The sequence below is a fragment of the Pseudarthrobacter sp. C4D7 genome (genome assembly GCF_013359725.1).
GTDB lineage: Bacteria > Actinomycetota > Actinomycetes > Actinomycetales > Micrococcaceae > Arthrobacter.
In genome coordinates this window covers 1-57291 of record NZ_JABFMW010000022.1, presented here as the reverse complement: position 1 = coordinate 57291, position 57291 = coordinate 1, and the positions used below count along the sequence as shown (strand labels likewise).

Annotated in this window: 50 protein-coding genes and 1 pseudogene (1 of these 51 only partly in view); 29 read left to right on the top strand and 22 right to left on the bottom strand. The window is 66.4% G+C overall.

Annotated elements, in window-relative coordinates; all coding sequences use genetic code 11:
* The 3 genes and pseudogenes from HNO81_RS14800 to HNO81_RS14795 all read left to right on the top strand — a co-directional run.
* Positions 1-193, top strand: partial view of a type I restriction endonuclease gene (locus HNO81_RS14800; RefSeq protein WP_175318866.1) — the 3' end only. Its footprint begins 899 nt before the window's first position; only the last 193 of its 1092 coding nucleotides appear in the window; its start codon lies off the left edge, out of view; the stop codon is at positions 191-193.
* A gap of 309 nt (positions 194-502) precedes the next feature.
* Positions 503-625, top strand: a pseudogene (locus tag HNO81_RS20475) (AAA family ATPase); the annotation flags it as partial.
* Between the two features lie 515 nt (positions 626-1140).
* The gene (locus tag HNO81_RS14795; protein WP_254703496.1) at positions 1141-2310 is read left to right on the top strand and encodes an ATP-dependent endonuclease; all 1170 of its coding nucleotides are present in this window, start codon (positions 1141-1143) and stop codon (positions 2308-2310) included.
* 28 nt (positions 2311-2338) lie between these two features.
* Here HNO81_RS14795 and HNO81_RS14790 read toward each other — a convergent pair whose 3' ends face one another.
* The 3 genes from HNO81_RS14790 to HNO81_RS14780 form a co-directional block, all read right to left on the bottom strand.
* Positions 2339-4366, bottom strand: a complete 2028-nt coding sequence (locus HNO81_RS14790) for an ABC transporter ATP-binding protein (protein ID WP_305791424.1) — start codon at positions 4364-4366, stop codon at positions 2339-2341.
* On the bottom strand, positions 4363-6096 hold the full coding sequence (locus tag HNO81_RS14785; RefSeq protein ID WP_175318864.1) for an ABC transporter ATP-binding protein: 1734 nt from the start codon (positions 6094-6096) through the stop codon (positions 4363-4365). Before HNO81_RS14785 ends, HNO81_RS14790 begins: the two co-directional genes overlap by 4 nt.
* A gap of 155 nt (positions 6097-6251) precedes the next feature.
* The gene (locus tag HNO81_RS14780; protein ID WP_175318863.1) at positions 6252-7343 is read right to left on the bottom strand and encodes an SDR family oxidoreductase; all 1092 of its coding nucleotides are present in this window, start codon (positions 7341-7343) and stop codon (positions 6252-6254) included.
* A 328-nt stretch (positions 7344-7671) separates the two neighbouring features.
* Here HNO81_RS14780 and katG point away from each other — a divergent pair, with 328 nt between their 5' ends.
* A complete protein-coding gene (gene katG / locus HNO81_RS14775) occupies positions 7672-9966 on the top strand; it encodes a catalase/peroxidase HPI (RefSeq protein ID WP_175318862.1) in 2295 nt (764 codons plus the stop codon).
* Between the two features lie 63 nt (positions 9967-10029).
* Here the strand turns inward: katG and HNO81_RS14770 are convergent, their stop codons facing one another.
* The gene (locus tag HNO81_RS14770) at positions 10030-11262 is read right to left on the bottom strand and encodes a GAF domain-containing sensor histidine kinase (protein ID WP_175318861.1); all 1233 of its coding nucleotides are present in this window, start codon (positions 11260-11262) and stop codon (positions 10030-10032) included.
* Between the two features lie 140 nt (positions 11263-11402).
* On the opposite strand from HNO81_RS14770, the gene HNO81_RS14765 reads away from it, so the two are divergent.
* Positions 11403-11948, top strand: a complete 546-nt coding sequence (locus tag HNO81_RS14765; protein WP_175318860.1) for a GNAT family N-acetyltransferase — start codon at positions 11403-11405, stop codon at positions 11946-11948.
* Here HNO81_RS14765 and HNO81_RS14760 read toward each other — a convergent pair.
* The 3 genes from HNO81_RS14760 to HNO81_RS14750 form a co-directional block, all read right to left on the bottom strand.
* The gene (locus tag HNO81_RS14760; RefSeq protein WP_175318859.1) at positions 11935-13548 is read right to left on the bottom strand and encodes an AMP-binding protein; all 1614 of its coding nucleotides are present in this window, start codon (positions 13546-13548) and stop codon (positions 11935-11937) included. The genes HNO81_RS14765 and HNO81_RS14760 overlap by 14 nt on opposite strands.
* A gap of 117 nt (positions 13549-13665) precedes the next feature.
* On the bottom strand, positions 13666-14325 hold the full coding sequence (locus HNO81_RS14755; RefSeq protein WP_175318858.1) for a response regulator transcription factor: 660 nt from the start codon (positions 14323-14325) through the stop codon (positions 13666-13668).
* On the bottom strand, positions 14322-15632 hold the full coding sequence (locus HNO81_RS14750) for a sensor histidine kinase (protein ID WP_175318857.1): 1311 nt from the start codon (positions 15630-15632) through the stop codon (positions 14322-14324). Before HNO81_RS14750 ends, HNO81_RS14755 begins: the two co-directional genes overlap by 4 nt.
* 166 nt (positions 15633-15798) lie before the next feature.
* Between HNO81_RS14750 and HNO81_RS14745 the strand changes: the two genes are divergently transcribed.
* From HNO81_RS14745 to HNO81_RS14735, 3 genes are read left to right on the top strand one after another with little or no spacing between them, the layout of a single operon-like run.
* Positions 15799-16902: an ABC transporter permease gene (locus HNO81_RS14745; RefSeq protein WP_175318856.1), complete on the top strand. Its 1104-nt coding sequence runs from the start codon at positions 15799-15801 to the stop codon at positions 16900-16902.
* 28 nt (positions 16903-16930) lie between these two features.
* Positions 16931-17629 (top strand): ABC transporter ATP-binding protein, encoded by a 699-nt coding sequence (locus HNO81_RS14740; RefSeq protein WP_175318855.1) that lies wholly within the window; start codon positions 16931-16933, stop codon positions 17627-17629.
* A gap of 38 nt (positions 17630-17667) precedes the next feature.
* Complete coding sequence (locus HNO81_RS14735) at positions 17668-19371, top strand: sialidase family protein (RefSeq protein WP_175318854.1); 1704 nt, start codon at positions 17668-17670, stop codon at positions 19369-19371.
* On the opposite strand, the gene HNO81_RS14730 is transcribed toward HNO81_RS14735, so the two are convergent.
* The gene (locus HNO81_RS14730) at positions 19328-20233 is read right to left on the bottom strand and encodes a DUF4862 family protein (RefSeq protein ID WP_175318853.1); all 906 of its coding nucleotides are present in this window, start codon (positions 20231-20233) and stop codon (positions 19328-19330) included. The genes HNO81_RS14735 and HNO81_RS14730 overlap by 44 nt on opposite strands.
* Positions 20234-20393: 160 nt before the next feature.
* On the opposite strand from HNO81_RS14730, the gene HNO81_RS14725 reads away from it, so the two are divergent.
* From HNO81_RS14725 to HNO81_RS14690, 8 genes are read left to right on the top strand one after another with little or no spacing between them, the layout of a single operon-like run.
* Positions 20394-22031, top strand: a complete 1638-nt coding sequence (locus HNO81_RS14725) for an ABC transporter substrate-binding protein (protein WP_175318852.1) — start codon at positions 20394-20396, stop codon at positions 22029-22031.
* A 21-nt stretch (positions 22032-22052) separates the two neighbouring features.
* Positions 22053-23009, top strand: a complete 957-nt coding sequence (locus HNO81_RS14720) for an ABC transporter permease (RefSeq protein ID WP_175318851.1) — start codon at positions 22053-22055, stop codon at positions 23007-23009.
* Between the two features lie 3 nt (positions 23010-23012).
* Positions 23013-25136: a dipeptide/oligopeptide/nickel ABC transporter permease/ATP-binding protein gene (locus tag HNO81_RS14715; RefSeq protein WP_175318850.1), complete on the top strand. Its 2124-nt coding sequence runs from the start codon at positions 23013-23015 to the stop codon at positions 25134-25136.
* Positions 25133-25939 carry an ATP-binding cassette domain-containing protein gene (locus tag HNO81_RS14710; RefSeq protein WP_175318849.1) on the top strand — a complete coding sequence of 269 codons (807 nt, stop codon included), beginning with the start codon at positions 25133-25135 and terminating at the stop codon, positions 25937-25939. The genes HNO81_RS14715 and HNO81_RS14710 overlap by 4 nt, the downstream gene beginning before the upstream one ends.
* A gap of 51 nt (positions 25940-25990) precedes the next feature.
* A complete protein-coding gene (locus HNO81_RS14705; RefSeq protein ID WP_175318848.1) occupies positions 25991-26908 on the top strand; it encodes a dihydrodipicolinate synthase family protein in 918 nt (305 codons plus the stop codon).
* A gap of 9 nt (positions 26909-26917) precedes the next feature.
* Positions 26918-27871: an ROK family protein gene (locus tag HNO81_RS14700; protein ID WP_175318847.1), complete on the top strand. Its 954-nt coding sequence runs from the start codon at positions 26918-26920 to the stop codon at positions 27869-27871.
* Positions 27872-27879: 8 nt separating this feature from the next.
* Positions 27880-28563 (top strand): N-acetylmannosamine-6-phosphate 2-epimerase, encoded by a 684-nt coding sequence (locus HNO81_RS14695; protein WP_175318846.1) that lies wholly within the window; start codon positions 27880-27882, stop codon positions 28561-28563.
* Positions 28560-29780, top strand: coding sequence for an N-acetylglucosamine-6-phosphate deacetylase (locus tag HNO81_RS14690; RefSeq protein WP_371818276.1), 1221 nt, complete (start codon positions 28560-28562; stop codon positions 29778-29780). The genes HNO81_RS14695 and HNO81_RS14690 overlap by 4 nt, the downstream gene beginning before the upstream one ends.
* Positions 29781-29795: 15 nt before the next feature.
* Here the strand turns inward: HNO81_RS14690 and HNO81_RS14685 are convergent, their stop codons facing one another.
* From HNO81_RS14685 to HNO81_RS14670, 4 genes are all read right to left on the bottom strand, one after another.
* Complete coding sequence (locus HNO81_RS14685) at positions 29796-30320, bottom strand: YbhB/YbcL family Raf kinase inhibitor-like protein (RefSeq protein ID WP_175318845.1); 525 nt, start codon at positions 30318-30320, stop codon at positions 29796-29798.
* 143 nt (positions 30321-30463) lie between these two features.
* On the bottom strand, positions 30464-31231 hold the full coding sequence (locus HNO81_RS14680; RefSeq protein ID WP_175318844.1) for a glucosamine-6-phosphate deaminase: 768 nt from the start codon (positions 31229-31231) through the stop codon (positions 30464-30466).
* A gap of 118 nt (positions 31232-31349) precedes the next feature.
* Complete coding sequence (locus tag HNO81_RS14675) at positions 31350-32081, bottom strand: FadR/GntR family transcriptional regulator (RefSeq protein WP_175318843.1); 732 nt, start codon at positions 32079-32081, stop codon at positions 31350-31352.
* A gap of 129 nt (positions 32082-32210) precedes the next feature.
* The gene (locus tag HNO81_RS14670) at positions 32211-32963 is read right to left on the bottom strand and encodes a ZIP family metal transporter (RefSeq protein ID WP_175318842.1); all 753 of its coding nucleotides are present in this window, start codon (positions 32961-32963) and stop codon (positions 32211-32213) included.
* 213 nt (positions 32964-33176) lie between these two features.
* Here HNO81_RS14670 and HNO81_RS14665 point away from each other — a divergent pair, with 213 nt between their 5' ends.
* The 4 genes from HNO81_RS14665 (at position 33177) to HNO81_RS14650 (ending at position 38562) form a co-directional block, all read left to right on the top strand.
* Positions 33177-33653: a sensor histidine kinase gene (locus HNO81_RS14665; protein WP_175318841.1), complete on the top strand. Its 477-nt coding sequence runs from the start codon at positions 33177-33179 to the stop codon at positions 33651-33653.
* Between the two features lie 281 nt (positions 33654-33934).
* Positions 33935-36577: a Tat pathway signal sequence domain protein gene (locus tag HNO81_RS14660; protein ID WP_175318840.1), complete on the top strand. Its 2643-nt coding sequence runs from the start codon at positions 33935-33937 to the stop codon at positions 36575-36577.
* Positions 36578-36803: 226 nt separating this feature from the next.
* The gene (locus tag HNO81_RS14655) at positions 36804-37532 is read left to right on the top strand and encodes a polysaccharide deacetylase family protein (RefSeq protein ID WP_175318839.1); all 729 of its coding nucleotides are present in this window, start codon (positions 36804-36806) and stop codon (positions 37530-37532) included.
* A 133-nt stretch (positions 37533-37665) separates the two neighbouring features.
* Entirely contained in the window at positions 37666-38562 is an 897-nt protein-coding gene (locus tag HNO81_RS14650; RefSeq protein ID WP_175318838.1) for an SRPBCC family protein, read from the top strand.
* A 106-nt stretch (positions 38563-38668) separates the two neighbouring features.
* Here the strand turns inward: HNO81_RS14650 and HNO81_RS14645 are convergent, their stop codons facing one another.
* From HNO81_RS14645 to HNO81_RS14635, 3 genes are read right to left on the bottom strand one after another with little or no spacing between them, the layout of a single operon-like run.
* Positions 38669-39907, bottom strand: coding sequence for an amidohydrolase family protein (locus tag HNO81_RS14645; RefSeq protein WP_175318837.1), 1239 nt, complete (start codon positions 39905-39907; stop codon positions 38669-38671).
* Entirely contained in the window at positions 39904-40395 is a 492-nt protein-coding gene (locus tag HNO81_RS14640) for a GAF domain-containing protein (RefSeq protein ID WP_175318836.1), read from the bottom strand. The genes HNO81_RS14645 and HNO81_RS14640 overlap by 4 nt, the downstream gene beginning before the upstream one ends.
* Positions 40392-41786 carry an MFS transporter gene (locus HNO81_RS14635; RefSeq protein WP_175318835.1) on the bottom strand — a complete coding sequence of 465 codons (1395 nt, stop codon included), beginning with the start codon at positions 41784-41786 and terminating at the stop codon, positions 40392-40394. The genes HNO81_RS14640 and HNO81_RS14635 overlap by 4 nt, the downstream gene beginning before the upstream one ends.
* Before the next feature lie 102 nt (positions 41787-41888).
* On the opposite strand from HNO81_RS14635, the gene HNO81_RS14630 reads away from it, so the two are divergent.
* A complete protein-coding gene (locus tag HNO81_RS14630; protein ID WP_175318834.1) occupies positions 41889-42767 on the top strand; it encodes a MurR/RpiR family transcriptional regulator in 879 nt (292 codons plus the stop codon).
* Positions 42768-42839: 72 nt separating this feature from the next.
* Here the strand turns inward: HNO81_RS14630 and HNO81_RS14625 are convergent, their stop codons facing one another.
* Positions 42840-44831 (bottom strand): rhamnogalacturonan lyase, encoded by a 1992-nt coding sequence (locus HNO81_RS14625; RefSeq protein WP_175318886.1) that lies wholly within the window; start codon positions 44829-44831, stop codon positions 42840-42842.
* A gap of 475 nt (positions 44832-45306) precedes the next feature.
* Here HNO81_RS14625 and HNO81_RS14620 point away from each other — a divergent pair, with 475 nt between their 5' ends.
* Positions 45307-45606 (top strand): LysR family transcriptional regulator substrate-binding protein, encoded by a 300-nt coding sequence (locus HNO81_RS14620; RefSeq protein ID WP_175318885.1) that lies wholly within the window; start codon positions 45307-45309, stop codon positions 45604-45606.
* Positions 45607-45617: 11 nt separating this feature from the next.
* Here HNO81_RS14620 and HNO81_RS14615 read toward each other — a convergent pair whose 3' ends face one another.
* Entirely contained in the window at positions 45618-46097 is a 480-nt protein-coding gene (locus tag HNO81_RS14615; protein WP_175318833.1) for an Lrp/AsnC family transcriptional regulator, read from the bottom strand.
* An 83-nt stretch (positions 46098-46180) separates the two neighbouring features.
* On the opposite strand from HNO81_RS14615, the gene hisC reads away from it, so the two are divergent.
* The 3 genes from hisC (at position 46181) to HNO81_RS14600 (ending at position 48722) form a co-directional block, all read left to right on the top strand.
* Positions 46181-47284 (top strand): histidinol-phosphate transaminase, encoded by a 1104-nt coding sequence (hisC, locus tag HNO81_RS14610; RefSeq protein ID WP_175318832.1) that lies wholly within the window; start codon positions 46181-46183, stop codon positions 47282-47284.
* Positions 47281-47970 carry a YitT family protein gene (locus HNO81_RS14605; protein ID WP_175318831.1) on the top strand — a complete coding sequence of 230 codons (690 nt, stop codon included), beginning with the start codon at positions 47281-47283 and terminating at the stop codon, positions 47968-47970. Before hisC ends, HNO81_RS14605 begins: the two co-directional genes overlap by 4 nt.
* A 110-nt stretch (positions 47971-48080) precedes the next feature.
* Positions 48081-48722: an NADPH-dependent F420 reductase gene (locus HNO81_RS14600; RefSeq protein ID WP_175318830.1), complete on the top strand. Its 642-nt coding sequence runs from the start codon at positions 48081-48083 to the stop codon at positions 48720-48722.
* Between the two features lie 89 nt (positions 48723-48811).
* Here the strand turns inward: HNO81_RS14600 and HNO81_RS14595 are convergent, their stop codons facing one another.
* A complete protein-coding gene (locus HNO81_RS14595) occupies positions 48812-49726 on the bottom strand; it encodes a hypothetical protein (protein ID WP_175318829.1) in 915 nt (304 codons plus the stop codon).
* Between the two features lie 155 nt (positions 49727-49881).
* Between HNO81_RS14595 and HNO81_RS14590 the strand changes: the two genes are divergently transcribed.
* Positions 49882-50232 carry a hypothetical protein gene (locus tag HNO81_RS14590; RefSeq protein WP_175318828.1) on the top strand — a complete coding sequence of 117 codons (351 nt, stop codon included), beginning with the start codon at positions 49882-49884 and terminating at the stop codon, positions 50230-50232.
* 71 nt (positions 50233-50303) lie between these two features.
* On the opposite strand, the gene HNO81_RS14585 is transcribed toward HNO81_RS14590, so the two are convergent.
* Positions 50304-51236 (bottom strand): threonine/serine dehydratase, encoded by a 933-nt coding sequence (locus tag HNO81_RS14585; protein WP_175318827.1) that lies wholly within the window; start codon positions 51234-51236, stop codon positions 50304-50306.
* A 2-nt stretch (positions 51237-51238) separates the two neighbouring features.
* Positions 51239-51532: a hypothetical protein gene (locus tag HNO81_RS14580; protein WP_175318826.1), complete on the bottom strand. Its 294-nt coding sequence runs from the start codon at positions 51530-51532 to the stop codon at positions 51239-51241.
* A 264-nt stretch (positions 51533-51796) separates the two neighbouring features.
* Here HNO81_RS14580 and HNO81_RS14575 point away from each other — a divergent pair, with 264 nt between their 5' ends.
* Together HNO81_RS14575 and HNO81_RS14570 are read left to right on the top strand one after the other, a co-directional pair.
* Positions 51797-53053 carry an SLC13 family permease gene (locus HNO81_RS14575; protein ID WP_175318825.1) on the top strand — a complete coding sequence of 419 codons (1257 nt, stop codon included), beginning with the start codon at positions 51797-51799 and terminating at the stop codon, positions 53051-53053.
* Positions 53054-53147: 94 nt separating this feature from the next.
* A complete protein-coding gene (locus tag HNO81_RS14570; RefSeq protein WP_175318824.1) occupies positions 53148-53723 on the top strand; it encodes a thymidylate kinase in 576 nt (191 codons plus the stop codon).
* Between the two features lie 82 nt (positions 53724-53805).
* Here the strand turns inward: HNO81_RS14570 and HNO81_RS14565 are convergent, their stop codons facing one another.
* Both HNO81_RS14565 and HNO81_RS14560 read right to left on the bottom strand, forming a co-directional pair.
* Positions 53806-54684, bottom strand: a complete 879-nt coding sequence (locus HNO81_RS14565; protein WP_254703494.1) for a hypothetical protein — start codon at positions 54682-54684, stop codon at positions 53806-53808.
* A gap of 122 nt (positions 54685-54806) precedes the next feature.
* Positions 54807-55595 carry an IclR family transcriptional regulator gene (locus tag HNO81_RS14560; protein WP_371818273.1) on the bottom strand — a complete coding sequence of 263 codons (789 nt, stop codon included), beginning with the start codon at positions 55593-55595 and terminating at the stop codon, positions 54807-54809.
* 230 nt (positions 55596-55825) lie between these two features.
* Here HNO81_RS14560 and HNO81_RS14555 point away from each other — a divergent pair, with 230 nt between their 5' ends.
* Complete coding sequence (locus HNO81_RS14555) at positions 55826-57124, top strand: MFS transporter (RefSeq protein ID WP_175318823.1); 1299 nt, start codon at positions 55826-55828, stop codon at positions 57122-57124.
* The last annotated feature ends 167 nt before the right edge of the window (positions 57125-57291 follow it).

Genomic DNA, 57291 nt, shown 5'->3' with positions numbered 1-57291 from the left:
GAAGTCCTATTTTGCAGTTCTTCTGGACGATAACAACCGCAAGCCCATTGCCCGCCTTCACTTCAACCGGACGCAGAAGTACATCGGCATCTTCAACGACAGCAAGGAAGAAACCCGGGTTCCCATTAATTCCCTCGAGGAAATTTATGAGCACACTGAAGCACTTCGAGCAACCGTCAAGAGCTACCTTTGACGGCCGGGGACAACTGACCTTGAGCGACACCTGTCGGCACTCGCCAATACTCCTTCGCCTGGAAAGAATGGCTCAGCGCCCACCTCACCAGAGTGGAGTTGACACCGATCTACGCTGACGCATCCAACCTTCCACTACGGCGGGAATGCCGCCGCGTAACTCCCGTCGGGTTTGAAGCCGTACCCTTATTACGCCAGCCGTAAAGGAAAAACTCCCAGCCGTTTGGCACGCAGATGACTTGATCTCAGCTATTCGCTCTTTGTGGGCGCATAGCACTTACTAGAAATACACAGAAACAAACTTATACGCATGGAATTAGAATCTCTAAAGATCACAAAATATCGAAGCATCCTTGCACCCACTGAGGTGGATCTGAAAGGACTAACCGTACTCATTGGTCCCAACAATCAAGGAAAGTCCAATATACTCCAGGCTATACGTCTCGGCATGGAAACTATCTCACTAGCCCAACGCCGCCTTCGCCTAAGTTCAGAATCCGGACTTGCCGAAATGCCCCACCTACCGAGGCCAAGGTCCGCCTTCTGGCGTAGTCAGGCCGCCCACCAGGCTGGATCACGCTACGACTGGCTGCGCGATTTCCCGGCCCAGTTGCGTGAAAACGGGCGGGTTAAGCAGGCTTCGGTTCTTAGATTCAATTTTAGTCTTGATGAGCAGGAACGAACGGAATTTTGGCGAGCCACGCGTACTAAAAATAATGGTGCGCTGAGCGTTGAAATAACATTTACCGAAGATGGCATATACCTCGATTTTCCCAAGCCCGGCGGTTCCGGATCATATCGTCGTGCAGGCCGCCAGATCTGCGCATTTATTGAAGAGCACTTCACATTTCTTTATGTTCCCGCAATTCGAACGGCAGACCAAGCAGTAGAAGTGATATCCGAACTAATTACTGATCGCCTAGCCTTGTTAGCAAAAATAACGAGTATTTGGAACTGGTCTCTCGACTCGATGCCCTGCATCAAGAACATGCCCGAGAGCTTTCTAAATCGATCGGCGAGCGACTTGATGTCTACATGCAGGGCAGGAGCGACCTGTCGATCCAACTGCAGACGGGTGGCATCACCGTTGGAGGTCTACGTTCCATCGATGCCATCGAGCTCGACGATGGTGTTTCCACGTCAATTCTCGAAAAAGGAGATGGTGTTAAGAGTCTACTTACCATGGCTCTACTCCATGACCTAGCGGACAGGGGGTCAAGTTCGCAAGTTCTCCTCGCCATCGATGAACCGGAAGCTCACCTCCACCCTGATGCGGTACACAAGATGGCACAGGTCCTTAGAGAGATTGCAGGAGAACAACACGTAATCGTTGCGACTCACAGCCCTGTCCTCGTGAATCGCACTCAGCTCGAAAAGAACTTGATTGTGGAGAACAACTCAGTGACAGAGGTGCATCGAATAGGGCAAATTAGAAATTGCTTAGGCGTGCGACCCTTTGACAATCTTTCCTCTGCTGAGTTCTTGGTATTGACAGAGGGCCCTACAGACTGCCAAGTTATCACGACCGCACTCCGTAAGTACTCCGAGATATGCGCTGATGCTCTTGCAGAAGGACGGCTGGCCGTCACGGATGCAGTCGGGGCAGACAATCTTCCGAATCGAGCAAGGTTCGCCTTGGAAATGATGTCCGACGTCGTCGTCATCGTTGACGATGACTCCTCCGGCAGAGGGGTCATCGAAAAGTTGAGCAATATTGCCTCGCTGGACCGCGACCGTATCCGCAAGCTCTCAGTGCCTGGAAGAAGCCAGAGCGTGCTTGAGGATCTTTATACGCGTGAACTGCAGGAGCGTGCCTATTTCGAATACATAGGTCTAAACCTTCCTGACGCGAAGCCCGCTGACAATGGTTCAACCTGGTCCAACAGGACAAAGAAGCACCTGGCGGCTGCGTCAGCTCTGTGCGAAGACGAAGACTTAGATCTGATGAAGAAGAAACTTGCGGGGTGGGCCGCGGCGGACCTCGACCAGTCGCTCACATGTGAAGCTAAGCGCTTGATGGAGGGGATCATTGCCACCGTCGAAAGGATGATCAGTCAGCGATGTTCCGCAGCCTCACAACTAAAGGCCGTGGTGACAGCTGACTACGACGATGAATGACTCAGCCAGCAGATAACCTTTGTACAACTTAAACCTCCGCCACCGGCGCCGCGAACTGGGCCTCGTACAACCGCGCGTAGGCCCCGCCCGCAGCCAACAAAGAAGCGTGCGTGCCCTGCTCCACGATCTGCCCGGCCTCCATCACCAAGATGAGGTCGGCGTCGCGGATCGTGGACAGGCGGTGGGCGATGACAAAGGACGTCCGGTCAGAACGCAAAGCGCTCATGGCCTTCTGCACCAGCACCTCGGTCCGGGTGTCCACCGATGACGTCGCCTCATCAAGAATCAAAACCGACGGCGACGCCAGAAACGCCCGGGCAATCGTCAGCAACTGCTTCTCACCGGCCGACACGTTGGCACCCTCGTCATCCAGCACCGTGTCGTACCCCTCCGGCAGGGAGTGCACGAACCGGTCCACATACGTGGCCGTAGCCGCCTCCAGAATCTCCTCCGAAGAAGCTGTAGGCCGCCCGTACGCAATGTTGTCTCGGATGGTCCCGCCGAACAGCCACGTATCCTGCAGCACCATCCCCATCCGCGAGCGCAGGTCGTGCCGGCTCATGGTGGTGATGTCCACGCCGTCCAGCGTGATCCGGCCGCCGTCGAGCTCGTAGAACCGCATCATCAGGTTCACCAGCGTGGTCTTGCCGGCCCCGGTCGGACCGACAATCGCCACGGTCTGCCCCGGCTCCGCCACCAGGGACAGCCCACTAATCAACGGCTTATCCGGCGAGTACGAGAAGGACACATCCTCGAACACCAGCCGCCCGCGACCGGCACCATCAGGGCTCTGCAGCCCGGAACCAACGGGATCGGCGGACTGCTCCTCCGTATCCAGCAGCTCGAACACCCGCTCGGCAGACGCTACTCCGGACTGCAGCAGGTTGGCCATGGACCCCAGCTGCGCCAGCGGCTGGGTGAACTGGCGCGAGTACTGGATGAATGCCTGCACATCGCCCAGCTGCATCGCCCCGGACGCCACCTGCAGGCCGCCCACCACGGCGATCCCCACATACACCAGGTTCCCGATGAACGTCATCGCCGGCATGATCAACCCGGAAATGAACTGCGCCCCGAAGCTCGCCTCATACAGCTCCGCGTTCTTCTGCCGGAACCGCTCCCCCACCTCGCGCTGCCGGCCGAACACCTTCACCAACGCGTGCCCGGTGTAGGTCTCCTCGATCTGCCCGTTCAGCTCACCCGTGTTCTTCCATTGCTGCACAAACAGCTTCTGCGAGCGCTTGGCAATCAACGCCGTGATCCCCAGCGTCAGCGGAATGGTCACCAAGGCGATCAGCGCCAGCGTGGGCGAGAGGATGAACATCATCACCAGCACGCCCACCACGGACAGCACCGACGTCACCGCCTGCGAAATGGACTGCTGCAGGCTCTGCGAGATGTTGTCCACATCGTTGGTGACCCGGCTCAGCAGCTCACCGCGCTGGATCGAATCGAAATACCGCAGCGGCAGCCGGTTGATCTTCGCCTCGATCTGCTCGCGCAGCCCGAACACCGTCCGCTGTACCACGCCGTTGAGCACATACGCCGTCCCCCACATGAACGCCGACGCCAACACATACAGCACCAGCGCCCAGGTCAGCACGCTGCCCAGCGCCGCGAAGTCGATCCCCGCGCCGGGCGTCAGCGTCATGGCGCTGAGCATGTCCGCCTTCTGGTTCTCCCCCGCCGCCCGCAGCTGCGCAATCAACTGCGCCTGCGTCACGCCCGGCGGCAGCTGCTTGGACACCACGCCGGAGAAGATCAGGTTGGTGCCCTCCCCGAGCAGCCGCGGGCCGATCACCTGCAGCACCACGCCCGCCACCGCCATGAACAGCACCAGCACCAGCCAGAACCGCTCGGGCCGGAGCGTGCCCAGCAGGCGTTTGGCGGAGCCGCTGAAGTTCATCGCCTTCTCCGCCGGGACGTTCATCCCAGCGAACGGTCCGCCGTGTCCTGGGCCGCCGCGCGGCCTGGGGATGCGTACGACGGCGTCCTGGCCGCCTGCGGAGGCGGGCCCGGCTTTGGTGCCGCCAGCGGGAGTTGGACCGTGGCTCATACCGTCTCCTCCGCTGCCAGCTGGGACGACACGATCTCGCGGTACGTCTCCGATGTCTCCAGCAACTCATGGTGCGCGCCCTGCGCAACGATCCTGCCGTCGTCGAGCACCAGGATCTGGTCCGCATCCACGATGCTGGACACCCGCTGGGCGATGATCACCATGGTGGCCCCCGCAATGTTGCGTTTGAGCGCCTGCCGCAGCCGGGCATCGGTGCCGGTGTCCAGCGAGGAGAACGAATCGTCAAAAATGTACAGCTCGGGCCGCTTCACCAGCGCCCGGGCGATGGCCAGGCGCTGCCGCTGGCCGCCGGAAACGTTGGTGCCGCCCTGGGAGATGGGCGCGTCCAGGCCCTCCTCCATCTGCTCCACGAAGTCCCGCGCCTGGGCGATCTCCAGCGCAGTCCAGAGCTCCTCCTCCGTGGCGTCCGGGTTGCCGTACAGCAGGTTGCTGCGCACGGTGCCGGAAAACAGGTAGGGCCGCTGCGGCACCAGGCCGATGTGCCCCCACAGCAGGTCCGGGTCCAGGTCGCGGATGTCCACGCCGTCCATGAGCACCGCCCCGGAGGTGACGTCGAAGAGCCGCGGCATCAGGTTCACCAGGGTGGTCTTGCCCGAGCCGGTGCTGCCGATGATGGCCGTGGTCTGCCCCGCCCGGGCCGTAAAGTTGATCCCGGCCAGGACGGGCTGGTCGGCACCCGGGTAGGCGAAGCCGACGTCGCGCATTTCCAGCTCACCGCGCCGGACCGCGCTGGTGACCGGGTGCTCCGGCGGCAGGACGCTGGAGCTGGTGCCCAGCACCTCGCCGATCCGGTCCGCTGACACTGACGCGCGCGGGATCATCACCGCCATGAAGGTGGCCATCATGACGGACATCAGGATCTGCATCAGGTAGCTCAGGAACGCGATCAGCGTGCCCACCTGCATGGACCCGTCCTCGATCCGGAACGCACCGAACCAGATCACCGCCACGCTGGAGACGTTCAGGATGAGCATGACCGTGGGGAACATCAGGGCCATCAGGCGGCCGGCGCGGAGGGCAACATCCGTGACATCGGCGTTGGCGCCCGCGAACCGTTCGGTTTCCATGTCCTCGCGGACGAAGGCCCGCACCACCCGGATGCCGGTCAGCTGCTCACGCAGCACCCGGTTCACGGTATCGATCCGGGCCTGCATCTTGCGGAACAGCGGCACCATCCGGGTGACAATGAGCCCGACGGCGATCAGCAGCACCGGGACACAGACGGCAATCAGCCAGGACAGTTGGGCATCCTGCCGGATGGCCATGATCACCCCGCCAATGCTGAGCATGGGCGCGGCCACCATCAGCGTGGCTGACATCAGCACCAGCTGCTGGACCTGCTGGACATCGTTGGTGGATCGGGTGATCAGGCTGGGTGCGCCGAACCTGGTGACTTCCTGTTCGGAGAACTGCCCCACCCGCTCGAAGATGGCCCCGCGCAGGTCCCGGCCGAGGCCCATTGCGGCCTTGGCGCCGAAGTAGACGGCCACCACGGCGCACGCGATCTGCACCAGGGTTATGAGCAGCATGACGCTGCCCGTGGACAGGATGTAGCCGGTATCGCCGCGGGCCACGCCCTGGTCGATGATGTCCGCGTTCAGCGTGGGCAGGTACAGCGACGCAATGGACTGCGCCAGTTGGAACACCACGACGGCGGCCAGCAGCGGCCGGTGCGGCCGCAGGTATTCAACGAGTAGCTTCCAGAGCATGGGCGGCTCCAAACTGACGGTGTGTCCACAAACGTGGTGCGAAGGTCAGTGTACGTCCGGAAACTGGGACTTAGCCGGGCAGTTACAGAGGAACTTGCCGGGTTCTCTCACGGCGTACGGGGGCGGCTGCGGGCGGCCGGGCCTGGCCGCCCCGCTCAGGGAATCAGGTTCTCGGCGCGGTCCAGGTCGAACAGTGCGGTGAAGGCGTCCAGCGTCCGCCGGTACCCGGTAAAGCCGGCATCCCTGCTCTTGCCCATGTCCGTCACCACTTCGATGTTCCGCCCCAGGTCGCCGTCGGTATGCCACCAGCTCGCCACGCGGCCCAGGTCCGGCTCGCTGAGGTTGTTCTCCGCGGCAATCCGCCGCCACTGGTCTTCCCTGCCTGCCATGGACTGCTCAAGGGGACGCGGCTCCCCCTGGAACCCTTCCCACTCCACGCCGAAGTAGGCGGCAAGCTTCGGCCACATCCACCGCCACCGGAACATATCGCCGTTGACGATGTTGAAGGCCTCATTGCCGGCCGCGGGGGTGGTGGAAGCCCAGAGCATGTGCTCGGCCAGCAGGCCGGCGTCGGTCATGTCGGTCAGGCCGTTCCACTGCGTCTCGGACCCGGGGAAGACGAATGGCTCCCCGCTGTCCCGGCACAGGGTGGCCTGCGCGGCGAGCGTGAGGCCCATGTTCATGGCGTTGCCCACCGCGTGCCCAATCACGGTGTGGGCGCGGTGCACGGACCAGGTGAACCCCTGTTCCGCCGCCGCGGCCCACAGTTCGTCCTCCTGGGCGTAGTAGAAGTTCTGGACCGGCAGCCGCGGCTCTTCTTCGTGGAAAGGCGTGTCCGGCATTTCTCCGGCCGCGTAGGCCTCGAACGGTCCCAGGTAATGCTTAAGTCCGGTCATCAGGGCAACGTGGGCCACGTCCTTGCCCCGCAGGGCAGCCAGGAGATCCCGCAGCATGCCGGCGTTGACGGCGATGTTCTCTTCCTCCGTGTCCCGCCGGGACCAGGCAGTGAAGAAGACGTGGGACGGATTCTCCGGACCGAGCACGGCGGCCAGGGACTCAGCCGAGGTCAGGTCCGCGGAGAGCCACCTGACGCCGGCCCGGTCGGCTCCGGGCCGGCGGGACAAGGCCAGGACGTCCCAGCCTCCGCCGGCCAGGGTATCCACCAGGGCGGACCCCGCGATGCCGGTGGCCCCCACCACCAAGGCCGTCCGTCCGTTGCCCGCTGCTGTTCCTGCTCCGATGGTCATAGTGCTCCTTCTGGTAGCTGCTTGGTTGCATCCGCGCGCCAGCACGGCCTCACGCCTGGGCGGAGGCCCGCGCGCTGCGTCGCGGCGGGACGTCGGGCCGCCAAAGGGCCCTCTTGCGACAAGACGGAGCGCCCGGAAGATATTCCGGCGGCGGAGAAAAGCCGTCAGGAAGAGCCGAACAACTTCCTCAAAGAAGGTCAAAAACAGGCAGGGTTTCACCCATGGCTTAGGAGGGTCTCCCCCTGTCACCCGTCCATGTTCAAATAGGAGGGTTGCACCGGCTGCCCGAGTCCAACCGCGGCCTCGGCCCAACGGAAGGAATAAGCACATGACCGAACCCCAAGACCATCCCCCGGTCCCCACGCCCGGGAGTGCACAGGGCCTGGACCAGAAGGTTGAGGGCGGGTGCCCGGTGGCCCATGGCAGTGCCACCGCCCAGGGCAGTGAAAGCGAAAACCCTGCGATCGATTCGCCCACCCCCAAAGGGCACCGGCCGCGCACCAACCAGGACTGGTGGCCCAACCAGCTGGATCTTTCCGTGCTGCACACGCACGGCCAGGCAAGCAACCCGCTGGGCCCGTCTTTCAGCTACCGCGAGGAATTCCAGAAGCTCGACGTCGAAGCCCTCAAGCAGGACATCAGCCAGGTCCTCACAACGTCCCAGGACTGGTGGCCGGCGGACTTTGGCCACTACGGCGGACTGATGATCCGCCTGAGCTGGCACGCTGCCGGTACTTACCGCGTCCACGACGGCCGCGGCGGCGCCGGCGACGGCAGCCAGCGGTTCGCCCCGCTGAACAGCTGGCCGGACAACGCCAACCTGGACAAGGCCCGGCGCCTGCTGTGGCCTGTCAAGCAGAAGTACGGCCAGAAGCTCTCCTGGGCCGACCTGCTGGTCCTCGCCGGCAACGTAGCCCTCGAATCCATGGGCTTCAAGACCTTCGGCTTCGCTTTTGGCCGCGAGGACGTCTGGGAGCCTGAGCAGATCATCTGGGGCCCGGAGGACGCCTGGCTTGGCGATGAGCGGTACACCGGTGAAGGCACAATGGCGGACAACGTCGGGTCCACCGAAATGGGCCTCATCTACGTCAACCCCGAAGGCCCCATGGGCAACCCGGACCCGGTGGCAGCTGCGGCGTTCATCCGTGAGACGTTCAAGCGCATGGCGATGAACGACGAGGAAACGTTCGCGCTGATCGCCGGCGGCCACACGTTCGGCAAGACCCACGGCGCCGGCCCTGCAGACGCGCACGTGGGACCCGAACCGGAGGGTGCGGACCTTGAGGCGCAGGGCCTGGGCTGGCTCAGCACCTACGGCAGCGGCAAGGGCGGCGACACCATCACCTCCGGCCTGGAGGTCACCTGGACGGACAAGCCCACGCAGTGGAGCAACCGCTTCCTGGAGATCCTCTTCGAATACGAATGGGAACTGGTCAAGAGCCCGGGCGGCGCCCACCAGTGGGTGGCCAAGGACGCTCCCGAGATCATCCCGGATGCGCACGACCCCAACAAGAAGCACCGGCCCACCATGCTGACCACGGACCTGTCGCTGCGCTTCGATCCGGAGTACGAGAAGATCGGCCGCCGCTTCCTGGACAATCCCGACCAGTTCGCCCTGGCCTTCGCCAAGGCCTGGTACAAGCTGCTGCACCGCGACATGGGCCCCGTGGGTCCGCACATGCTGGGTCCGTGGGTTCCGGAGGCCCAGCTGTGGCAGGATCCCGTTCCCGCCGTCGACCATGAACTGATCGGTGAGCAGGACGTCGCCCAGCTGAAGGCTGCACTCCTTGATTCCGGCCTGACCGTCCCGCAGCTGGCGGGCACCGCCTGGGCATCGGCAGCGACCTACCGCAAGACGGACCGCCGCGGTGGTGCCAACGGCGCCCGGATCCGGCTGGAGCCGCAGCGCAACTGGGAGGCCCACGAACCGGAGCAGCTGGCTGCCGTGCTTCCCGTGCTTGAGCGGGTACAGGAGGAATTCAATTCGGCGCAGACCGGCGGCAAGAAGGTCTCGCTCGCGGACCTGATTGTCCTGGGCGGCGCCGCCGCCGTGGAAAAGGCAGCAGCCGACGCCGGGTTCCCCGTCACGGTGCCGTTCCGTCCGGGCCGCACGGACGCCACCCAGGAGCAGACCGACGTCGAGTCCTTCCAGTACCTGGAACCGAAGGCCGACGGATTCCGCAACTTCCTGCGTCCCGGCGCGAAGGTGCAGCCGGAAACCCTGCTGCTGGACAAGGCGTACATGCTGGACCTCTCCGCGCCGGAGATGACGGCGCTGCTGGGCGGCATGCGCGCCCTGGGCACCAACGTGGGCGGCTCCACCCACGGCGTACTGACGGACAAGCCGCAGGTGTTGACGAACGATTTCTTCGTCAACCTGCTCTCGCCCGGCACCAAGTGGAAGGCCTCCGAGTCGGAGGAGAACATCTACGAGATCACCGATGTTGCCACCGGCGAACTCAAGTGGACGGCCACGCCCGTGGACCTGGTCTTCGGCTCCAACTCGCAGCTGCGGGCCCTGTCCGAGGTGTACGCGAGCGATGACGCCAGGGAGAAGTTCGTGCACGACTTCGTGGCTGCCTGGGCCAAGGTCATGGAGCTGGACCGGTTCGACCTGGACTAGCCTGCATCACGCGGGTCCCGGGCCGGCCGCACCCAGCGGCCGGCCCGGGCCCGTTTAACCCGTCTACAGTTCCGCGGGGAAGCTGATCACGGCCGTGGTGCCGCCTCCCGGAGTCTCCTTCAGGCTCAGCTCCCCGCCGTGGGCCTCAGCAATCCGCCGGCAAATGGCCAGGCCGAGGCCCGAGCCCTGCCCGTCGCCCTCCCGGTGCAGCCGGACGAGCGGCTCCAGTACGCGGTGCCGGTCCGCAGGGCCGATCCCCTTGCCGTTGTCCGCCACCAGCAGCGTGGTCCCCTGGTAGTTGGAGATACCGCTGATCCGCACACTCAGCTCCCGGTCTGTGCTCCGGTAGTTGACGGCGTTGGCCACCAGGTTCTGCAGCAGCGTGCGCAGCTGGCCGGGATCCACGTGGAGGGTCATATCCTCGCTGTCCAGGACCGCGCCGGGCCCGAACGACAGGCCCAGGTCCTTGGCGACGTCGGCAGCCGTCCTGCGGAGGGACACATTCCGGCGCTGGATGCCCCCGCCCATCCGTGAGTAGGTCAGGACGTCTTCGAGCATGGCAAGCATCCGGCGGCCACTGGCTTCGATGATCTCCAGGTAGTCGGCTGCCGGATGGTCAACGTCCACTTCGTCCCCGGCGAGCTCCACGTAACCCAGCATGGTGGTGAGGGGCCCCCGCAGGTCATGGCTGACGCGGCCGGCGAACTCCGCCAGTTTCGCGTTGCTTTCCCTGACCTCGTCCAGGGCGGTGTTCAGCTGCAGGGTGCGCCGCTGGAGTTCCAGGAGCTGCACTGCCTGGCGGGCCAGGATCTCCAGCATGTCCAGCTGGTCCCGGCCGGGGATGCCGGGCACGTGGGAGAAAACGCACAGCGACCCCAGCACGAACCCCGAGGACGTTTCCAGCGGCACTGAGGCGTAAAACCGGACGTTGGCGATCTCGCCTGTGACGAACGGATTCGATGCGAGGCGGGGGTCCTGGGACGCATCCGGCACAACCGTTGTCTTTCCGGAAAGGAACACCTGGGCACACATGGAGTCTTCGCGGGCGCAGACGGCGGCCTCGAACCCGATGGCGGCCACCTGCTGCTGTTCATCAGACGTGACAACGTTGATCACGCCGTAGGGCACACCGCAGAGCTTCGCTGCCAGCTGGACCAGGTTCTGAAGGGGCTCCGTGGCCGGCGTCCCGTCCACGCCCGGCTGCTGTTCCTCGCCGCTGAAGAAGGAGAAACCGTACTCCTGGAGTAACTCGTCCCGACCTGCTGAGTCCCTGGGAGCCGCCGTTATCGAGTGCATGCCCGCCACTTACCGTCCCTTTCCAGACCGCAAAAGGGTCCCCCGGAGATGCTACCTCCCGGCGGCAACTTCCCGGGAACCGGTTCCCGCGTGGCCATCGGCACGGCACCGGGCGGGTAACCGTCGAACACGATGCTGTGATGGCCCAGCTCATTACCCCGGATCCAGCCCTCCACGCTTCCTGGCTTGAGGCAGCCGCGGAATTTCAGGGCGCCCACCTGGACGGCGCCGGGGCCGAAGGATGGCCGCTGGAAAGCCTCGGCGACCCAACCGCCTTCGGCACCTTCGTGGACACCCTGGTCAAGGATGCGCTGCCGGAAACGGTGCGGAAGCCAGGCTACGTGCCGTGCACCTACCTGTGGATTGCCGACGGCGGGACGGTCCTGGGGTCGCTGGCCATCAGGCACGAACTGAACGGCTACCTCCTGAATGAAGGCGGGCACATCGGTTACAGCGTCCGGCCGTCGGCCAGGCGCCGCGGCCACGCTGCCCGGGCCCTCGCCGACGCATTGCCCCTGGCACGGGAACGCGGCATCACGAAAGTTCTCCTGACCTGCGATGAGGACAACGCAGGCTCGCGGGCAACCATCGAGCGGAACGGCGGAGTGTATGAGGACACGCGGAACGGCAAGCGCCGCTACTGGATAGACACCGAACGGACGGCCCGCCCCGCTAGCTTCCGGTAGCCGCCGCCCGCTGCTGCCGCAGGATGTAGCGCTGCAGCTTTCCGGACGGCGTTTTGGGCAGGTCCGCCACGAAGTGGATGCGGCGCGGGTAGGCGTGGGCAGCGAACTGGGTCTTGACCATGGACTGGAGTTCGGCCACCAGTGCCTCGCTGCCGATAGTCCCGTCCGCCAGGACAACGTAGGCCTCCAGGACTTCCCCGCGCAGTTCGTCGGGAGCGCCCACCACGGCGCTTTCCAGGACCGCCGGGTGGGTGGACAGCACGCTTTCGACGTCGAAGGGGCCAATCCGGTATCCGGCCATGATGATCACGTCATCGTCGCGGGAAGAGAAGAAATAGTAGCCATCGGCATCCACCATGCCCGCGTCCCCGGTGAGGTACCACTTGCCGTCGGCACTGTACCTTTCGGCGGTCTTCTTCGATGCATCCTGGTAGCCCTTGAACCACATCATGGGGCTGTCTGCCACGTTGACGGCGACGCGGCCCAGTTCCCCGGGGCCGGCCGGCTCGTCGGCGTTGTCCTTGAGGACCGTGCAGCTCCAACCCGGCAGGGGCCGGCCCATGGATCCGGGCCTCAGCTCCGTCCGCACCTCGTCATGCCAGGCGTTGATGATCATCATTCCGTGTTCGGTCTGCCCGTAGTGGTCCCGGACCGGGGCGCCCAGCACCTCCCGGGCCCAGCTGATGACTTCCGGGGTCAGCGGTTCGCCGGCGGAAGAGGCACGCCGGAGCTTGAACGGCCCGGTTCCGGCGCCCGCCTTGGCCCGCATGGTGCGGTACACGGTGGGTGCAGCGGCGAAGTTTGTCACCGAGAACGCCTCCAGAACCTTGAAGCTGAGTTCCGGGGAGAACCCGGGGCGCAGCAGGATGTTCCGCCGTCCCGCAGCCATGGGGCCGAGGATCCCGTAGTACAGGCCGTAGGCCCAGCCGGGGTCCGCGGCGTTCCAGAAGACGTCTTCTTCGCTGACGTCCAGGCCCAGTTCGACATACTGGCGGAATGCTGCCAGTGCCCGCACCGGCACCGGCACGCCCTTCGGGGCGCCAGTGGTCCCGGAGGTAAAGATCAGCACCAGGTCGCCGTCACCGCCCACGGCTTCGGCGGCGATCCCGGGCTGCTGCCTGGCCAGGAGCGGAGTGAGCGCAAGATCCGGCGCGGAGGCTTCTGCACCGGCCACCAGTACGGCAGCCCCGGTTTCCTGGATCTTCACCCGCTGGTCCGGATCCGTAATGACCACCTTGGCGCCTGAGGCGTTCAGCCGAAGTTCAATGGCAGGCCACGCGAAGGCCGTGAACAGCGGCACGTGGACCGCCCCGCGCCGCCAGATGGCCAGCAGCATGACCACCAGGTCTGCCGACTTTCCCATCAGGGTGGCCACGGCGTCCCCGGGACCCACCCCCAGTTCCGCCAGCGCCGCGGCTCCCCGCTCCGAGCGCTCCCGGAGCCCGCCATAGGTGATGTCCTCTGCGGAGAGATCGGCCTCAACCACCGTAAAGGCAACGGCGCCGGGGTCGTGGCTGTCGCACAGGAGCTCGGCGGCGCAGGCGTCGGTCGCACCATAGGTGGCGAGAAGGGCATCAACGGCTGGAACCGGACGGGACATTCATTCTCCTTTGAACAACGTGGCCTGGAAACGGCGGCCCCTGTAAGCACAGTGGAATAAACCTACTGCACTGCGACGGCCGTCACATGCCGCCTGCCGCCGCGCTGCGCCGACAGGTCAGCCTTTGGCGCCCGGCGGCCTGATGATCCGCCGCTGGGTGGCCGCGGCGATCGCGGCGGTGCGGTTGTCCACGCCCAGCTTGCCGTAGATGTGCACGAGGTGGGTCTTGACCGTGGCCTCGGAGATGAAGACCTGCCTGGCGATGGCCCGGTTGGACAGGCCCGTGGCCAGCAGTTCCAGCAGCTGCACCTCCCGCGGAGTCAGCGACGTTCCGGGGTTGCTGATCCTGTCCATCAGGAGGGCGGCCGCACGCGGCGCCAGGACCGTCCCGCCCGCAGCTGCCTGCAGCACCGCCTGCCGCAGCTGCGCCGGCGGCGCGTCCTTGAGCATGTAGCCGCTGGCCCCCGCCTCCACGGCGGCGAGGATGTCCGCGTCGGTGTCATAGGTGGTAAGGATGAGCACCGGCGGTGGAGCGGCCAGCTTCCGGATTTCGGCGGTGGCCGTGACGCCGTCCATCCCCTCCCCCATCTGCAGGTCCATCAGCACCACGTCAGGGGCTTCACCCAGGGCCGCCAACCGGGCCAGTTCCTTCAGCGCGGCCCTGCCGTCAGCGGCCTCGGCGGCGATCGAGATGCCCTCAAAGCCGGTCAGCATGGCACGCAGACCGGCGCGGACCACGGGGTGGTCATCCACCAGCAGCACCCGCACGTCGGTCATGGGTCCACCACCGGGAGCCTGATCGCCACCACCGTACCCTCGCCCGGCGCCGACTCCACGGCAAGCGTGCCGTTCAACGCGGCAACGCGGTCCCGCAGCGAGCGCAGCCCGAATCCGCTGCCGTCCGCTGCGTCCAAGGCACCCGCCGCAGCCTCCGGGTCAAAGCCCGTGCCGTCGTCGTACACGTCCATGGTCACCTCACTGCCCAGGAAAGCGAGGCTGACGACGGCGTTCGCGGCCCGGGCGTGTTCGCGGACGTTCGCAAGGCTCGCCTGCGCCGCCCGCAGCAGGGCAACGCGGGCAGGTTGCGGAATGTCCTGCGGTTCCCCGTCCACCTCCAGCCGGCAGCGCAGCTGCGCCCCTGCCGCCGCGGCCTCCGTCCCGGTCCTGCGGCACAGCCGGTCCAGGGCTTCCACCAGGGTGCTGCCGTCCAGCTGCGGTGAGGACAGGCCGCGGACAAAGCGGCGCGCCTCGGCGAGGTTGTCCGCGGCGGTCTGCTCCACCAGCGCCAGCCGGCCGCCAGCTGTGGCGGCGTCCCCCTCGGCGAGGGACTGCCCGGCCGCCCGGCCCAGCAGCACGATGCTGGACAGGCCCTGCGCCAGTGTGTCGTGAATTTCGCGGGCCAGCCGCTCCCGCTCCGCCAGCACGCCCGCCTGGTGCTGGGACCGGGCCAGCTCCTGCCGCGTCCGCCGCAGCTCATCGGCCGCGCGCCGCTGGTTTTCGGCCTCGCGGTACAGGGCCGCGTAGGCCAGGCCGGTAATGACGGAGAAGACCGCGCCCAGGACAGGTCCCACGACGGCCGCCGCATGCGGGACGGGGGCACCACTGACGGCCCATTGGGAGGCGACCACCGCCGCCGTCATCAGGCCGACGGTCAGGAGTGCGGCACGCCGCGGCAGCAGGTGCAGGTGCAGGAAGAAGATGGGGAAGGCCAGCCAGGCGAAATCGGCGCTGCCGGCAAGCAGCAAGACCCACAAGGCCGTGACCAGGCAGAGCCACAACAGGCCGTAGCGGCGCGGGTCCATGCCGCTCCGCCCCTCCGCGTGGCGTTTCTCCAGGACAGTGCCGGCGAGGTAAACGGCAGCGAGGACCACGGCGGTGGCCGCCCACACCCAGCGCAGGGAACCTCCCACCGCCAGGGTCCGGACCATACCGACGGCCAGCAGGAGCGCGAACCCGGCGTGCAGCGTGACCCGCAGGACTCGGAGGATGGCGGCCGATGACGCATTCTCCAGTGCATCCAAGGGCCCGCGGGAGGGGTTGGCTGCGGCCTTCTCCTGTGGTTTCGGCAGGGGCGTGGCAGGCATTCCCTCAGCTTATGCCGGGGACCCGGTGGAGGGGATCAACCGAATGGTTGACTCCGGGTTCCACCCTTTTGCGCCGCCGGATCAACCGTCCCTGCGATGCCCGGTCCGGCTCCGGCCGGGAGAGTGGAAGGACAAAACAATCCACCCTGCTGAAAGAAGAAACAACGTGTTCCTGGCAATCCGCGATATCCGCTTCGCCAAAGGCCGGTTCGCCATGATGGGCGGCGTCGTAGCCCTGATCACCCTGCTGCTGGTGATGCTGTCCGGCCTGACCGCGGGCCTCGCCGAGCAATCCACGTCAGCCATCGCAAAACTGGGTGCAGGCGCCGCGAAGCCGGTGGACACCATTGCCTTCGGCGCCCCCGGCGCAGGTTCCCCCAAAGCGTCCTACACCGAAAGCTCCGTGACCGCCGCCCAGGTGGACAGCTGGCAACGGCAGCCGGGCGTCCAGTCCGCCGAGCCGGTGGGCATCACCCAGACGAGGGCGCAGACGGCGGACGGTTCGGGAACCGCGAACGTTGCGGTGTTTGGAGTCTCCCCCGGCAGCCTGCTGGCTCCCATGGAGGTCTCCGCCGGCACGGCCGTGGTGGGCTCCTCGGTGGCGGAGGCCCTGTCGGTGGGCCAGGGCGGCACGGTGTCTTTGGGCGGTGTGGACCTCTCGGTCGCGGCCGTGGTCCCGGACCAGTGGTACGCGCACACCAGCGTGGTGTGGACTGCGCTGCCGGCGTGGGCGAAGGCCGCGCACGTGTCCGACGGCGGGCAGCTGGCCACCGTCGTTGCCGTGACCCACGCGGACGGGGCCGCCGTGGATAAGGCCGCGGCAGACGCGGCCGCAAACACGGTGAGCGAGTCCCGCACCGGTTCCTTCCAGGCGCTGGGCTCCTTCAAGAGCGAAAACGGGTCCCTCACCCTGATGCAGGCGTTCCTGTACGGCATCTCGGCCCTGGTGATCGTGGCCTTCCTGAGCGTCTGGACCATCCAGCGCACCCGCGACATTGCGGTCCTCAAAGCCATGGGCGCAGCCGGCGGCTACATCCTGCGCGACGCGATGACCCAGGCGGCCATCGTGCTGCTGGCCGGGGCCGGGGTTGGCGGCGCTGTCGGGGTGGCCGCGGGTGCATTCGCCGCCCAGGCGGCCCCTTTCCAGCTGACCCTGGGCACCACGGTGGTTCCCGTCGTCGGGATCGTTGCCCTGGGCCTGGCCGGCGCCGCGCTGGCTGTCCGGCGCGTCACCAAGGTCGATGCGCTCCTGGCGCTCGGCGGCAACTAAACCCCCTCCCCGAAAGGAAACCCCGGACATGAGCACCTCCACCCCCTTGAGCCTGGTCGATGTCACCCTCGAATACCCGGACGGCAGCGGGACCACCACCGCCCTGGACCGGGTGAACCTCACCGCTCGGGCGGGCCAGCTGGTCGCCCTCGTGGGCCCCTCGGGCTCCGGCAAGTCCAGCCTGCTGGCCACCGCCGCCACCCTGGTCCGCCCCACCCGCGGCCAGGTCCTCGTGGACGGCGCCGACACCGCGGGCCTTAAGGACAGGGAGCTGACGGCACTGCGTCGAGACAAAGTGGGCATCATCTTCCAGCAACCCAACCTGCTTCCTTCGCTCACCGCCGTCGAGCAGCTCATCATCAGCGACCACCTGCGGGGGAAAAACGCCAAAGCAGCCCGTGCCAGGGCAGCGGGGCTGCTGGACGTGGTGGGCCTGTCCGCGGGCGCGGACAAGCTGCCCCACCAGCTCTCCGGCGGCCAGCGCCAGCGCGTGAACATTGCCCGGGCGCTCATGGGCAGCCCCAGGGTGCTGCTGGTGGATGAGCCGACGGCGGCACTGGACCACGAACGGAGCGCCGCGATCGTGGGGCTGCTGCGGGAGGTGACCACGGAGTTCAACGTGGCCACGGTGATGGTCACCCATGACACCGAATTTGTACCTCTGACGGATGCGGTGGCCACCATGCGGGACGGCAGGCTCACGGCGCCGGTGCTGGCGGGAGGCTGAGGGGCCGGGCCGGTGGAGCGGAAAGCTAGACTAAACATGTGACGTCCTATCTCTCTGCTCCAGCGCTCGCAGCCTCCCCCACCGTGGAACGCGTCCTGGCCACCCGCGGCCGCGGCGGATACCGGCAGTACCGCATTCCCGCACTGGCCGTCACCACCAGGGGCACACTGCTGGCGGCCTACGACGGCCGCCCCAACCTGGACGATCTTCCAAGCCCTATCGACCTCCTGCTGCGTCGCAGCACGGACAACGGCCGGACGTGGAGCGCCCAGCACGTGGTGCGGACCGGAACCGGCCTGGAAGGCTTCGGCGACCCCAGCCTGCTGGTGGACGCGGACACGGGACGCATTTTCCTGTTCCATGCCGCCGGCACCCGCGCCGGATTCTTCGAATCCACTACCGGGACGGCGCCGGACGACGACTTCATCCAGCATTGCGACCTCAGCTGGTCCGACGACGACGGCGCCAGCTGGCGGCACCGGCGGCTCACCGCCGAGCTGAAGGGCTCCGTCCCCGGCCGGGACATCACGGGAATCTTCGCCGCGGCAGGGCAGGGAACCCAGGTCCATGCCGGACCTTTACGCGGGCGGCTGGTTCAGCAGTTCGTCCTCCTGTGCGGCGGTGCGATCATGGCAGCGTCGGCCTACAGCGACGATCATGGGGACAGCTGGACGCTTGGGGACCTCATCAGCGCCGAAACCCACGGCGCCGCACCGAACGAGAACAAGGTGGCCGCCCTGGACGACGGCCGGCTGCTCCTCCACAGCCGCGCCACTCCGCGCCGGCTGGCCGCCACGTCCGCCGACGGCGGCCGCAGCTGGAGTGCGCTGGCTCCCGTCGGGGACCTCCCGGATCCCAGCGACAACGGCTCCCTGACCCGCTTCGACGGCCTTCCTTCCGTGGCCGGCCTTGCCGCACCAGACACGGACAGTTGGCTGCTGGCAACCAACAACCAGGACACCGCCCTCCGCCGGAACACCGTCCTGAGCTTGTCCCCGGACAACGGCCGCACTTGGCCCGCACGGGTGCTGCTGTGCGCGGGAAGCTCGGCGTACTCCACGGCCACCCGGCTGCCGGACGGCAACATCGGCGTCCTGTACGAGCGCCAGGGCTACCGCGAAATCGTGTTCGCCTCCATCCCGGCCGCGCAGCTGACCGGCCAGCTCAGCACCCCTCCGGAGACGTCCGGCAACCCGAAGCAGGAGGCCAGCCTCAGCTTCGACATCGAACTCCGGTCCGTCACACCCGGGCTGCCGCCCGAGTGGCAGCATGCGGGCGAATTCCACGTCATGGCGCCCGGCGGGGCGGACTGGGGAGCGGCGTCGAAGGAGATCGGCCAAGGCTACGCGGCCGGGCAGGGCCAGGTCCTGGGCACCCGTGAAGCACAGGACCTCAACTACGGCCCCATCGTCCCCGGCTACAAGGCAGGGGACATCCTTGCCTTTACCGGCCGGGCCAGGAACGACGGCGGCATAACAGTTGAGCGGGTCCGGCTGTCAGGCCCCGGAGCCGCCGCCTTCCCCACAGCCGACCTCAAGGCCGGCGGAGAGGCGCTCTATTTCACGCCCTCCTACACCCTGGCCGCGGAGGATGTGGAGCGTGACGTCCTGGAACTCCGGTTCTCAATCGAAGGGCTGCGCGCCGGCTTGCCCGTGGTGCGATCCAGGACATTCCGCTTCGATATCGCTTCAGGCAGCGTCACCGTGGACGATGCCCCTCAACCAGGGCGCACATCTGCCTGAGCCGCTCCACCCGCTGCAGTACGGAAAGCCCCTCGCGGGGCAGGCCGATCTTGAAGCCCGTGATGGGCGGCTCCCCCGCCGCGACGAGGCACCGGCGGATTTCATCGGAGGTCAGCAACGAACTGCCCGGCGCACCCTCCACCTCAGCGGCCGGCAGGTGGGCATCGATCCAGGGATAGCCAAACCCGGTTTCCTCCGGGGAACACCCAGAGAAGATCACCCCCGCCAGGACGCCGGCTTCCCGGGCGTGTGCGATGTGCTCCGCAGCAGTGCCGGGGTTTCGGCTTTCAATGACGGAGCGGGCCCAGTTGACCACCATGTCCACCGGCGCACTCCCCTGGTCCTGCAAGGACCGGAGCACATCCACCTCCTCGACGAAAGGCAGAAATCCCTTCTCCGGCCGGCTCCCGGGACGGGGTGCGTCGCAGTGCTCCACGAGCACGCGGGCGGGGCCCCAATCCCAGTCCAGGACTTCCTTCAGGGACTCCCTGAACCACCGCGCGGAGGCACGTGCCGCAGGGGCGGAATGCAGCTCCACGCCCTCCACCACGTGTCCTTCGCCCTGAAGTTCCAGCACAAATTCCCGGATTCCGGCCGCGAAGCCGAGGGCTTCCCGCCTGCCTTCCGCGTCCGGAGAGGCAAGGCCGAAAGTTGGATCATCCTGAAGCCGCTGCATGGTGCCGGGGATGGAGGTCACCACTGCCGACCAGTCCCGCGGGGCCCCGGCCGGCCATCCGGCACCCCCGAGGGGCCCATAGGGAAGTTCGAGTCCCCGGACGGCGGGAACGGTTCCCAGCCCCTGGTAGAACTCGTCCGCGGGCTCGCCGGGCTGTGCGGCATAAGCGCCAACGATCAAAGACATGGATGCTCCATTCCGTAGGGGTTCAGTGGCAGGCCGGCACGAGCCCCCTGCCACGTGCCGCACTTCAGTCCACTTGACGCTCGCTGTGATGGGACTTACAGTTTTCACTACGAGCTAGGACATCCTACATCCGATAAACATCTTCTGAACGGTGAGGCACATGAATAACACCAAGAACCTGCCGCTGGTCAATGACGCCAGCCGCCGGAACTTCCTCAAGCTCGGCGGGGCCATAGGCCTGGCCGCAGCCTTCGCCAGCTCCATCGCGGCATGCGGTGGCCCGGCAGCCACTACCACGGGTGCCACCGGGAACAGCTCACCCATCAACAAGGACCTGACCATCGAGGCCGGCATCTCCTATGCCCTCTCCACCGGCTTCGACCCCATCTCGTCGTCCGGCGCCACCCCCATGGCGGCCAACCTGCACGTCTTCGAAGGCCTGGTGGAACTGCACCCGGCAACCCGCGAGCCCTACAACGCGCTGGCCGCCGCCGACCCCAAGATGGTCAACGACACCACCTACCAGGTGGCCATCCGCGACGGGGCAATGTTCCATGACGGCACCCCGGTAACCGCGGAGGACGTCGTCTTCTCCTTCACCCGCGTGATGGACCCGGCCAACAAGTCGTTGTTCTCCCAGTTCATCCCGTTCATCCAGGACGTCAAGGCCCTCGACGCCAAGACCGTCGAGTTCACCCTCAAGTACGCCTTCCCCGGGTTCGGACCGCGCATCTCGGTCGTAAAGGTCGTCCCCAAGGCGCTCACCAACTTCCCGGCCGGCTCCGACCAGCTGAAATCCTTCGACGCCAAGCCCGTTGGAACCGGCCCCTACAAACTGGTCTCTGCCGTCAAGGACGACAAGATCGTCTTCGAAGCCAACCAGGCCTACAACGGCCCCATGCCGGCCCTGGCCAAGGGGATGACGTGGCTGCTGCTTTCCGATGCGGCCGCCCGCGTCACCGCCATGCAGTCCGGCCGCGTCCAGGCCATCGAGGACGTCCCCTACCTGGACATGCAGGGGCTTAAATCCGCTGCCACCGTTGAATCGGTCCAGTCCTTCGGGCTGCTCTTCCTGATGTTCAACTGCACGGCCGCCCCGTTCAACAACAAGCTGGTGCGCCAGGCATTGCATTACGGCCTGGACAAGGATTCGATCATCAAGAAGGCCCTGTTCGGCAACGCCAAGCCGGCCAGCTCCTACTTCCAGGAAGGCCACCCGGACTACGTCAAGGCCAAGAACGTCTACTCCTACGACCCCAACAAGGCGGCCGACCTCCTCAAGCAGGCCGGGGTGACCAGCCTGGAATTCGAACTCCTCACCACGGACACCGCCTGGGTCAAGGACGTGGCACCGCTCATGCTCGAATCCTGGAACAAGATCCCCGGCGTGAAGGTGACCCTGAAGAACCTGCAGTCCGGCGCGTTGTACGCGGACCGCGTGGGCAAGGGCGATTACACCGTCGTTGCCGCTCCGGGCGATCCGTCGGTCTTCGGCAACGATGCCGACCTGCTGCTGAGCTGGTTCTACTCCGGCCCCACCTGGATGGACAAGCGCGCGTACTGGACCACCCCGGAACGGACCCAGCTGCAGGACCTGATGGACAAGGGCTCCAGGGCCAGCAAGGACGAAGCCAGGAAGATCACCGGGCAGATCGTGGACCTGGTCTCCGAAGAGCTTCCGCTGTACCCGATGTTCCACCGCCAGCTTCCCAGCGCCTGGGATGCCAAGAAGCTCAGCGGCTTCAAGCCCCTGCCCACCACCGGAGTTTCCTTCGTTGGTGTGGGCCGCACCGCCTAGCCACATCAACCGGAGACTACATTGACCACGATATTGCGCCTCCTGGGCCGTCGGCTGGCAGCCCTGCCGCTGATGGTCCTGGGCATCACCCTGCTCGTGTTCCTCGTCCTGCAGGCCGCACCCGGCGACCAGGCGGGCAGCGCCCTGGGCGAAGGAGCCAGCGAAGAAGCCAAAGAGCAGTACCGCCAGGCCAACGGCCTGAACGATCCCCTGCTGCTGCAGTACGTCCGCTTCCTGGGCAAGCTCCTCCAGTTCGACCTGGGGGTCACCACTCCCCCGGCGAAATCCGTGGCAAGCATGATCGGCTCTGCGTTTCCCCTGACGCTGCAGCTGACCTTCCTGGGCGTCATTATCGCCGTCGTGGTCTCCCTGGTCTTCGGCATCATCGGTGCCCTGTACCGGGACAAGTGGCAGGACCAGCTGGTCCGGGTCTTCTCCATCGCCGCGGTGGCGACGCCGTCGTTCTGGCTGGGCATCCTGCTGATCCAGTGGTTCGCCTTGGGTCCGGCACCGATGTTCCCCTCCGGCGGCATCGCCACCCCCGAGTCCGGCTTCGGCGGCTGGCTCAACTCCATGGCGCTGCCCGCCCTGGCACTGGGCATCCCGGTGTCGGCGTCCCTGATCAGGGTGGTCCGGACCTCCATGGTGGAGGAACTGGACCGGGACTACGTGCGGACGGCCATCGGCAACGGCGTCCCGTACCGGGAAGTGGTGTCGAAGAATGTGCTCCGCAACGCCCTGGTGACCCCGGTGACCGTGCTGGGACTGCGGATCGGCTACCTGCTGGGCGGCGCCGTCGTCATTGAAATGATCTTCGCGCTGCCCGGCATGGGCCAGCTGATCCTCAACGGCATCACCAACCTGGACGTGAACCTGGTCCAGGGCGTGGTCCTCACTATCTCCGTCACCTTCGTCCTGGTGAACATCGCCGTGGACCTTCTCTACCTGCTCATCAACCCCCGAATCAGGACCGTGTGACCCATGCGCAGCAAACTCGCTGAACGTCTGAGCGCCCCCGGACTCCGCTTCAAGGCCCTGCCCTGGGGCTCCCGGCTGGCCCTCGCCTTCCTGGTGGCGATCACCGTCGCCGCCGTCTTCGCCCCGGTCCTGGCACCGCACGATCCGCTGGAAACCTTCATGCCGGCCACGCCTCCGGGCGCCGAGCACTTCTTCGGCACCGACCGGCTGGGCCGTGACATCTTCTCCCGCCTGCTCTACGGATCCCAGTCCTCACTGATGATCGGCCTCGGGGCCGTGGGCCTGGCCGTGCTGGCGGGTGCCCTCCTGGGCTCGCTGGCCGCCACCTCCAGCAAGGCCGTCAACGAACTGCTCATGCGCATCATGGACATCCTGATGGCCTTCCCCGGCATCGCATTGGCCGCGGTGCTGCTGGCGGCGTTCGGCAACTCGGTGCCCACCATCATCATTGCCATCGCCATCATCTACACCCCGCAGCTGGCCCGGGTGGTTCGCGCCAACGTGCTGTCCCAGTACGGCGAGGACTACGTCCGCGCCGAGCGCGTCATCGGCGCCGGCCGGTTCTACATCCTGGCCAAGCACATCGTGCGCAACACCGCGGCCCCCGTCCTGGTGTTCGCTACGGTGATGGTGGCCGACGCCATCATCCTGGAAGCCTCGCTGTCCTTCCTGGGCGCCGGCGTGCAGGACCCTGCACCGTCCTGGGGCAACGTGATCTCCTACGGCCGCAACCTCGTTTTGTCCGGCGGCTGGTGGGCCACCACCTTCGCCGGCCTCACCATCCTCCTCACCGTCCTGGCGCTGAACATCCTCGCTGAGGGACTCACCGACGCCATGGTCAACCCCCGGCTGCGGCGCGCGCCGGCGGTGAAGGACGACGACGGTGCTGCCGCTTCCGTGGCCGGCGCCGCCGTCACCGGCTCCGCGGTGGACACGGAAGTGGCCACCTCGGTTGCCCAGCCGTCGGTCGTGGAACAGCACGAACTCGACGGCGTCCTGCCGGCTTCCGGAACAACCCCCACGGAAGGCCGGCAGGACACCCCATCACCGTTCACGGATAGCCGGACCGCCACCAACCCGCATGCCCTGCTGGACCGCGAGCTGGAACTGCTGGCCGCCGTCGAAGCAACCCGCACCGACCGGCTCCCGCAGGTCCCCGCCGATGCCCGCACCGTGCTGGAGGTCAAGAACCTCTCCATCCGCTTCCCCGACCGCTTCGGCGAGACAGCCATCGTGGACAACGTCTCCTTCACCGTCCGTGAAGGAGAAACCATGGGCCTGGTGGGCGAATCCGGCTGCGGCAAGTCCATCACCTCACTGGCCATCATGGGGCTGCTGCCCAGGACGGCCCGGATTACCGGCTCCATCACGTTCGACGGCAAGGAACTCCTGGACCCGGCCACCAACCACAGCAACGCCAAGGCCTACCAGAACCTGCGCGGCGAGCAGATCGCCATGGTCTACCAGGACGCACTCAGTTCGCTGAACCCGTCCATGAAGATCAAGGACCAGATGCTGCAGCTGACCCGGCGCGGCGGCCGCAAGACCCCCGCCGAGCTGCTGGAGATGGTGAAGCTGGACCCGGTCCGCACCCTGGCCAGCTACCCGCACGAGCTCTCCGGCGGGCAGCGGCAGCGGGTCCTGATCGCCATGGCGCTCTCCCGCTCACCCAGGATTGTGGTGGCGGACGAACCGACCACCGCCCTGGACGTCACCGTCCAGAAGCAGGTGGTGGACCTGCTCAACGAACTGCGTGAACAGCTGGGCTTCGCCATGGTGTTCGTCAGCCACGACCTCGCCCTGGTGGCATCCCTGGCGCACCGCATCACCGTGATGTACGCGGGCCAGGTGGTTGAGTCCGCCCAGGCCTCAGCGCTGCTGCAGAACCCGAAGCACGAATATACGCGCGGCCTGCTCGGCGCCGTGCTCTCCATCGAGGCGGACGCAGCGCGCCTGCACCAGATCCCGGGGACCGTGCCGTCACCGCAGGATTTTGCCCCCGGCGACCGCTTCGCGCCCCGGTCCCTGCGCGCTGACGCCGATCCCAACCAGCGACTGGTCCTCACCGCAGTGGGCGGCGGGTCGGACCACTACTGGGCCAGCCACCTGAAGGAGGACGCAAAGTGAGCGTATCCACCGGCAAGCCGGTCATCGAGCTCAAGGACGTAAAAGTCCACCACCGCGCCAGGACCGGAGGGCTGTTCCGGCCCACCATCGTCAAGGCGGTCAACGGCGTGGACTTCAGCATCAGCCGCGGCGAAACCGTGGGTATCGTGGGCGAATCCGGCTGCGGCAAATCCACCCTGGCCTCCGTCCTGGTTGGCCTGCAGGCTCCCACATCAGGCCAGGTGCTGTTCCATGGCAGGCCCGCCATCAAACGGAACGCCGCCATGCGCAAGGAGTTTGGCCGGGCCGTCTCGGTGGTGTTCCAGGACCCCGCCACCGCGCTGAACCCGCGCATGACCATCCAGGACATCCTCACGGATCCGCTCCAGGTGCACGGGATCGGCAACGCCGCTTCCCGCGCTGCCAGGGTCAGGGAACTCCTTGCGCTGGTGGGCCTGCCGGCCTCCGCAGCGGAAGTGACGCCGTCGCAGGTGTCCGGCGGCCAGCGCCAGCGCGTCGCCATCGCCCGCGCCCTGGCGCTCGAGCCGGACATCATCGTTGCCGATGAGCCCACCTCGGCGCTGGACGTGTCCGTCCGCGCCCAGGTACTGAACCTGCTTTCGGACCTGAAAACCCAGCTGAACCTCGGCATGGTGTTCATTTCCCACGATATCCAGACCGTCCGGTACGTCTCGGACCGCATCTGCGTCATGTACTTCGGCCAGATCGTGGAGGAAGGACCGGCTGCCCAGGTGTTCGACAACCCCCGGGACGACTACACCCGGAAACTCCTCGGCGCCGCCCCCAGTTTGCTTCACACCTGATTTTCCGAACCCCCAACCTTCCACCTTTAACCTTTCACATTGGAGTTTTCCGTGCCTTCCCAGTTCTCGGGCGTCATCCCCCCTGTCCTCACCCCCCGCCACGCAGACGGCAGCATTGACACCGCTTCGCTGCAGAACCTGACCAGGCACCTCTTGGACGGCGGCGTGTCCGGCCTGTTCGTCCTGGGTTCCTCCGGCGAAGTTCCGTACCTGACCGACGCCGAACGGTCACTGGTGGTCAGCACCATCGCCGACACCAACGCAGGTGCCGTCCCGCTGATCGTCGGCGCCAATGAACAGACCACCAACCGCGTCATCGACGAAGCCAAGAAGGTGATCGACCTGGGCGCGGACGCCATCGTGGTCACCTCCATGTACTACGCCATCGGCAACGCCGACGAAACCGAAACCCACTTCCGCAACATCCACGCAGCCGTTGGCGTCCCGGTGTTCGCCTACGACGTTCCCGTCCGCACCCACTACAAGCTCCCCACCGACCTGCTGGTCCGCCTGGGCCGCGACGGTGTCATCGCCGGCGTCAAGGACTCCTCAGGCGACGACGTCTCCTTCCGCCAGCTCCTGCTGGCCGCAAGGGACATCGACAATTTCGATATCTTCACCGGCCATGAAGTGGTGGTGGACGGAGCCCTCCTGGGCGGCGCGCAGGGCGTGGTTCCGGGCCTGGGCAACGTTGACCCGCGCGGCTACCGCAACCTGGTGGATGCTGCCGCCGCCGGCGACTGGACGAAAGCCGCCGCCGAACAGGACCGCCTGGCCGACCTCTTCGAGATCGTCTACACCCCCAAGGGCCGTGTCTCCGGCGGCGCTGCCGGCCTGGGCGCCTTCAAGACCGCGCTGCAGATCATGGGCGTGATCGAATCCAACACCATGAGCGTGCCGATGCAGGCGTTGAACGAAGAAGAAACCACCGCGATCAAGGTCATCCTCGAGCGCACCGGCCTGGTCTAGGCCCGGCACATGTACGCCATTGGTGTCGATCTTGGCGGGACCAAGACTGCAGCCGGAGTTGTCTCGGCGGAGGGCCGGGTCCTGTTCCAGGAGACCATCCCCACGCTGAACAGGGACGGCGGTGACGCCATCCTCGATGCCACGGCCGCCCTGGCCGCCCGGCTTCGGGACAGGGCGGCCGACGCCGGGATCACCGTCGCGTGCGTCGGCGTCGGTTCCGCGGGGGTCATCGACGCCGCCCGCGGCGTGGTGGTTTCCGCAACCGATGCCATCTCCGGCTGGGCCGGCACGGCACTCACGGCAGGCCTGGCCGCACGGCTGGGCCTGCCGCCGTCGTCCGTGCGTGCGGTGAACGACGTCCATGCCCATGCCTTGGGCGAAGCCTGGACGGGTGCCGCGTCGAACACCGCCACATCCCTGCTGGTCGCGTTCGGCACTGGCGTGGGCGGCAGCTTCGTGGTGGACGGCCGGCCTGTCCTGGGGCAGCGGTATGCGGGCGGCCATGTAGGCCACTTCGCCTCGCCGTATGCCGGCCACAACGGCCGGCCACTCCCCTGCGTCTGCGGCGGTTCGGGGCATGTGGAAGCCATCGCCTCCGGCCCGGCCGTCCTGGACGCCTATCTCCGCTCCGGCGGCACGGCGCCGGCAAGCGATGCGCGCGCGGTGTTCGCCCTCGCCTCCGGCGGCGATGCCACGGCAGCCGGCGTTGTCCGCACGGCCGCCGCCGCGGCGGGCCAGGCGGTGGGCGGCCTGGCCAATATCCTTGATCCTGGGGTTGTGGTGGTCTCCGGCGGCCTCGCCGGTGCCGGCGCACTCTGGTGGGAGCCCATGCAGGCTGCCCTCCGGTCCGAACTGCTCCCGGCCCTGCACGGCCTGGCCGTGGTGCCTGCGATGCTCGGCAATGCTGCCGCCATCGTCGGCGCAGCCCGCCTGGTCACCACCCCGCTGTCCTACCAAAGCTAAGGAACCCGATGCTCCTCCCACCCGAAGCCCTCGAATCCCTGCGCGGCCGGCTCATCGTGTCCTGCCAGGCGTACCCGGGCGAGCCGATGCGCGATCCGCGCACCACTGCCCAGGTGGCCGCGTCAGCAGTGATCGGCGGCGCGGGCGCGGTGAGGGTGCAGGGCCTGGCCGATGTGCAGCACGCGCGTTCAGCCGTGGAAGTGCCCGTGGTGGGGCTCTGGAAGGACGGGCACGACGGCGTCTTCATCACCCCGACGCTCCGGCACGCCCTGGCAGTTGCCAACGCCGGGGCACACGTCGTGGCCGTTGACGGGACGCGCCGCGACCGTCCGGATGGACTCACCCTGGCCCAGACCGTGGCCGGCATCCACCGGGGCTCCCACGCGCTGGTCATGGCGGACTGCGGTTCGCTGGAGGATGCTGCCGCCGCCGTCGAGGCCGGAGCAGACCTGATTGGCACCACCCTGGCCGGCTACACCGGCGAGCGCCCTAAAACCCACGGCCCGGACCTGGAACTGCTGGAGCAGGTGGCTGCGGCTGGTTTCGATGTCCCGCTGATCGCCGAAGGCCGCATCCATTCGCCCCGGCAGGCGCGCCAGGCCCTCGATGCCGGCGCCTTCGCCGTCGTGGTGGGAACAGCCATCACGCACCCGGCGTCCATCACCGGCTGGTTCGTGGACGCGCTGAAGTGACGGCCCAAGCCGGCGGGGCTGCGCCCGCATACGTACTGCAGGGAACCCTCCTCACGGACGGCACCCGGACCGAGGACGGCGTTATGGCGGTTTCCGGCACACGGATTGCCTACGCCGGGCCACGCGCCGGTTTCGATCCCCGCTCCCTGCCCGCGGCCCGGGCGCTGGAGTTGCCTCCCGGGAGCCTGATCCTCCCCGGGATGGTGGACCTCCACTGCCACGGAGCCGCCGGTGGAGACTTTCCGGGTGGCGACGCCCCTGCGGCTCGCACCGCCGTCGAATACCTCCACCGCAGTGGCACCACCACCTTGCTGGCAAGCATGGTCACCGCCTCCAGGGAGGACCTGTTGCGGAGCGCGGCGACGCTGAACCGCCTGGCCGGCGAAGGCCTGATCGCGGGGATCCATGCCGAAGGCCCGTTCCTTTCCCATACCCGGTGCGGCGCGCAGGACCCCCGGTTCCTGCTGGATCCGGACCTCGATCTTCTCAGCGAGCTGGCGGCAGCGGCCGGCGGTCACTTGCGCACCATGACCTACGCGCCGGAACTGCCCGGCGCCGGCCACCTGGTAGCCGCCCTGGTGGAACAGGGCGTGCTTCCCTCCCTGGGGCACACGGACGCAGACGCCGGCACGACGGCGGACTCGCTCACCGAAGCAGCCGGCCTGCTGGCTGCCTCCGGTGCCGAGGGAGCGCGTCCCACGGTCACGCACCTCTTCAACGGCATGCCGCCGCTGCACCACCGCAGCCCGGGCCCGGTGGCCGCCTGCCTGCGCCTCGCGGCAGCCGGCACCGTGGCCGTGGAACTGGTGGCTGACGGTGTCCACCTGGATCCCGAAACCGTCAGGATGGTGTTTGCCGTGGCTGGCGCCCGGAACATCGTGCTGGTGACCGACTCAATGGCGGCAACCGGACTGCCGGACGGCGACTACGACCTGGGGCCCGCCGGTGTCCGTGTCACAGGCGGCGAAGCACGGTTGCGCAGCAACGGCTCGCTGGCCGGCGGGACAGCAACCCTCCTGGACGTGGTGCGCCGGACGGCGGCAGCGGGCGTGGACGCGGCCCAGGCCGTCCTGTCAGCCACCGCCGTCCCGGCAGCAATCCTCGGCCTTGGCGACGAGCTGGGAAGTCTTCGCGCCGGCTTGCGCGCCGACGTCGTGGTGACTGACGCCGGATTCAATCCCGCCGTGGTCATACGCCACGGCCGACGGTTGGCTTAAAGTTATCCGTTCATTTCACTGGACTTCGAAGGTGGCGGTCAGCCTGGCCCGTCCGATCGCGTGCGAAAAAAGCTGGAAGCCAAGATAGGCGGGGTTTGCATCTGCAGGGATGTCGAGGTGCTCCACATCCACGGCGTGGACCACCACGTGGTAGTGGTGCGGACCGTGTCCCGCGGGAGGAGCCGCGCCCACAAAGCCCCGGAAGCCGGCATCGTTCATCAGCTGCACCGCAGGTTCGGGCAATCCCGTCTCCGCGGCACCCGCAGCAAGCGATGTGGTGGACGCAGGCAGGTTGAAGGCTGCCCAATGCCAAAACCCGCTGCCAGTGGGAGCATCCGGGTCCAAAACCGACACAGCAAAGCTCTTTGTCTCCGGCGGGAACCCCTCCCAGGAGAGTTGTGGGGACCTGTCTTCTCCGCCGTCGATTCCCATCTTCCCGCTTGCCTGGGCCGTGGCAAACGGTTGTCCGTCCTGGATGTCGGTGCTGCGCACGGTGAATTCAGGAAGCGTGGGAAGGGCGGCGTACGGATCGTGGGACATCTCTGGGGTACCTTTCCTGGCAACGGGAGGAATCGGCACAACGCGGTTGGCACGCGTTGCCTCGTGCACACTCTAACGCCGGGTCCTGGAGAAAAGTTCGACGGCGGCGCGGCCAAGGCCCAGGAGCGGCACCGGGCCGGCCGTCAGACGCCGACGGAAGCGTCAACCACGCGCACCTGGACGGGGTTGTTTCCAGGCTCCAGCCGCGCGGCGGCCGCTTGATCAGCCACGACAGTGACGTGCGGGTGGCGTTGCAGGACCGATGCAGGACAGTCTGCCGTGACAGGCCCGTTGAGGGCGGCGGCAAGGATTTCGGCTTTGTCCCGCCCGCTGGCCACGAGGAGCAGGTGCCTGGCTTCCATGATGGTGCCAAGCCCCTGGGTGATGCACCGGGTGGGGACGTCGGCGGGAGAGTCGAAATAGCGTGCATTGGCTTCCCGGGTGCGCGCAGCCAAGGTCTCCACGCGGGTGCGGGAGTCAAGCGCGGAGCCGGGTTCATTGAAGGCAATATGGCCGTTATGGCCGATGCCCAGCAGCTGCAGGTCGATGCCACCCGCGTCCCGGATGGCTGCATCGTAGTCAGCCGCGGCCTGGTGGGGGTCTGCTGCGGAGCCGGCCGGGACGCGCACATTGACGGGGTCAAGGCCCAGCCGTTCGGTGACCTCCCGGCGGACCACCTCGCCGTAGCTCTCCGGGTGGCCGGTGGGGAGCCCGACGTATTCGTCCAGCGCATAAGCCCGAACGCGGGACATCTCCAGTCCGTGGCTGGAAAGGGCCGCATAGACCGGCAGGGGTGAGCCGCCCGTGGCAACGCCGAGGACGGCGTCCGGCTTGCTGCGGATGACCGCTGCTATCAATCCGGCGGCCACGGTTCCGGTGGCGGCGGCATCGGGGACAACAAAGATTTCCACGGGGGAGGTCTTTCTCTTAGGTGGCGGAGCCCGTTCAGGGCAGGCGAAAGCCAGGCAGGAGGGCAGGATGATCCGGCGCAGGAGGTGGGAGCCCTGGCGCGGCCCCCGAAACGATCCGCTAGGCGGACGCGACGTCCTTGAGTTTTTGCCGGATACCGTCGAAGTGGCGCTGGAGCCGTTCCGCAGCCAGGGCCCTGTCCCTGTTGTCCACGGCTTCAAAGATGTCCCAATGAATCCGGGCCTGCTCCTCGAGGTTGACCGGCCCGTGGCCCAGGGCCTCATGGATCTGGCGGTAGACCTGCCAAAACACGTCCATGAGGTTGATGAGGAGCTCATTGTTCAGCGGCGCATAAAGCTTGCGGTGGAATTCGGCATCATGCTCGGCCAGCGGCTCGCCCTTCGCAGCGGCATCCTGCATCGCCTCCATGGTCTGCCGAAGGTCCGCCAGGTGCTCCTCGGTCAGCAGGTCGATGGCCGAGCCAATCAGGCCGGACTCCAGCGCCTGCCGGACGTCGATGAGTTCCATGGCTTCTTCGCCCTTGTGCCGGAGTGACAACCTTCCGCGGAAGGTCAATCCGGACACCAGGGCACTGAAGTTGTTGGGGGCGACGAACATCCCGAAGCCGTGCCGGATCTCGATGACGCCAAGGGCCTGGAGGACCTTAAGGGATTCACGGACGGTGTTCCGTCCCACCCCAAGCTCGGCGGACAGTTCACTTTCGGTGGGCAGGGCATCGCCCACATCCAGCCCGCGTTCCAGGATGAGCTCCATGATCCGGTTCTGGAGGGCGTGGGAGCGCAGTTGCGCACTGAATCTTGCGGGCGGCACCGCAGCGGATGTTACTGTCACGTCATCTCCTTCGGCCGCACCTGGCGGCGGCCTCTCGTCTTAGTTGAGTGTACAGGAGATGGGACGTCCTTCATCTGGTTTTCCACGGCCAATTTTGCAGGCCAGTTGCGCCGCGCCATTGGAGGGACGTCAGCCCAGGTGATGCACCGTAAAAGCGGTCAGGAACCCCACGGCCGCCGTCAGTCCGGTCAGGTTGTGGTGCTCCTCAAAAGCCTCCGGAATCATCGTGTCCGCCAGCATCGCCAGGATGCCACCGGCCGCAACGGACGTAATAAAGGCCACCAGCTCATCCGGCGCACCTTCCAGCGCCACATACCCCAGCAGGGCCGCCACCCCGCTCAGGACCGCGATGCCGCCCCACAGGCCGAACACGTAGCCCCGGCTCCGGCCGGCCTTCTTCATTCCCGCCGTACCGGACAGCCCCTCCGGAACATTGGAGATGAAGACCGCAGCGAGCATGGCAGGACTCACGGCCCCACCGGCCAGCAGGCCGACGCCCAGGACCACGGATTCCGGAATACCGTCCAGCAGCGCCCCTATGGCGATCGCCGTGCCGCTGCCGGGACTGTCCTTTTCGGAAGGTTGCTGGCTTCCGGAGCGCTTGCGGTGCTTGCCGCCGGCCTTGGCCAGGAGCGTGTTGGCGCCGACGTAGACCACCGCACCGGCCAGGAATCCCGCTGCGGTGGGCCATAGGCCGCCACCTTTGACGGCCTCGCCCACCAGCTCGAAGGCCAGGGCCGAGATCAGCACCCCCGCACCAAAGGACATGATGGTGGACACTACTTTTGACGGAATGGACCAGCGCCATGACACGGCTGCTCCCAGGACCAGGGCTGCACCGGCGCCGGTGCCCCACATCAGTGACATCAACCAATCAGGCATATGGTTTCCTTCCCCAGCCGTGCGGACATCAAACGTGCGACCGGTCACAGGGGCACCGTACGCCCGGTGGCCCATCCTTCCGGCACGCGGTGCGCCGCTGTCGAGATGCACCGCGCAGAATTGATGTGATCTTGAGCCAAACCTTGCCATCCCTGAACACTGCGGGTCCACTCTGGAGGCATCAGAGCAACAGCTTGTGGGGAGCAGGACGTCATGGGAAGCAGAACAGTCTTGGACAACGGTGTCACCACCGCAGGTGGCGTGCTGACCGACCAGCAGCCGCTGGACTTTCTCACGCTGGGGCTCGCCGGCTGCATTGACCGGCTGACGGCACCACTCCGCCAGCGCGGAACAGTGGTCCACTGGGATACTCCGCACTGGGGCATCGAAATCCCGGCGGATACCGCGTCCCTCCTGTACCAGGCAGCCCGTGAGGCGCTCAGCAACGCCTTCAAGTACTCGGCGGCGCACACGCTCACCATCCAGCTGGCAGCCGTTGACCATGGCATCCGCCTGGTGGTGGCCGACGACGGCACAGGCTTTGACAGCAGCCTCGCCACATGCGGGCGGCACCATGGCTACGGCCTGCGGCTCATGGCAGTCGCCGTGCAGGAAGCCGGAGGCGCCGTGGACATCAGCGCCGCCCCGGGGACGGGCACCAGCGTGACTGTGACGTTGCCGCTTGATTGAGCCAATGGCCCCGCCCGCAGGTGACACGCACACCTGCCCATAGACCCGGATGTCCGCCGTTGCTGGGACGGCGGACATCCGTATTTCCCGCCGGACCTATCAGCCCGGCAGCTCAGCCCCTTCGGCAGCGCCCGGCGACGAACGCCGGCTGATCCGCCCGCATCGCACTCAACCCTTGCACGCACGCCTGACGTCTACTACGTTGTAGATAAGGCGAGAAAGCGCTTTCCCATCCTATGTGGGATCTCAGCGCGCAGCAACCAAGCGGAATTGGAAATGACATGGCGGACAGCACACCCATCAGGTGGATTGACGGACCGGCCCCCACGGAAATCAGCGGCGGATGCACCTGGGGCATGCCTTTTGCACGCGGCACGGTGCCCGGCGCGGAGGCACTGCGCGTAACGGATTCCTCAGGCGCCCCCGTATCCAGCCAGGCGTGGCCTTTGGCCACCTGGCCTGACGGGTCCCTCAAGTGGGCCGGCATCGCACTCCCGGCACTGTCCTCGCCCGCGGACACCTTCGTCTTGACATCCGACGCCGGCACACCCGCTGACACCAGCCCGCCGGCGTCGGACCTCACCCCGGTCACGGTCACCGAAAGTGCCGACACCCTCACCGTGGACACCGGCGTCCTGCGCATGGTGATCAACCGCAGCGGGTCCACCCTGTTCAGCAACCTTTCGCGGGACGGTGCCACCGTGGCCCGGGACGCCCGGCTGGTCAGCCTGCTTCAGGACGGCACACCCGAAGAAGCCGGGACGGTACGGCGCGATGCCTTCACCGGCCAGGTATCCGCCGTCGTTCTGGAACAAAGCGGCCCCGTCCGCGCGGTGGTACGCCTTGAGGGCACCCACCGGCCGGACGCACCGGCGGACGGCAAGCGGGAGTGGCTGCCCTTCGTGGTTCGCTTCTACTTCCACGCCAACGCCCGCAGCGTGCGGATGGTGCACTCCTTCATCTGGGACGGCGACGCGGAACGGGATTTCCTGGCCGGACTCGGCGTGCGCTTCAGCGTGCCGCTGGAGGCCGAACTGCACAACCGGCATATCCGCATTGCGGGAGCGGACGGCGGCTTCCTCGTGGAGGCGGTCCGCGGCTTGACCGGACTCCGGCGTGACCCTGGGGCTGAGGTGCGGAAGGCACAGATCGCTGGGCGCGCCACTCCCTCGGAACAGACCTGGAACCCCGAGGTTTCCGGCCGCCTGCAGCTGATCCCGGCATGGGGCGACTACACCCTCACCCAGCTCAGCGCCGACGGCTTTGAGCTGCGCAAGCGTACCGCCCCCGGCCACGGTTGGGTGGGCATATCCGGTGGCACCCGCGCCGCCGGCTTCTGCTCCGTGAGCGACACCCGGGGCGGCCTGGGCGTGGGAGTCAGGGATTTTTGGCAATCCCATCCGGGGCAACTGGACATCCGTGGCGCAGCCGGCAATGCGGCCACACTGACGGCATGGCTGTACTCCCCCGAAACGCAGCCCATGGACCTGCGGTTCTACCATGACGGACTGGGCCAGGACACGTTCGAGGAACAGCTCGAAGGACTGGAAATCACCTACGAGGATTACGAGCCAGGCTTCGGCAACCCCACAGGCATTGCCCGCACCCATGAGTTGACCCTGTTCGCCTACGAGTCCACTCCGCCCACGGAGAGCCTGGCAGCCGACGCCGTCTCCGCCTCCACCCCTGCCCTGCTGCAGGCCACTCCCGGGTACCTGCATTCGGTGGGCGTTTTCGGCGACTGGGCTCCTGTGGACCGCAGCACGCCGGCACGTGCACGGCTGGAGGACCGGCTGGACTTCCTCTTCGATTTCTACGCCGGCCAGGTGGAACAGCGGCGCTGGTACGGCTTCTGGAACTACGGCGACGTCATGCACACGTACGACTTCGACCGGCACGTCTGGCGGTACGACGTGGGCGGCTATGCATGGGACAACTCGGAGCTCTCCCCGGACCTCTGGCTCTGGTACTCCTACCTGCGCTCCGGCCGTGCGGACATCTTCCGGTTCGCCGAGGCCATGACCCGCCACACCGGGGAGGTGGACGTCTACCACCTGGGACCGTGGAAAGGCCTGGGATCCCGGCACAACGTCCAGCACTGGGGCTGCAGTGCCAAGCAACTGCGGATCAGCACCCCCGCCTACCGCCGCTTCTACTACTACCTGACCGCGGACGAGCGCACCGGGGACCTGCTGACGGAACTGGTGGACAGCGACCAGAACTTCCTTGGCCTGGACCCCGTCCGCAAAGTGCGCCCTGACGCGGACACGTACCGCCCCAACCGGGGTGCACTGGGCGTGGGCCTGGGAACAGACTGGGGTTCACTCGCGGCAACCTGGCTCACCGATTGGGAGCGTACCGGCAACCCACGCTCCCGCGACCGGCTGCTGGGCACCATGGCTGATATCGGCACGCTCAAATACGGCTTCCTCACCGGCGAAGCGCTGTACGACCTGGACAAGGGCAGGTTCGACACAGGCCGCGAACAGATCTCGGTGTCACACCTGAGCGCGGTGTTCGGCCTGGTGGAAATATGCAGTGAACTGGTGGACCTGGTGGACGATCCCCAGTTTGAGCGGGCCTGGCTGCAGTACTGCCGGTTGTTCCTGGCCACCAAGGAGGAGCAGGTGGCGGCCGTGGGACAAGCGCTGGAGGGCATCTACCTGACCCAGGCGCACAGCCGCCTCACGGCCTATGCAGCGGCAAGGTTGCAGGATCGTGACCTGGCGGCCCGGGCCTGGGAGGCCTTTGCGGAGGGTGGCGAGCACCTGAATCATGGATCCGCGTTCTCACTGCGGCAAATCGAGCCCCCGCTGGTGCTGCAGCCGGTGGCCGAAGCGCCCACCGTCTCCACCAATGACACCGCGCAGTTTGGACTCGCCGTTATCCAGAACCTGGCGCTGGTGGGCAGCTACCTGGAGTGAGGAAGGCCGCCGGGCGGACCGCGACGGCGGCACCTGGCCGGGTGCCGCCGTCGTACGTTCGGCCGCTCCCCGGACCCCCCTTGGATAACGCCCGGATAACGGCCTTTTGGGGTGGTGAGAAGTTATCCAGTCGACGCCCGGGATCTGTTTACACCCCCTTTAAGGCGGCCATAGGGTGCTCACCTAATCAAGGTTGAAAGCAGCCTTGGGAAGGGGAAAGAGCACCATGAAAAGCAAGATTGCCACCACGGCCCTGGCCATCGCCGGCCTGGCCATGGCCCTGCTGGTGGGTGGCCCTGCATCGGCCCAGGCGGCCGACAAACCGCTGATCGGACTGACCTTTGACGACGGGCCCTCGCCCGAGCGCACCGCTTTTGTCCTTGACATCCTGAAAGAGAAGAACGTCAAGGCCACGTTCTTCCTCCAGGGCTCCCACGCCCAGCTGTATCCGGACCTTGTCCGCCGGATCAGGGACGAGGGCCATGTCATTGGAAACCATTCGTGGGACCACGCAAATTTCCCGGACCTCACCCAGGCGAACCAAAAGCGCGAAATTGACAGCACCAACGCCACGATCAAGGCCATAACCGGAACGGCCCCCACGCTGATGCGCTTCCCGTTCGGCAACAGCAGCTCCTACGCGATGAACTACATCCGGTCCATCGGCATGAGTGGCGGAATCCAGTGGCACTGGCACGTCGGCCAGCCCGGCGACTTCGAGTGCCCCGGGGCGGCGGGCGTCCAGAAGTACGTGACGGATGAGGCGGCCCCGGGCGCGATCATCCTGCTGCACGACGGCAATGACGTCCTGTCCTGCCCGGCATCGCAGTGGAACTACCTGGCCAAGACCATCGACGCACTGCGCGCCAAAGGCTATGGGTTCGGCGTAGTGGCACCTTCCGCCACACCCAGTGCGCTCAACGAGGGGTCCTACGGCGTGGTGGTGGCTCCCTGAGCAGTCCTGCCCGGGCAGCCTGACTTTTGCCCGGCGGAACTCTGGAATTGGAAGCCACCAAAAGGTATGTTGATAAGCATGCTGATGATTTTTCCCGGGTCGTCAGTCCCCGCAGCACAGCGAAGGAGACGTTATGGGCACGAAAGTGGAAAAACGCATTCTGGTGAACGTTCCGGTGAGCACCGCATACAACCAGTGGACCCAATTCGAAGAGTTCCCGCACTTCATGGGCGGGGTCAAGAGCGTTACCCAGGTCAGTGACGACCGGTTGGAATGGGTGGCCGAAATCGGCGGCGTCCGCAGGCAGTGGGAGGCCAGGATCCTGGAGCAGGTCCCGGACCGCAGGGTTGCCTGGGCCGCCACCGAAGGCGCAACGAATGCCGGCGCGGTGGACTTTGAGGATGTGGGAGGCGGCCAGACCTCCCTCCAACTCACCCTCGAATATGAACCCGAAGGCCTCGTCGAAAAGGTGGGCGACAAACTGAACGTCGTTGACCGCCAGGCTGAATCGGACCTGCAGAAGTTCAAGGAGTTCATCGAAGACGAAGGCTATGCCAGCGGTGCCTGGCGCGGATCGGTCAACGCCGGCTCCGCGATGGGAACACCCGGCGTCGAACACGCCGGCGCCTCCCGGGGCGATTCCGGCAAGGTCGGCTTCTCTGGCAAGGTTGCCGCCGGCGTTGGCATTGCGGCCGCCGCCGGCGCGGCAGCGGCGATGTCATCCGGTGGCAACAAGGACACCCCCGAGACCCACGATGTGACGGTCACCGAGACCACCCCGGTGGTTCCGGCCGGGCACGTTGCTGATGCGGGTACTCCGGCTTCGGCTGGTTCCACCGGTTCGGTCGCTGATCTGAACGATGACAGGATTGGGCACGCCTTCGACCAGACCAACGGCCTGGTGGATACCACCGGCGAGTCTGATGAGACCGTCGAAGGTGAAAACCTGAGCGCCGCCGAACGGCGGGAGGATGACCGCGGCACCGAGGGAGGCCTTCCGCCCGTGGGCGGCAACCTCGGCGGCCACTGACCGCAGGATCCCCACTCATCTGCGCTGACCAGCACTGACCAGCACTGACGCGAAAAAAAGCGCCGCCCGCCTTCCCCGAAGGCGGGCGGCGCCCTGCTGTCACGGCTTAGAGGCCGGACCCTGCACGCACGGCCCCGTCCTGGATGACCAGCTCGAGGTGATCGGCAATGTCCGCGAGTACCGCAATGTCCTGGAGGGGATCTGCCCCAAGGACCAGCAGGTCCGCATCGGCCCCGGGGGCGATCACACCGATCTCACCCACCCTGCCCAGGAGCTCTGCCGCCGTGGTGGTGGCGGAACGGATCGCATCGATGGCCGGCTGCACCTTCCCCAGCAAGCGGAACTGCTCGTTCTGGTGCCGGTGCATGCCGCCAAGCAGGTCTGATCCGTACACCATTTTCACTCCGGCCTCGTGGGCCCGGGCAATGGCTTCAAGGCCGCTGCTCAGGACCGAGTCCACCTTGGCCCACATCTCATCGGTCAGGCCGAACTCCCGGCCTTCTTCCTTCAGCGCCCAGTAGGTCACCAGGGTGGGCACCAGGAAGGCATCCTTTTCCAGGAAGAGGCGCAGGCTCTCCTCGTCCAGCAGGTTGCCGTGCTCAATGGAGCGGACGCCCGATTCAAGGGCCCGGTTGATGGCGCGGGCAGTGTAGGCGTGGGCAGCAACGTAGCGGTTGGCAGCCTCCGCCTCCTCCACGGCGGCACGCATCTCCTCGAGCGAATACTGGGTGGAGTCAATGCGGTCCGTCGGGGACGAAACGCCTCCGGAAGCCATGATCTTGATGTGGTGGGCGCCCTTGCGGAGCTCATCGCGCGCCGCGGCCCGCACCGCGTCAACGCCGTCGGCAACCCGCCCGATGCCGCAGCACCCCCGGCCATTGGGCTCGTGGTCCTCACCGGGAAGGCGCATGTCGCCGTGGCCTCCGGTCTGGCTGAGGGCTCGGCCGCAGAAGTGCAGCTTCGGTCCCTCCAGGAGCCCTTCGGCCTGCGCTTTCGCCAGGCCAAAATCGGCGCCCGACAGGTCGCGCACGGTGGTGAAACCCCGGCGCAGCATCCCCTGCATGATCCGGGCGGTCTGCGCGTACACGTAGGAGGCCGGGGTCCAGGTCAGGGAACGGAAGTCGGCGCTGGAGGCCACCACGTGGACGTGGGCGTCGATGAGGCCGGGGATGACGAATTTGCCCGTTCCATCGATGACCCGCGCGTCTTCGGGCTGGTCCGCGCCCTGCGCGATGCTGCGTATTTTTCCGTCAGCGGTCACGACGTCGGCCAGCGAGAACGTGCCCGCGTGGACATCCAGGACACTGGCGTTTTTGATGACAAGCGGTTCAGTGGAGTGGCTCACGGGAGGACTGGGTCCTTTCCTGTAGGGGTGGTGTGGTCTGAACTAATGAAGGCTGCAGCCAGCTTTTCGGCGTCGGCGGACACTGCCCCGGATGCAGCGTCGAGGCTTCGCCGGGTGTACGTTCCTTCGGCGTCAAGCATCGCCAGCACGCCCACCACCGCCCCGTTGGTGGTTACCGGAATGTTGATGACTGCGCCACAGCCCAGGGACTGGATGAGGGCGGAGTCGCTGAAGACCTCCGCCAGCGCGGCGGCATCCGGGGCCAGGAAGGGCTCCTGCTTTGCTATGACCGTGTCCAGCCAGCCTTCGGAAATTTCCACTGACTTTTCGGCTCCGAGGGGGTACTCAGCAGGGTGGCTGGTAAACACCCGCCGGAGCACGGAGGAACCGGGAAGCCAGCGCAGCGCGGTGAACAGGATGACGCCTGGATCGCTGTTCAGGCGGTCGAAGGTTTCCTGGAAGACTGCGCGGGGATCATGTTGCGTCATTTCCCGCCGCCTGACATGGCTGCCTTTTCGGGCTCGGTGCGGGCGTTGATGTCTTCCAGCGACTTACCCGCCGTGGACGTTCCAAAGATGACGACGCCGATCACGCCGACGGCCAGGACCGCCGTGGTCATGGTGAAGACGCCGCCGAATCCGAGCGTCGCGGCGAACACGCCGATGATGGACGGTGCCAGGATGCTGCCCACACGGCCTACCGCACTGGCCAGCCCGACGCCGGTAGCCCGCATCCAGGTGGGGAACAGTTCCGGCGTGTAGGCGTACACCCCGGCGTAGGTGCCGTTGAGGAAGAAGGACAGCGTTGCCGCCGCCACCAGGATCATGCCCGAATCGCTGGATTGGCTCAGCCAGAACGCGCTCAGGGCCGAACCGGCAAGGTACAGGGCGATGGTGTTCTTGCGGTCGATGCGGTCGCACAGCCAGGCAGCGGAGAAGTAGCCCGGGATCTGAGCCAGGTAGATGATGATGGAGTATTCGAAGCTCTTGGTGACCGTAATTCCACGTCCCACCAGCAGCGTGGGAATCCAGGAGAAGAAGCCGTAGTAGGAGAAGGTGATCACGAACCAGATCAGCCAGATCACCGCGGTCCGCCTGCGCAGGGCGGGAGACCACATGACCTTCAGGGCGTTCCAGATGCTGATCTTTTGTCCGTGCTTGGCGATGTCCTCCCCGCCGGCTTCCACCGGTGGGAGGGCCTTGCCGGTGGCCCGGAGCACGTTCTGTTCAAACCCTTCCACCACCCGTTCAGCTTCGGCCGCCCGGCCTTGGCTCATAAGGAATCGGGGCGATTCCGGAAGGCTGCGGCGCCACCAGAGAAGCAGGAGGATGGGAACGGCCGTGATCACCTGGGCCCAGCGCCATCCGTCCTCACCCATGGGAACCACGAACCGCCCAATCAGGGCAGCGGCCACGAAGCCGAACGAGAAGAATCCGGCGAGGGTGCCGATGAACCAGCCGCGCCGCTTTGGCGGAATGAACTCCGAGAGGAACGGGGCGATGATCACGCTCTCCGCGCCGGCGCCCAGGCCCGCCAGGACACGGGCCACCAGGAAGACTTCGAAGTTGGGCGCCATGGCGGCCACGACCGACATCGCGCAGTAAAAGGCGAGCGCCCACAGCATGACCTTCTTCCGGCCGAACCGGTCACCCAGCCAGCCGGACAGGATGGCGCCGAAGAAGAAACCCAGCGGCGCGGCCGAGCCCACCAGGCCCAGGCTCGCGGTGCTGAGGCCCCAGAGCTCCTGGATGCGCGGTAGCAGGAAGGCCACCACAGCGCCGTCCATGCCGTCAAAGGAATAGCCGAGTCCGCCGATAAGGAGAAGCTTGTAGTGTGGACGACTGAGCGGGAGCCGGTCCAGGCGTGCTGTTAGTGACATTGGAAATCCTGCCGAAGTGGGCCAAGTTGTACATTTTTTAGGATTTGCACAGATCCGTGCATGTAGATTGAAGTTACGTGCATCACTTGCGGAGGTCAATAGGTGAAACAAGAAGTTAACAGCCCCACCTTGACCGAATGGCTCGACAGCCAGGCCCAGGGGCGCAAACTCGCCACGCGCCAACTGCAGGTTTTGGGGGTCCTTCGTTCCCAGCCCCGGCTCGCCTCCTACGGTTCGGTCAGCGACATCGCCGCCGCGGCGTCGTCGAACGCTTCCACCGTGACCCGGACTGCCCAGACGCTCGGCTTCAAGGGCTGGGCGGAGTTCCAGTTCGAGCTTCGCTCACGGTTTCTCGCGTCCCTGAGCGCCGTCGAGATTGCCGCCGAACACAACGGCCATGTGAGCAGCCCGGCGCAGGCTTCGCTGACCACGGACCGGTCCAACCTGGCCCATTTGGAGCGGACGGTGGATCCCGGCGTGGTGCGTGCGGTGGCCGAGGGCATCGCGGGTGCACGCCAGACCCTGATTATCGCGGCCGGCAGCTACGCCATTCCGGGCAAGGCGCTGGAGCACAACGCCATCATCGCAGGCTATGACGTCAGGCTGTTGGACGCTGACGTGGCTGCGCTGACCAACGCAGTGGCCCGCGTGACACCCGACGACCTGGTCATTGCCATCAGCCTCTGGCGGGTCTACGACAGCACGGTCCGCGCCGTGGACATCGCCCATCAGCTGGGAGCCCGGATCGTCACCATCACCGATACTGCCAGTTCGCCGGTGGCAGCGCACGCACTCCACAAGATCGTCGTACCGGCCGAGAGCGCCGGCTTTTTCCCCTCCCTCACGGGCGCAGTAGCCGCCGTCCAGGCAGTGGCCGTCGAGCTCGCTTCGCTGGACAGCGAGCGGTCCACCCGGAGCATTGCCGCTTCCGAGCGGACCTGGGACCAGATGCGGATCATGCATCCACGCCCCAGCGCCTAGGAGGCCCGCGCGCTTAAGTAAATTGCCGCCCCGCCCCCTTCAGGGCGGAGCGGCAACATGTCCCTCCGGTGGCTACTTGGCCTTGCCTGCGTAGTACACAGCCGGCATGGCCGGGGCCTGCATGCCCTCACCGAGGAAGAAGCTCGGGTGCGGAGGCTGGTTGTAGCCAACGGTCTCCCGCGCCACGCCGGTCCGGTACATGGGATCGTGCATCAGGGTGCGGAGCCGGACGTCGGTGGGCGAGGTGCTGGTGTAGATCCGCAACTCGGTGCTGTCAGCCGACGGGAACACCAGCTCTTCCCGCCAGTCCCCCAGCAGGTCAGCCTGCAGCGACGGATTGCCCTTGGTGTAGTTGTTGGTGCGGGCGCCGGTGGCCGTCAGGAGCCGGTCGCTGGATTCGGTTTCCCAGTTCCACTTGGAGATGGTGGGCACGCCGTACCCGGCCTCGGCGTCAAAATCGTGGTCCACGATTTCCCGCAGCAGGTCCCCGTCCCACCAGGCCATGAAGTTGGCGGCGGGGATCTTTTCGGAAATCCGCTCACCCTTGGCGGACATCAGGTAACCGACTGTCGAGTTCCACGCGGCGTCGCCACCCACGGCCCAGCTCTCCGAACCGGGGAAGCGGGGATCGATGTCGCCGGTGGCTCCCCGGCCGGTGTCCTTGAACGCCGGAATGCTCCACAGGACCTCACCCGTGGCAGCGTCACGGAAAGTGGCGCCGCGGTTGCCGCTCTGGCTCATGCTTTCGTGGACCGCGAAGGTCTCCAGGCCCGGTCGGGACGGGTCCAGGTCACCGGTATGGATTGCGTCGCCGTGGCCCAGCTTGGTGTTGTAGAGGGGCGTACCGTCGTCGTCGATGGTCATGGATCCAAAAACGAATTCGTCCTTGCCGTCGGAGTCCACGTCCGCCACCGACAGGTTGTGGTTGCCCTGTCCCTTGTATTCGGCGCCTGCCACATCGGAATCGAATTTCCAGCGCTTCTCCAGCTTGCCGTCCACCAGGTCATAGGTGACCAGCACGGTGCGGGTGTAGTAGCCGCGGCTGAACATCATGGACGGGTGCTCGCCGTCCAGGTAGGCCACGCCCGCAAGGAACCGGTCAACGCGGTTGCCGTAATTGTCACCCCATGCGGAAACAGCGCCGCGCGGCGGATCGTAGGGCACGGTGTCCATGATGGTGCCGCTGGCGCCGTTGAATACCGTCAGGAACTCCGGCCCGGACAGGACGTAGCCGGCGCTGGTGCGGTAATCGGCCGCAGCATCACCGATCACGGTGCCCGCCGCATCGGTGGTGCCGTCCGCCGTCTTGAACGCCACTTCGGCCTTGCCGTCGCCGTCGAAGTCGTACGCCAGCATCTGCGTGTAGTGTGCTCCCGCCCGGATGTTGCGGCCCAGGTCGATCCGCCACAGCTTGGTGCCGTCCATCTTGTAGGCGTCAACGTAGACGTTGCCGGTGTACCCGGACTTGGAGTTGTCCTGCGCGTTGGACGGGTTCCACAGCTGGATGATCTCGTAGGCGCCGTCACCATCAAGGTCGGCGACGCTGGAATCGTTGGCGCTGTACGAGTACGGCTTCCCGTCTTTGCTGACGCCGTCAGCGGGCTTGTCCAGCTTGATGGGCAGGTAGTTCTGAGCCAGCGGGCTGAACGCGGCACTGAGCTTGTCCTGCCCGTTGCCGTTGCCCACGGTCTTGATCACGTAGGTTGAATCCGCGGTTCCGGACGGATCCAGGTATGTAGTGGTGTCCCGGATGGGTTGTGGCGTCAGGAGGACACCGTCCCGGATGACCTGGAAACCGATGCTGTCCTTGTCCAGGCCCAGCATGCGCCAGCCAAGGCTGACACCCTGGTCCGTCAGGACCGCGACAGGGGCGCGGTCCAGGTTCTCCACCTGGCGCGTCAGCCCGGACTTTGCGGGGGCCGCGGGAGCGGCAGGGCTTCCCGGGCCGGGACTGGCCGCGGCCAGCGGTATGCCGGTGAAGGCAAGGGCCGCCGCGGCGAGGGTGGCCGCAGCAACCGGCAGCGCCTTCCGCGTCTTGCCCGGGGCGGGGTTGTGGGAACACATTGAGGGGTTTGCCAAAAGAACATCTCCTTTGATGCAGCGCAGGACGACCTGGCGCCGATTTTGGAACGTTTCATTCAAGCTCAGAATTGCTCCCGCGAGTGATGTTTCGAGGAAGGGTGCGGGCTTGAGGAAGCGCTTTCTGCCCTTTAGGTTTATCAGGGCTTTACAAGATGGGTCAAGGGGTTGACCGATTGTTAATGGGAGAAATTGTTCCATTGCGTTAGCTTCTGCAAGGCGCCCCAGCGGCATTTCTGGGGCTCTTTACCCGGACGCCCGCTCACTTCCGGTAGCCCAACCTGAAACGCTCGCTCACTTCCGGCAGCCAAACCTGAAACGCCCGCTCACTTCCGGGAAGAAAGAGAGCGGGCGTTTCAGGAAAACCTGCCAAAGGTGAGCAGGCGTTCCGGTTGGCGTTAGCGGATGCCGCGGTACTTCACCCCGGCGGCCAGTGCGGCGAGGGTGATCATTGCAATGACTGACAGATAGTATCCGGGGGCCAGCCCTGCAGATCGAAGGCCTCACCCCATCCATCACCCTGCAAAGCGACCACATCAACCCGGTGATCCAGTTCGCCCGCTCAGGGACCGGGGTATCCCTGGTCAGCGGTTTGTCACTGGACTGCCGGGACCGGGAGGACCTGGTGGCCGTTCCCGTTGATCACCCGGTGCTGCGCCAGCGGCAAGGCCAGATCCAGACCATGACCGGCCGGACACAGCCTGCCATCCTCACGGCTTTCGTGGACGCGCTCATCGATGCCCTGGAGATGCTCGCCTGAAAGTGCCCCGGCTACCTGCGCGCCGCCGCCTGGAGCAAGGGCACGGTGCGGTTGGGCATCACTTCCACCAGGGACATGGCGGTGCTGGTTCGGACGACGCCGTCAATCGCCAGCATCGCGTTGGTGATGCGGTGCAGGTCGGCCGGGTCCCTCGCGGCCACCTTGGCCAGCAGGTCGGCATCGCCGGTGGTGGCATGCATTTCGATGATCTCGGGGATGGTCTGCAGCGCCGCTACCGCGAGGTCGCTGGAGGACTGGCTGATGGAAATCGAGATGAAGGCGACGAGCGGCAGGCCAAGGGCCCCGGTCCGGACCCGCTGGCTGAAGGGTGCCAGGCTGCCGTCATTCGCGAGCCGGCGGAGCCGTGCGTGCACCGTATTGCGGGCCACGCCCAGCGTCCGGGAGAGCGACAGGACGGTGGCCTGCGGGTCCCGGTCGAGTGTGAGGAGGATCTCTGCATCGAGGGCATCAATAAGGTGCATAGTGAGCATTTTGCCACTCTTTGAGATTTCAGGAGCCGAATCTGTCCTGCACAATTCCCCTCTGTTGCGCAGACGTCCTGAAATCACTGATCATGCTGTCCATGACCAGCATCCTTCCCGAAGCCGCGGCACCCGAGGTGCGCGCCGCCGTCGCCCAGCTTCCCGCCTACGTTGCCGGCAAGAGCGCCCAGTCGGCCCTGACCGCCGCCCTGGCCTCGAACGAAAGCCACTTCACTCCCCTGCCGTCCGTCGTCGACGCCATTGCCGCGGAGGCCGGAAGGATCCACCGGTACCCGAGCATGGGTGCGGTGGAGGCACGGGACGCCCTCGCCGCCCATTTCGGCGTCAGCGCCGCTGAGGTTGCCGCAGGCCCGGGAAGCTCCGGAGTGCTGCAGCAGATCATCTCCGCCGTCTGCGGGCACGGCGACGAGGTGGTGTACGCCTGGCGGTCCTTCGAGGCCTACCCCATCCTGGTGGCGGTGGCCGGCGCTGTTTCGGTCCCCGTTCCGCTGCTGGCCGATGAGCACCACGACCTCGCTGCCATGGCTGCCGCCATCACGGAGCGCACCCGGCTGGTGATCCTGTGCTCGCCCAACAACCCCACCGGCGTGTCCATCAGCCCGGAGGCGCTGGAGGCGTTCCTCCAGTCCGTTCCCCCGCGGGTGTTGGTGGTCCTGGACGAGGCGTACATCGAGTTCCAGCGCGGGGCCGGCATCGATTCCCTGGACTTCTACCGCCGCTACCCCAACCTCTGCATCCTGCGGACCTTCTCCAAGGCGTACGGACTGGCAGGCCTGCGGATCGGCTACGCCATTGCCCGTCCGGAGATCGCCGAGGGGCTTCGGCGCACGGCCGTTCCGTTTGGCGTCAACAGGATGGCACAGGCCGCCGCGGTCGCCTCGCTCGCTGCGGAAGACGAGATCCTTGAGCGCACTGAGGCGGTGGCGCGGGAACGGACCCGCGTGATCGGCGCCCTTCGCGGCTATGGCTGGGACGTTCCGGACAGCCAGGCCAACTTCTACTGGCTGCGGGCTTCGGATGGACTGCGCGTCCAGCTCATCGACGCGCTGGCCCAGGCCGACATCCTGGCACGCGGCTACGCTGCCGACGGCGTGCGCATCACCCTGGCCGATACCGCCACCAATGACCGCGTGCTGGCGGTCCTGGCAGACCGCGAAAAGCTTGGAGCCCAATGAGCACGTCCGCCGAGATACGCACTGAAGCAACCAGCGCTGCCCCGGGCACGCACCCGGAAGGGCCGACGGCGGGAGGTTCAGCGCCGCCGTCGGCCGTCCGCCATTCCGCCGTCGAGGATGTCGTGGGCATCCTCACCGGCACCTTCGCAGCGTCTCTGGGCTTGTTCCTGCTCAAGTCCAGCGGAGCCGTCACCGGCGGCACCGCGGGCCTGGCGCTGCTGCTCAGCTACTCGGTGGCGGTGCCGTTCGGTGTCATCTTCTTCGCCGTGAACCTGCCGTTCTTCGTGTTGGCGGTCTGGAAGAAGGGGTGGAACTTCGCCCTCCGCACCGGCGCAGCCATCACCCTCGTCTCAGTGCTGGCCAGCCTGCACCCTGCCGCCCTGGGGCCGATGCACCTCGACCCGGTGTATGGCGTGGTGGCCGGAAACCTGCTCGCCGGCGTCGGCCTCCTGATCCTCTTCCGGCACCAGTCGAGCCTTGGCGGCTTCAATATCCTTGCCCTGCTGTTGCAGGAGAAGCTGAACTGGCGTGCCGGTTATGTGCAGATGGTGCTGGATGTCGCCATTGTGCTGGCCTCGCTGATCCTGGTTTCGCCGCCGCTGGTGCTGCTGTCCGCCGGCGGCGCCACGCTACTGAACCTCATCCTGGCCCTGAACCATCGGCCCGGGCGGTACACGGGCAAGTAGGCCCGCACGCGCCGGCGGCCCGATCGCCGCCAGGGGGCCGCCGCGGGCCCGCCAGTTTATTCCCGAACGACCGTTGAAATATCTGCAGGGACCCCGCTGTTGCCGCATCTATGACAACAATCGGAATCATCGGTGCAGGACATATTGGCAGCCAGGTTGCACGCAAGGCCGTGGAACTGGGCTACGACGTAGTCATCAGCAACTCGCGGGGCCCGGAAACGCTGCAGGACCTGGTGGCCGAGCTCGGTCCGAAGGCCCGGGCGGCCACGGCTGCCGAAGCGGCAGCCGCCGGCGACTTCGCAGTGGTCACGGTGCCGCTGAAGAACTACAAGGACGTCCCGGTGGAGCCGCTGGCCGGCAAGGTTGTGATCGATACGAACAACTACTACTGGGAGCGGGACGGCAGGATCCCCGCCCTGGACAACGGCGAAGCAACCACCTCGGGAATGCTCCAGGAGCACCTGCCGCAGTCAAAGGTGGCCAAGGGCTTCAACCACATCATGGCCTCGGACATCACCACTGACGGTTCGCCCGCGGGCAGCGACGACCGGCGCGCACTGGCCACCGCCAGCGACTACCCGGAGGCCGCGGAGCTGGTCACCCGTCTTTACGACGAGTTCGGCTTCGACACCGTGAATGCGGGCCCCCTGTCCGAGAGCTGGCGCGTGGAGCGGGACCGTCCTGCCTACGTGAAGCGGCAGAATGCAGCCGAGCTGAAGGACAACCTGGCCAAGGCCCCGCGCACCGTCTGATTCGTTTCTCCGTTGCAGGGACGGAAAACTGGCTGGCAGGACAGACTGCCAGCCAGTTCCCTTTTAAGTCGATGCTTTGCCCGGCATGCTTACGTCCTGGCCGGAACCAGCACTACTTCGAACGGGCTGGGCGGCCGGTTGAACTGGGCGTTCACGGCAGCCAGCGTGCTTCCGAACAGGGCCACCGTGGTGGGGACATCGAAGGAGCCGCTGGTAATGGTGCCTTCCACCGTTCCGGACGACAGGTCACCGGACAGGTCGATGCGGGCTATCCGGTTCAGCTGGTTCTGGACCGCCCAGAGGGTGTGGCCGCGCACCAGAATTCCGTCCACGAAGGGGACGCTGACGCCCTCGATGGCTGCGCTTTCCCCCGTCTCGGGGTCCACGGTATACAGCGCGCCGTCGGCGGAGTGCGCGACGATCAGCACCTCGCCATCCCGGGCTGAAGCAATGCCGTTGAGGTTAAAGCCCGGCGTGAGGTTCGCTGCGGGACCGCTCAAGGCCAGTGTTTTCACCGTGCCCAGTTTGCCGTCCCCGCCCACCGGCAGGAAGTAGAGTTCCGCGGCGGCCGAGTTGGTGAACCAGGCGCCCTCGCTGGTCAGCGTGACGTCGTTGATGAATCCCTTGCCGAGGCCAACATCGGCGACAGGTGCGCCGGTATCCGTGTCGTAGACGAACGCCTTGCCCGTTGCGGCACCTGCCACGAACAACAGGTTGTGGCAGGTATCGGCCTTCATCCCCGCTGCGGCACGTCCCGCGGGTGCGTCGATGAAACGGGTAGCGGTGCTGCCGCGGATACTGCCACGGAAAATGTCTCCGGTGGCGAGTTCCCCGGCGTAGAAAGTCTTTCCCTCCCCGGCCGCGATGCCCTCGGCGGAGGTGGCGCCGTCGAACACGATCTCCCCTGGCGGCGGCGAGGCCGACGCCGGAAGGGCCGTGGGGAGAAGCAGGGAAAGCAGGGCGACAAGTCCCGCGGCGGCAGGGCGGCGTACTGTTCGGCGCATGCTGGGTTCCTTAGTCTGGTTGATGCGCGCGGGCCCATCTGCGGTGGCTCCGCACGATTGGTGTTGCCAGTTTAAGCTCCGGTCTTGGGCTTGCGAAGGCGCCGGGGTACCCAATCTGCTTACAATCGAAACCTCTGACCACTACCGAGGGACCCATGAAGAAATTCGCCACAGCCCTGTTTGCCGCCGGCCTCGTTGCTTCCGCTACGTCCTGCACCGCCACACACCAACTGACCACCGCTGAAACCTGCGAGCGGATCCAGGCCGTTGTGTCGAACCCCGCCAACAACGCCGGCAAGACGGGCATGAACAACCTCGCCAACCAGATCCGTCCCATCCACGCCGTGGCCTCGGACGACCTTAAGCCTGCCCTCGCACAGATCCTGGCATACACGGACGAACAGTCCAAGGAGAACCCGGACAAGGACAAGCTTGCCGATCTTCAGTCCGGCTACCAGGAGGCCGGCAGCACCTACAGCAAGTTCTGCGGCCAGGCAGGCGGCTAAACACTTTCATCCGGGGCCGGCCTGGCTGCAGGAAGGCCGGCCCCTTCGGGTTTCCCCGGCGATTTTCCTGCCTAGAGCGTGGCCGGATCCGTGTTGGCGCCGCAGAGGATGACGGCAACCCGCTCGTCCGGCTCAGGTACATACGTGCCGGAAGCAAGTGCGGCGAAGGCGGCCGCGGCACCGTGCTCCACCACCCACCGGTAGTCGTTCCACAAAGCCGAGCGAGCGGCGATGATGTCCGCGTCACTGACCAGGACACTTTCGACGCCGCAGCGGACCGCCACCGAGAACCCAATGTCGCCAACGCGGCGGGCACCCAGGGAGTCGGCTGCCACGCCCGATACCGGGACGTCCACCGGCGCTCCTGCTGCCAGGGCAGCATGCAGGGTCGGCGCGCTTTCCGGTTCCACGGCTACCACTTTGGCGGTGCCCTCGACGGCGGCGGCCACCCCCGCCATCAGCCCGCCACCGCCCACCGCCACCAGGACGGTGTCCACGTCCGGCACCTGCTCCAGCAGTTCCGAGCCCACCGTTCCGGCACCCGCGGCGATCTCAGGCTGGTCATAGGCGTGGCAGTAAACCGCACCGGTTTCCGCGGCGTAAGCCACGGCAGCCTGGTAGGCGGCAGCGTATTCAGCACCGCCCTGCACCACGGTGGCGCAGATTGCCTTCAACTTGGAGACTTTGACGGCGGGCGCAGCTTCCGGGACGAACACGGTGGCAGGAACCCCCAGCTGCTTCGCGGCGTAGGCGTTGGCCAATCCCGCGTTACCGCCGGAAGCCACGACAATGCCTACGCCGGCCCTCAGTTCCCCGCGCTCCTTGCTGGCCAGGATCCGGTTGAGCGCGCCACGGGCCTTGAAAGTGCCCGTGTGCTGCATGAACTCGCATTTGAACCAGACCCGGCCGGCCGAGAGGCCGCGGTCTGCCTCCATGACGGGCGTCCTGCGGAGAAGGCCGGCCGTCCGGCGCGCAGCCTGGTCGATGTCGCTGTGGCTGATCATCCCTAGACTTCGTCGTCCCAGGTGCCGGGTTCACCCACCGCCCCGTCCGGATTGCTGCCTTCCGGATTCGTGTCGTGCGGATTGGCGTCACCGGCCGCGTCTTCGCCGCCAACATACGACGCCGGCACGGCTCCGGCGGCGTGCACCTGCTGTTCCTCACGGATGTTCGCCGCCCCGGACTGGTCCGGATGCTGGCCGGACTGGGGTGCGTCGTTGGCTGACTTCATTGCCTGGTCCGGATCTCCCGGACCCCGGAGGTCTGCGGTGTTCTGGGGCTCGTCACTGGAAACGGTCATGGTCCTGCCTTTCACCTGTTTATCGCGTGTTCCGGGAACTGCCGGTTGGGTGCCTGTCCTGGAATAGCCGTAGCCGGCAGGGAAAACCCTGCCGGCCTTCAGCCTACGGTCTGGAGGAAGCCGCCGGTCCGTTACCTCGTGTGAGTCCCGGCGGCGTCGAAGGAATGCCATGATGCTTCCATAGGCAGGCCGCACCCCGAGAGCCTTGCCTTGGTGACCGGCGGCATGTTCACCCCAGGCAGCCGCCACGAAAGCGGAGCCTTTATGACTGCTGTCCAAATCATCCCGCTGTTGATCCTTGTGGCGATGTTTGCCGTTGCCACCAAGTGGCCGCTGAACATCGGGGTGATGGCGCTGGTGGCCTCATTCGGCGTGGGCTATTTCATGCTGGGAATGTCGGACCGGGAGATCCTGGCGGAGTTCCCCGCCAGCATCGTGCTGACCATTATCGGCGTCACCTATTTCTTCAGCATGGCGCAACAGAACGGCACCATCGGCATCGTCGTCAAGGGCTGTGTGCGGATGGTGCGTGGAAAGACCCTGCTGCTCCCGTGGATGTTCTTCCTGATCGCTGCCGCGTTGACCTCGCTGGGCACGTTCTCACCCGCAGCCATCGCCTTGCTGGCCCCCGCTGCGATCGGGTTCGCCTACGAATCGAGGATCCACCCTGTCCTCATGGGTGCGTTCATCATCAACGGCGCCCACGCCGGCGGCTTCTCCCCGCTGTCAGTTGCCGGCGTGCTGGTGCATGACATCGCCCTGAAGAACCAGTTTCCAATCTCCCCGATCGGCCTCTTCACCGCCAGCTTCGCCATCAACCTGATCCTCTCGGCGCTTACCATCATCCTGTTCAGCGTGATCGGCAAGCTGCGTGATGGAGCGGCAGGACGGCATGTGGACGTTGACACCTCTCCTGTGGGCCGCCCGCATGGCCAGCAGGTCCTGACCCTGGTCCTGATCGCCGTCATGCTGGCAGCCACCCTCGGCTTCCACCTGCCCATCGGCTTTGTTGCCCTGTCAGCCGGCCTGCTCCTGGCGTTCATCAACATCAAAGAGCACAGGACCTTCATCGACGGCATCTCGTGGTCCACTGTGCTGCTGGTCGCCGGCATGATTACCTATGTCTCCCTGCTGGTGCGCGTCGGCGTTATCGATACCCTGGCCGGGCAGGCGCTCGCCCTGGGCACGCCCCTTCTGGTCGCCCTGGTCCTGTGCTACGTGATCGGTATTGGCTCGGCTTTCGCGTCGTCCACCGCGTTGCTCACCGCGTTCATCCCGCTGGCCGGCCCGCTCCTGGCCACCAGCTCGCTCAGCGCCTCCGGAACTGTTGCCGCGCTGGCCATCGCAGCCACCGTCGTCGACGTCTCACCCTTTTCAACCGACGGCGCGCTGGTGGTGGCCAACGCCCGGGAGGACGACCGGCAGCGGGTCTACAAGCAGCTGACGTTCTACGCCGGCGGGGTGGTGCTGGTGGCTCCGGCCCTCGCCTGGGCGTTGCTGGTGCCCACCGGAATCATGTGATTCACCGCCTGCCGGGCGCGAGGCCTGCCGGCATCTGCGGGGCCGGGACATTGCGGCCGCCTCCAGCGTTAATCAGGCGGCGGTAGGAGGCCGGATGATCATTGTGCTCACGGGCATCGACGGATCGGGAAACTCGACGGCGGCCCGGACTTTGGTTTCGACTGTGCGGTCCAGGGGCGGGCGGGCCCTGCTGGTGAGCAACCATGCGGGCCGGCGGGTCATGTCCCTTGCGGCGGGCGGGCTGGGCGTGCGGATGCCCGCCCGGCTGGCTGACGCCGTCGAAACCATGTTGCGGGTGGGCAATGTCCTGGTCTCGCACCTGCGCGCCAGCCGCTTTGACGGCCTGGTGGTGATGGACCGCCACCTTCACTGCCAGCTGGCCCTGCGGCACGCAAAAGGACTGCCCCGGGGACGGTTCCTCCCCTGGCTGTTGGCCCGGCTGCCGCAGCCGGACGCCGTTTACCACCTGGACCTAGAGCCCGTCTGCGCGCACCAGCGGATCATCGCGCGGGGTACGGACTCGGAAAGCCTCGAGGACCTGGCCGCGTTCCACGCCGGGTACCGGGAACTCCCCGAGTACGCGGGCTTTTTGCGGATCGACGCGTCTCCCCCTGCGGACGAGGTGGCGGCGGAGCTAGAGTCACGGATCGCTCTGAAACAAACAGGTTGAGCAGCGCAGGCCACTCACAACAGCAGGAGCGGGCGGGGACACAAGGTCCCCGCCCGCTCCTGCTTTTGCGAACCTACTGGCGTTAGCGCGAGGCAGTCGGAGAGGCCGACGACGAGGCGCCACCGCCCGTGGACATGGTCGCCGATGAAGTGGCCGACGCCGAAGGTGAAGCAGAGCCGCCGGGTGCGGACGTGCCCGTCGAACCGGAAGAACCGGTGGCGGACGGGCTGGACGTTGCGGCCCCGCCGTCGGCCTTCTTCAACACGTCGTTGATAAGGTCCTCAAGTTCCTTCTGGTCCGCGTCACCCAGGTCGGTGCCGCTCTTGGTGGCCACCACCAGCAGGCGTCCCTGGGCGGCGGAAACCTGCATCAGCTCCTGCCGGCTGTCCCCGCTGCGGGTGCTGACGGTGGCAAAGGTCTTGTCCGCGTTCGTGTCCGCCGTGAGTTCCTTGCTGGTCACGTCATAGCCCTGCCCCAGCGCGGAGACCGAGAAGGTGGCACACTGGTCCATCTTGGCGCTGATGTCGCTCAGGGTCTTGACGGCGTCGGGGCCGTCGCTGCCGGACTGGGCAGACAGGCTGCGCGGCTGGCTGCCCTCGGACAGCGCCACGGCAACGTCACCATTCTCCACCTTGTCCAACAGCCCGGCGGTGGCGATGTCCTTGCAGTCCTTGGGGTCCACGGTTGCCGCGCCCATCAGCAGGCTGGCAATGCTTCCGCCCTGGTCAACCTGCTCCTTGGAGTACAGCTTGAGCTCGTTACCGTCGGCGTCCTTCATCCCGGAGATGAGGTCGCGGAGCTGATCCTCCGAATATACGGTGGCGTCCGCAGTCTGGCTGGCCGAAGCCGAAGCGGTCGCTGAACTGGACGGGCTGGCCGTCCCGCCGCCGCCATCTCCCGAGCAGCCGGCCAACGCCAGCATCGCCGCAGCCATGACTCCCAGCGCAGAAACTTTTTGCATCCGGTTCACCCTCCAGAATAGACAGCATGCTTAGTAGTTTCACTGTAGGGGGTCACACTGTCAGAGTGAAGTACCGCCACGGGGCCGCGGCGGAGACCTTGTGATGCGGAGCATGGTTCGCGTCAATCACCTTGGCTGGCGCTGGAATCCTGCGGCTGGACATGCCGCCACGCGCCGCTGGCTTTAGCCCGGTGGCCCAGGTTCCGGGAGATGGCGCGGGCCGCGGCCCTGACCAGTGGCACCAACTCATGCGCCGGAACTTCCTCATCCGGAACAACGATGGACAACGCGGCCACAACACCGCCGCCGGCTCCATGGATGGGGGCTGCAACGGAGACGGTGCGGGAAGGATGGGTCCTGCGGACCACAGCGACCCCTGCTTGCTTCACGTCCGCCAGGACAGCGCGGAGTCCCGCGCTGTCCGCACCACCCGGCCCTGGTGCCGGCCCCGGCCCGTCGCCGCCAGCGAGCAGTTCGTCCTGCAGTTCAGCGCCCCCATAGGCCAGCAGAACTTGGCCGACGGCGGTGGTCCGCAATGGCATGCGGCCTCCTACGCGGTAGGCCACCTCAGTGGCGGTGCGGGATGAAAGCCTGTCAATCAGGACCGCTTCCCGCCCTTCCCGGACGGAAAGCAGCACGTGATGCCGCGTGACTTCATAAAGGTCCTCAAGGTAAGGGAGCGCTATCTCCCGCACCCCGTGGCCGCGGGGCGACAGCGAGGCGATTTCCCACAGGCGCACCCCCACCACATACCGGCCGTCCTCCAGGCGTTCCAGCGCACCCCACTCGGTCAAGTGCCTCAACAGCCGGAGCGCGGTGGCAGGGGCCAGCCCTGACAGGCGGGACATTTCGGACAAATTCAGGGCACGGCGCTGTTCGCTGAACTGGCCCAGCAGCGTGAGGGCGCGCACCAACACGGGTTGGCCCGGAAGGTCCGGATCCTTCGGGGCCCCTCGTCCCGCTCCTGCCACGGCGCCTCCAGGGTCTAACCGGTTCTCCTCCAGCGTGGCCTGTAGGTCAGCGCGGCATGAAGTGCAGTTTCACTCAGTGAAAAGTACGATTTCGGCGGCGGATGCATACGGGCAGGCTGAAGGGCGATCCGCCAGGGCGTGCCTGGCGCCCTTACCGATTGGAATCAACGATGAACTCCAATACTCCCAGAAAATCCCTGGTCCTGATCTTCGTGCTGTGCTGGCTTGGCCTGCTCGCTGATGGTTACGACCTCTACGTCTACGGCGCCACCCTGCCCGGACTGATCGGACACCCGCCATTCAATGTGACACCAGCCGCTGCCGGCGCCGTGGGGTCGATTGCGCTGGTGGGGATGTTGCTCGGCTCCCTCATCGTCGGCACCTTGACGGACCGGCTGGGACGCCGCCGCATCTTCGTCGGTGCGCTGGGCCTCTTTTCACTCGCCATGCTCGCGTGCGCGGCCGCACCGAGCTGGGAACTGTTTTCGGTGTTCCGTTTCGTTGCCTGCTTTGGCGTCGGAGGTTTGCTTCCGACGGCGGTTGCCCTCACCAACGAGTTCGCTCCGCCCGGAAAGAAGTCCCTGGTGCTGGGCGCAGTGCTGACAGGGCCCGCCGTCGGAACGGTCGTGGCGTCCCTGAGTTCCCTGGCCCTGCTGGAAAACAGCAGCTTCAGGCCTGTCTATGCCATCGGCGCCGCGGGGCTGCTTCTGGTCCCGGCAGCGTGGTTTTTGCTGCCGGAGTCGCCGTCGTTCCTTCGGGCACGCCTCCGCGCTGCCGAGGCGCAGGCCGTGGAATCCGCGTACGGCCTGCCGTCCACACCTGAGGCGCCGCCGTCGTCCGCCCGTATCTCCCCCACGCGCGCCCTCTTTGCGCCCGGCTCGGTCCGGCCCACCCTCCTGCTGTGGGCCATCACCATGCTGAGCCTGCTGACAATTTTCGGCGTAAGCACCTGGCTGCCGCAGATCATGCGCACGGCGGGTTTTGGCGTGGGCTCCTCGGTGTCATTCCTGCTCGCCTACTCGGTGGGGGCCGTCGTTGGAACAGTCCTGGCGTCCTTTGCCAGCCAGAAGTTTGGGCCGCGGCCCCTGGTCATCGTGGGCTTCATCAGCGCGGCGGCGGCCCTGATACTGATGGCAGCCAACCCGCCGGCAGTGCTCCTGACCGTATTTGCCGCGATAGCGGGTTTTGGCGGCCTTGGGACACAGAACATGATCAACGACTACATCGCACAGTTCTACCCTGCTGCCACACGTGCCACGGGCTTGGGCTGGGCCCTTGCCGTGGGACGGCTTGGTGCCATCGCGGGGCCCACCTACGGCGCAGTGCTTGTGGGCCTCGGCGGCGGGGTTCCGGTGGCTGCCATGGCATTTGCTGCGCCGGCGCTGCTGGGCGCCGCGCTGATGCTCGCCCTCGGCACCAAAGCGGCACGCCGTCCGGCCGTGCGTGCCGACGCCGAGCTCGTTGGCTGACCACCCGGCGCAGCCTCCCTCAGCCATGGCCCTCAGCCGCTGCCCTGCCGGACCGCAGAGTGGCTGCCCCGTTCCTTGAGGGACACCTCTGGGACTGAATGTCAGTGGGTCCGTGGATGATGTGTTCATGGGAATCAGCGGTGGTGTTGGGGTGGTGGTGGAGGGTG

Bases quoted from the DNA above. Each gene is read 5' to 3' on its own strand.
- HNO81_RS14790 (WP_305791424.1), bottom strand. From the start codon at position 4,366: ATGAGCCACGGTCCAACTCCCGCTGGCGGCACCAAAGCCGGGCCCGCC.
- HNO81_RS14785 (WP_175318864.1), bottom strand. From the start codon at position 6,096: ATGCTCTGGAAGCTACTCGTTGAATACCTGCGGCCGCACCGGCCGCTG.
- HNO81_RS14780 (WP_175318863.1), bottom strand. From the start codon at position 7,343: ATGACCATCGGAGCAGGAACAGCAGCGGGCAACGGACGGACGGCCTTG.
- katG (WP_175318862.1), top strand. From the start codon at position 7,672: ATGACCGAACCCCAAGACCATCCCCCGGTCCCCACGCCCGGGAGTGCA.
- HNO81_RS14770 (WP_175318861.1), bottom strand. From the start codon at position 11,262: ATGCACTCGATAACGGCGGCTCCCAGGGACTCAGCAGGTCGGGACGAG.
- HNO81_RS14765 (WP_175318860.1), top strand. From the start codon at position 11,403: ATGGCCCAGCTCATTACCCCGGATCCAGCCCTCCACGCTTCCTGGCTT.
- HNO81_RS14760 (WP_175318859.1), bottom strand. From the start codon at position 13,548: ATGTCCCGTCCGGTTCCAGCCGTTGATGCCCTTCTCGCCACCTATGGT.
- HNO81_RS14755 (WP_175318858.1), bottom strand. From the start codon at position 14,325: ATGACCGACGTGCGGGTGCTGCTGGTGGATGACCACCCCGTGGTCCGC.
- HNO81_RS14750 (WP_175318857.1), bottom strand. From the start codon at position 15,632: ATGCCTGCCACGCCCCTGCCGAAACCACAGGAGAAGGCCGCAGCCAAC.
- HNO81_RS14740 (WP_175318855.1), top strand. From the start codon at position 16,931: ATGAGCACCTCCACCCCCTTGAGCCTGGTCGATGTCACCCTCGAATAC.
- HNO81_RS14730 (WP_175318853.1), bottom strand. From the start codon at position 20,233: ATGTCTTTGATCGTTGGCGCTTATGCCGCACAGCCCGGCGAGCCCGCG.
- HNO81_RS14725 (WP_175318852.1), top strand. From the start codon at position 20,394: ATGAATAACACCAAGAACCTGCCGCTGGTCAATGACGCCAGCCGCCGG.
- HNO81_RS14715 (WP_175318850.1), top strand. From the start codon at position 23,013: ATGCGCAGCAAACTCGCTGAACGTCTGAGCGCCCCCGGACTCCGCTTC.
- HNO81_RS14700 (WP_175318847.1), top strand. From the start codon at position 26,918: ATGTACGCCATTGGTGTCGATCTTGGCGGGACCAAGACTGCAGCCGGA.
- HNO81_RS14695 (WP_175318846.1), top strand. From the start codon at position 27,880: ATGCTCCTCCCACCCGAAGCCCTCGAATCCCTGCGCGGCCGGCTCATC.
- HNO81_RS14685 (WP_175318845.1), bottom strand. From the start codon at position 30,320: ATGTCCCACGATCCGTACGCCGCCCTTCCCACGCTTCCTGAATTCACC.
- HNO81_RS14670 (WP_175318842.1), bottom strand. From the start codon at position 32,963: ATGCCTGATTGGTTGATGTCACTGATGTGGGGCACCGGCGCCGGTGCA.
- HNO81_RS14665 (WP_175318841.1), top strand. From the start codon at position 33,177: ATGGGAAGCAGAACAGTCTTGGACAACGGTGTCACCACCGCAGGTGGC.
- HNO81_RS14660 (WP_175318840.1), top strand. From the start codon at position 33,935: ATGGCGGACAGCACACCCATCAGGTGGATTGACGGACCGGCCCCCACG.
- HNO81_RS14655 (WP_175318839.1), top strand. From the start codon at position 36,804: ATGAAAAGCAAGATTGCCACCACGGCCCTGGCCATCGCCGGCCTGGCC.
- HNO81_RS14650 (WP_175318838.1), top strand. From the start codon at position 37,666: ATGGGCACGAAAGTGGAAAAACGCATTCTGGTGAACGTTCCGGTGAGC.
- HNO81_RS14640 (WP_175318836.1), bottom strand. From the start codon at position 40,395: ATGACGCAACATGATCCCCGCGCAGTCTTCCAGGAAACCTTCGACCGC.
- HNO81_RS14635 (WP_175318835.1), bottom strand. From the start codon at position 41,786: ATGTCACTAACAGCACGCCTGGACCGGCTCCCGCTCAGTCGTCCACAC.
- HNO81_RS14625 (WP_175318886.1), bottom strand. From the start codon at position 44,831: ATGTGTTCCCACAACCCCGCCCCGGGCAAGACGCGGAAGGCGCTGCCG.
- HNO81_RS14615 (WP_175318833.1), bottom strand. From the start codon at position 46,097: ATGCTCACTATGCACCTTATTGATGCCCTCGATGCAGAGATCCTCCTC.
- hisC (WP_175318832.1), top strand. From the start codon at position 46,181: ATGCTGTCCATGACCAGCATCCTTCCCGAAGCCGCGGCACCCGAGGTG.
- HNO81_RS14605 (WP_175318831.1), top strand. From the start codon at position 47,281: ATGAGCACGTCCGCCGAGATACGCACTGAAGCAACCAGCGCTGCCCCG.
- HNO81_RS14600 (WP_175318830.1), top strand. From the start codon at position 48,081: ATGACAACAATCGGAATCATCGGTGCAGGACATATTGGCAGCCAGGTT.
- HNO81_RS14595 (WP_175318829.1), bottom strand. From the start codon at position 49,726: ATGCGCCGAACAGTACGCCGCCCTGCCGCCGCGGGACTTGTCGCCCTG.
- HNO81_RS14590 (WP_175318828.1), top strand. From the start codon at position 49,882: ATGAAGAAATTCGCCACAGCCCTGTTTGCCGCCGGCCTCGTTGCTTCC.
- HNO81_RS14585 (WP_175318827.1), bottom strand. From the start codon at position 51,236: ATGATCAGCCACAGCGACATCGACCAGGCTGCGCGCCGGACGGCCGGC.
- HNO81_RS14580 (WP_175318826.1), bottom strand. From the start codon at position 51,532: ATGACCGTTTCCAGTGACGAGCCCCAGAACACCGCAGACCTCCGGGGT.
- HNO81_RS14575 (WP_175318825.1), top strand. From the start codon at position 51,797: ATGACTGCTGTCCAAATCATCCCGCTGTTGATCCTTGTGGCGATGTTT.
- HNO81_RS14570 (WP_175318824.1), top strand. From the start codon at position 53,148: ATGATCATTGTGCTCACGGGCATCGACGGATCGGGAAACTCGACGGCG.
- HNO81_RS14565 (WP_254703494.1), bottom strand. From the start codon at position 54,684: ATGCAAAAAGTTTCTGCGCTGGGAGTCATGGCTGCGGCGATGCTGGCG.
- HNO81_RS14555 (WP_175318823.1), top strand. From the start codon at position 55,826: ATGAACTCCAATACTCCCAGAAAATCCCTGGTCCTGATCTTCGTGCTG.